This window comes from Shimia sp. SK013 (assembly GCF_001292625.1).
Taxonomy (GTDB): Bacteria; Pseudomonadota; Alphaproteobacteria; order Rhodobacterales; family Rhodobacteraceae; genus Shimia.
Map to the genome: position 1 here is coordinate 1 of NZ_LAJH01000007.1, position 55,834 is coordinate 55,834.

The 55,834-nt window shown below is 56.6% G+C and carries 51 protein-coding genes, 1 tRNA gene and 1 pseudogene; 29 read left to right on the forward strand and 24 right to left on the reverse strand.

Annotated elements, in window-relative coordinates:
- The 6 genes from SHIM_RS01910 to SHIM_RS01935 all read right to left on the reverse strand — a co-directional run.
- Nucleotides 1–566, reverse strand: a 566-nt coding sequence (locus SHIM_RS01910) for an AMP-binding protein (protein WP_152926391.1), incomplete at its 3' end; no start/stop codon positions are given.
- Between the two features lie 93 nt (nt 567–659).
- Nucleotides 660–1,415, reverse strand: coding sequence for an ABC transporter ATP-binding protein (locus tag SHIM_RS01915; protein WP_054000946.1), 756 nt, complete (start codon nt 1,413–1,415; stop codon nt 660–662).
- Between the two features lie 17 nt (nt 1,416–1,432).
- Nucleotides 1,433–2,194 (reverse strand): ABC transporter ATP-binding protein, encoded by a 762-nt coding sequence (locus SHIM_RS01920; protein WP_054000947.1) that lies wholly within the window; start codon nt 2,192–2,194, stop codon nt 1,433–1,435.
- Nucleotides 2,195–2,206: 12 nt separating this feature from the next.
- Nucleotides 2,207–3,406 carry a branched-chain amino acid ABC transporter permease gene (locus tag SHIM_RS01925; protein ID WP_054000948.1) on the reverse strand — a complete coding sequence of 400 codons (1,200 nt, stop codon included), beginning with the start codon at nt 3,404–3,406 and terminating at the stop codon, nt 2,207–2,209.
- A 3-nt stretch (nt 3,407–3,409) separates the two neighbouring features.
- Nucleotides 3,410–4,432 carry a branched-chain amino acid ABC transporter permease gene (locus tag SHIM_RS01930; protein ID WP_054000949.1) on the reverse strand — a complete coding sequence of 341 codons (1,023 nt, stop codon included), beginning with the start codon at nt 4,430–4,432 and terminating at the stop codon, nt 3,410–3,412.
- 117 nt (nt 4,433–4,549) lie between these two features.
- The gene (locus tag SHIM_RS01935; protein ID WP_054000950.1) at nt 4,550–5,902 is read right to left on the reverse strand and encodes a substrate-binding protein; all 1,353 of its coding nucleotides are present in this window, start codon (nt 5,900–5,902) and stop codon (nt 4,550–4,552) included.
- Nucleotides 5,903–6,125: 223 nt separating this feature from the next.
- On the opposite strand from SHIM_RS01935, the gene SHIM_RS01940 reads away from it, so the two are divergent.
- The 5 genes from SHIM_RS01940 (at nt 6,126) to SHIM_RS01960 (ending at nt 12,060) form a co-directional block, all read left to right on the forward strand.
- On the forward strand, nt 6,126–7,418 hold the full coding sequence (locus tag SHIM_RS01940; protein WP_054000951.1) for a helix-turn-helix transcriptional regulator: 1,293 nt from the start codon (nt 6,126–6,128) through the stop codon (nt 7,416–7,418).
- Between the two features lie 91 nt (nt 7,419–7,509).
- Nucleotides 7,510–7,878, forward strand: coding sequence for a response regulator transcription factor (locus SHIM_RS01945; protein WP_054000952.1), 369 nt, complete (start codon nt 7,510–7,512; stop codon nt 7,876–7,878).
- On the forward strand, nt 7,875–8,138 hold the full coding sequence (locus SHIM_RS01950) for a hypothetical protein (protein ID WP_054000953.1): 264 nt from the start codon (nt 7,875–7,877) through the stop codon (nt 8,136–8,138). The genes SHIM_RS01945 and SHIM_RS01950 overlap by 4 nt, the downstream gene beginning before the upstream one ends.
- Complete coding sequence (locus SHIM_RS01955) at nt 8,138–10,828, forward strand: ATP-binding protein (protein WP_054000954.1); 2,691 nt, start codon at nt 8,138–8,140, stop codon at nt 10,826–10,828. The genes SHIM_RS01950 and SHIM_RS01955 overlap by 1 nt, the downstream gene beginning before the upstream one ends.
- Before the next feature lie 80 nt (nt 10,829–10,908).
- A complete protein-coding gene (locus SHIM_RS01960) occupies nt 10,909–12,060 on the forward strand; it encodes a FliM/FliN family flagellar motor C-terminal domain-containing protein (RefSeq protein WP_082358234.1) in 1,152 nt (383 codons plus the stop codon).
- 88 nt (nt 12,061–12,148) lie between these two features.
- Here the strand turns inward: SHIM_RS01960 and SHIM_RS01965 are convergent, their stop codons facing one another.
- The 4 genes from SHIM_RS01965 to SHIM_RS01980 form a co-directional block, all read right to left on the reverse strand.
- Nucleotides 12,149–12,577: a TIGR01244 family sulfur transferase gene (locus SHIM_RS01965; protein ID WP_054000956.1), complete on the reverse strand. Its 429-nt coding sequence runs from the start codon at nt 12,575–12,577 to the stop codon at nt 12,149–12,151.
- Between the two features lie 9 nt (nt 12,578–12,586).
- The gene (locus SHIM_RS01970; protein WP_054000957.1) at nt 12,587–13,021 is read right to left on the reverse strand and encodes a DUF6691 family protein; all 435 of its coding nucleotides are present in this window, start codon (nt 13,019–13,021) and stop codon (nt 12,587–12,589) included.
- Nucleotides 13,021–13,446, reverse strand: a complete 426-nt coding sequence (locus SHIM_RS01975; protein WP_152926397.1) for a YeeE/YedE family protein — start codon at nt 13,444–13,446, stop codon at nt 13,021–13,023. Before SHIM_RS01975 ends, SHIM_RS01970 begins: the two co-directional genes overlap by 1 nt.
- A 92-nt stretch (nt 13,447–13,538) precedes the next feature.
- Nucleotides 13,539–14,402, reverse strand: a complete 864-nt coding sequence (locus SHIM_RS01980) for an MBL fold metallo-hydrolase (protein ID WP_054000959.1) — start codon at nt 14,400–14,402, stop codon at nt 13,539–13,541.
- A 153-nt stretch (nt 14,403–14,555) separates the two neighbouring features.
- Here SHIM_RS01980 and SHIM_RS01985 point away from each other — a divergent pair, with 153 nt between their 5' ends.
- From SHIM_RS01985 to SHIM_RS01995, 3 genes are all read left to right on the forward strand, one after another.
- The gene (locus SHIM_RS01985; RefSeq protein WP_054000960.1) at nt 14,556–14,885 is read left to right on the forward strand and encodes a TraR/DksA family transcriptional regulator; all 330 of its coding nucleotides are present in this window, start codon (nt 14,556–14,558) and stop codon (nt 14,883–14,885) included.
- Nucleotides 14,886–14,968: 83 nt separating this feature from the next.
- The gene (locus tag SHIM_RS01990) at nt 14,969–15,193 is read left to right on the forward strand and encodes a hypothetical protein (RefSeq protein WP_054000961.1); all 225 of its coding nucleotides are present in this window, start codon (nt 14,969–14,971) and stop codon (nt 15,191–15,193) included.
- A gap of 130 nt (nt 15,194–15,323) precedes the next feature.
- The gene (locus SHIM_RS01995) at nt 15,324–17,369 is read left to right on the forward strand and encodes a 3-hydroxyacyl-CoA dehydrogenase NAD-binding domain-containing protein (RefSeq protein ID WP_193749848.1); all 2,046 of its coding nucleotides are present in this window, start codon (nt 15,324–15,326) and stop codon (nt 17,367–17,369) included.
- 23 nt (nt 17,370–17,392) lie between these two features.
- On the opposite strand, the gene SHIM_RS02000 is transcribed toward SHIM_RS01995, so the two are convergent.
- The gene (locus SHIM_RS02000; RefSeq protein WP_054000963.1) at nt 17,393–17,608 is read right to left on the reverse strand and encodes a hypothetical protein; all 216 of its coding nucleotides are present in this window, start codon (nt 17,606–17,608) and stop codon (nt 17,393–17,395) included.
- 237 nt (nt 17,609–17,845) lie between these two features.
- Here SHIM_RS02000 and SHIM_RS02005 point away from each other — a divergent pair, with 237 nt between their 5' ends.
- A complete protein-coding gene (locus tag SHIM_RS02005) occupies nt 17,846–18,130 on the forward strand; it encodes a DUF2312 domain-containing protein (RefSeq protein ID WP_054000964.1) in 285 nt (94 codons plus the stop codon).
- A gap of 48 nt (nt 18,131–18,178) precedes the next feature.
- Here the strand turns inward: SHIM_RS02005 and SHIM_RS02010 are convergent, their stop codons facing one another.
- On the reverse strand, nt 18,179–19,054 hold the full coding sequence (locus SHIM_RS02010) for a hypothetical protein (RefSeq protein WP_054000965.1): 876 nt from the start codon (nt 19,052–19,054) through the stop codon (nt 18,179–18,181).
- A gap of 86 nt (nt 19,055–19,140) precedes the next feature.
- Between SHIM_RS02010 and SHIM_RS02015 the strand changes: the two genes are divergently transcribed.
- Both SHIM_RS02015 and SHIM_RS02020 read left to right on the forward strand, forming a co-directional pair.
- Entirely contained in the window at nt 19,141–20,799 is a 1,659-nt protein-coding gene (locus SHIM_RS02015; protein WP_054000966.1) for an ABC transporter permease, read from the forward strand.
- Nucleotides 20,800–20,849: 50 nt separating this feature from the next.
- Nucleotides 20,850–20,925 (forward strand) — tRNA-Thr (locus tag SHIM_RS02020).
- A gap of 478 nt (nt 20,926–21,403) precedes the next feature.
- On the opposite strand, the pseudogene SHIM_RS20490 reads toward SHIM_RS02020, so the two are convergent.
- Nucleotides 21,404–21,613 (reverse strand): annotated as a pseudogene (locus tag SHIM_RS20490) (hypothetical protein); the annotation flags it as partial.
- 89 nt (nt 21,614–21,702) lie between these two features.
- A complete protein-coding gene (locus tag SHIM_RS02030) occupies nt 21,703–22,722 on the reverse strand; it encodes a LacI family DNA-binding transcriptional regulator (protein WP_054000968.1) in 1,020 nt (339 codons plus the stop codon).
- A gap of 131 nt (nt 22,723–22,853) precedes the next feature.
- Here SHIM_RS02030 and SHIM_RS02035 point away from each other — a divergent pair, with 131 nt between their 5' ends.
- The 18 genes from SHIM_RS02035 (at nt 22,854) to SHIM_RS02115 (ending at nt 45,408) form a co-directional block, all read left to right on the forward strand.
- Nucleotides 22,854–23,042, forward strand: coding sequence for a hypothetical protein (locus tag SHIM_RS02035; RefSeq protein WP_054000969.1), 189 nt, complete (start codon nt 22,854–22,856; stop codon nt 23,040–23,042).
- Nucleotides 23,043–23,063: 21 nt separating this feature from the next.
- A complete protein-coding gene (locus SHIM_RS02040; protein ID WP_054000970.1) occupies nt 23,064–24,209 on the forward strand; it encodes a TRAP transporter substrate-binding protein in 1,146 nt (381 codons plus the stop codon).
- Between the two features lie 106 nt (nt 24,210–24,315).
- Nucleotides 24,316–24,828 (forward strand): TRAP transporter small permease, encoded by a 513-nt coding sequence (locus SHIM_RS02045; protein WP_054000971.1) that lies wholly within the window; start codon nt 24,316–24,318, stop codon nt 24,826–24,828.
- Between the two features lie 10 nt (nt 24,829–24,838).
- Nucleotides 24,839–26,167: a TRAP transporter large permease gene (locus tag SHIM_RS02050; RefSeq protein WP_054000972.1), complete on the forward strand. Its 1,329-nt coding sequence runs from the start codon at nt 24,839–24,841 to the stop codon at nt 26,165–26,167.
- Nucleotides 26,168–26,178: 11 nt separating this feature from the next.
- A complete protein-coding gene (gene hisD / locus SHIM_RS02055; protein ID WP_054000973.1) occupies nt 26,179–27,486 on the forward strand; it encodes a histidinol dehydrogenase in 1,308 nt (435 codons plus the stop codon).
- A complete protein-coding gene (locus SHIM_RS02060; protein WP_054000974.1) occupies nt 27,479–28,240 on the forward strand; it encodes an SDR family NAD(P)-dependent oxidoreductase in 762 nt (253 codons plus the stop codon). Before hisD ends, SHIM_RS02060 begins: the two co-directional genes overlap by 8 nt.
- Nucleotides 28,237–29,217 (forward strand): alcohol dehydrogenase catalytic domain-containing protein, encoded by a 981-nt coding sequence (locus tag SHIM_RS02065; RefSeq protein ID WP_054000975.1) that lies wholly within the window; start codon nt 28,237–28,239, stop codon nt 29,215–29,217. Before SHIM_RS02060 ends, SHIM_RS02065 begins: the two co-directional genes overlap by 4 nt.
- A 30-nt stretch (nt 29,218–29,247) precedes the next feature.
- Complete coding sequence (locus SHIM_RS02070; RefSeq protein WP_054000976.1) at nt 29,248–29,658, forward strand: universal stress protein; 411 nt, start codon at nt 29,248–29,250, stop codon at nt 29,656–29,658.
- Between the two features lie 32 nt (nt 29,659–29,690).
- A complete protein-coding gene (comD, locus tag SHIM_RS02075) occupies nt 29,691–30,197 on the forward strand; it encodes a sulfopyruvate decarboxylase subunit alpha (protein ID WP_054000977.1) in 507 nt (168 codons plus the stop codon).
- Nucleotides 30,194–30,748 carry a sulfopyruvate decarboxylase subunit beta gene (gene comE / locus SHIM_RS02080; protein ID WP_054000978.1) on the forward strand — a complete coding sequence of 185 codons (555 nt, stop codon included), beginning with the start codon at nt 30,194–30,196 and terminating at the stop codon, nt 30,746–30,748. The genes comD and comE overlap by 4 nt, the downstream gene beginning before the upstream one ends.
- Nucleotides 30,748–31,848 carry an alpha-hydroxy acid oxidase gene (locus SHIM_RS02085; protein ID WP_054000979.1) on the forward strand — a complete coding sequence of 367 codons (1,101 nt, stop codon included), beginning with the start codon at nt 30,748–30,750 and terminating at the stop codon, nt 31,846–31,848. Before comE ends, SHIM_RS02085 begins: the two co-directional genes overlap by 1 nt.
- 801 nt (nt 31,849–32,649) lie before the next feature.
- The gene (locus SHIM_RS20695) at nt 32,650–32,823 is read left to right on the forward strand and encodes a periplasmic nitrate reductase, NapE protein (RefSeq protein ID WP_082358237.1); all 174 of its coding nucleotides are present in this window, start codon (nt 32,650–32,652) and stop codon (nt 32,821–32,823) included.
- A 74-nt stretch (nt 32,824–32,897) separates the two neighbouring features.
- Nucleotides 32,898–34,082 carry a pentaheme c-type cytochrome TorC gene (torC, locus tag SHIM_RS02090; RefSeq protein WP_054000980.1) on the forward strand — a complete coding sequence of 395 codons (1,185 nt, stop codon included), beginning with the start codon at nt 32,898–32,900 and terminating at the stop codon, nt 34,080–34,082.
- 9 nt (nt 34,083–34,091) lie between these two features.
- Nucleotides 34,092–36,554 carry a trimethylamine-N-oxide reductase TorA gene (torA, locus tag SHIM_RS02095; protein WP_054000981.1) on the forward strand — a complete coding sequence of 821 codons (2,463 nt, stop codon included), beginning with the start codon at nt 34,092–34,094 and terminating at the stop codon, nt 36,552–36,554.
- On the forward strand, nt 36,555–37,172 hold the full coding sequence (locus tag SHIM_RS02100; protein ID WP_054000982.1) for a molecular chaperone TorD family protein: 618 nt from the start codon (nt 36,555–36,557) through the stop codon (nt 37,170–37,172).
- Nucleotides 37,173–37,528: 356 nt separating this feature from the next.
- Nucleotides 37,529–41,314 carry a calcium-binding protein gene (locus SHIM_RS02105; RefSeq protein ID WP_152926395.1) on the forward strand — a complete coding sequence of 1,262 codons (3,786 nt, stop codon included), beginning with the start codon at nt 37,529–37,531 and terminating at the stop codon, nt 41,312–41,314.
- Nucleotides 41,315–41,427: 113 nt separating this feature from the next.
- Entirely contained in the window at nt 41,428–42,102 is a 675-nt protein-coding gene (locus tag SHIM_RS02110; protein ID WP_054000984.1) for a fumarylacetoacetate hydrolase family protein, read from the forward strand.
- Nucleotides 42,103–42,195: 93 nt separating this feature from the next.
- Nucleotides 42,196–45,408 carry a 2Fe-2S iron-sulfur cluster-binding protein gene (locus SHIM_RS02115; RefSeq protein WP_054000985.1) on the forward strand — a complete coding sequence of 1,071 codons (3,213 nt, stop codon included), beginning with the start codon at nt 42,196–42,198 and terminating at the stop codon, nt 45,406–45,408.
- 67 nt (nt 45,409–45,475) lie between these two features.
- On the opposite strand, the gene SHIM_RS02120 is transcribed toward SHIM_RS02115, so the two are convergent.
- From SHIM_RS02120 to SHIM_RS02165, 10 genes are all read right to left on the reverse strand, one after another.
- Nucleotides 45,476–46,108: a MarC family protein gene (locus SHIM_RS02120; protein WP_054000986.1), complete on the reverse strand. Its 633-nt coding sequence runs from the start codon at nt 46,106–46,108 to the stop codon at nt 45,476–45,478.
- A gap of 78 nt (nt 46,109–46,186) precedes the next feature.
- Nucleotides 46,187–47,350: an acetate/propionate family kinase gene (locus tag SHIM_RS02125; RefSeq protein ID WP_054000987.1), complete on the reverse strand. Its 1,164-nt coding sequence runs from the start codon at nt 47,348–47,350 to the stop codon at nt 46,187–46,189.
- Nucleotides 47,347–48,288: a bifunctional enoyl-CoA hydratase/phosphate acetyltransferase gene (locus SHIM_RS02130; protein WP_241488767.1), complete on the reverse strand. Its 942-nt coding sequence runs from the start codon at nt 48,286–48,288 to the stop codon at nt 47,347–47,349. The genes SHIM_RS02125 and SHIM_RS02130 overlap by 4 nt, the downstream gene beginning before the upstream one ends.
- A gap of 149 nt (nt 48,289–48,437) precedes the next feature.
- Nucleotides 48,438–48,944, reverse strand: coding sequence for a flavin reductase family protein (locus SHIM_RS02135; protein WP_054000995.1), 507 nt, complete (start codon nt 48,942–48,944; stop codon nt 48,438–48,440).
- Nucleotides 48,945–49,070: 126 nt separating this feature from the next.
- The gene (locus SHIM_RS02140) at nt 49,071–50,480 is read right to left on the reverse strand and encodes a 3'-5' exonuclease (RefSeq protein WP_054000989.1); all 1,410 of its coding nucleotides are present in this window, start codon (nt 50,478–50,480) and stop codon (nt 49,071–49,073) included.
- Between the two features lies 1 nt (nt 50,481).
- Complete coding sequence (locus tag SHIM_RS02145; RefSeq protein ID WP_054000990.1) at nt 50,482–51,000, reverse strand: hypothetical protein; 519 nt, start codon at nt 50,998–51,000, stop codon at nt 50,482–50,484.
- 15 nt (nt 51,001–51,015) lie between these two features.
- The gene (locus tag SHIM_RS02150) at nt 51,016–52,845 is read right to left on the reverse strand and encodes a DUF294 nucleotidyltransferase-like domain-containing protein (RefSeq protein ID WP_054000991.1); all 1,830 of its coding nucleotides are present in this window, start codon (nt 52,843–52,845) and stop codon (nt 51,016–51,018) included.
- Between the two features lie 111 nt (nt 52,846–52,956).
- Nucleotides 52,957–54,741 (reverse strand): sodium:solute symporter family protein, encoded by a 1,785-nt coding sequence (locus tag SHIM_RS02155; RefSeq protein WP_054000992.1) that lies wholly within the window; start codon nt 54,739–54,741, stop codon nt 52,957–52,959.
- 15 nt (nt 54,742–54,756) lie between these two features.
- Nucleotides 54,757–55,017: a DUF4212 domain-containing protein gene (locus tag SHIM_RS02160; protein WP_054000993.1), complete on the reverse strand. Its 261-nt coding sequence runs from the start codon at nt 55,015–55,017 to the stop codon at nt 54,757–54,759.
- Nucleotides 55,018–55,083: 66 nt separating this feature from the next.
- The gene (locus SHIM_RS02165) at nt 55,084–55,767 is read right to left on the reverse strand and encodes an adenylate kinase (protein WP_054000994.1); all 684 of its coding nucleotides are present in this window, start codon (nt 55,765–55,767) and stop codon (nt 55,084–55,086) included.
- Nucleotides 55,768–55,834: the final 67 nt, after the last annotated feature.

Genomic DNA, 55,834 nt, shown 5'->3' on the forward strand with positions numbered 1-55,834 from the left:
GCGGAGTCGGCGGTGATGACAACCTTGGCGTCGCAGCCATTCACCCGCGCGGCCAACGCATCGGGGGAAAAGCCTGCAAACACAATCGAGTGGATCGCGCCGATGCGGGCACAGGCCAGCATGGCATAGGCTGCTTCGGGGATCATCGGCAGATAGATGACAACGCGGTCGCCTTTTTGCACGCCCATGGTTTCCAGCACGTTGGCCATGCGGCAGACGCGGCGGTGCAGATCGGCATAGGTGATTGACTGCGCCGGCTCGTTGGGATCATCGGGTTCAAAGATGATCGCGGCCTGATTGCCGCGGGTTTCCAGATGGCGGTCGATACAGTTGGCAGACACGTTGAGCGTGCCGTCCTCAAACCATTTGATGTCGACATTGCCGGGCGCAAAGGAGGTGTTCTGCACCGTCGTGAAGGGCTTGATCCAATCCACGCGCTGGCCGTGCTCGCGCCAGAACCCCTCAGGGTCCGTGACAGAAGCGGCGTACATCTCCTCATAGCGCGCCGCGTCAATGTGGGCGTTGGCGGCCGTTTCTGCGGTGGGTGCAAAGGTTTTGTCAGACATAGATGGACCTCGTGAATTCATGTTTGAGGCGAGGGTAGGCGGCTGCGCCGGACTGTCAATCCGACCTTGGGCGCAGCCAGCGGTTTTTTGCGATCAGATCGCCAGATATTCCGCACGCAGTTCTGCGTTTTGCAGCACTTCGTCAGCCGCACCGTCAAAAACCACGGAGCCGGTGTCAAGGATCACCGCACGGTCCGCCAGTTCGAGTGCACGCACGGCGTTTTGCTCGACGATCACCGTGGTGATGCCCTGTTCCTTGATGATGCGCAGAGTCTTTTCGATCTCGTCCACGATCACTGGCGCGAGGCCCTCATAGGGTTCGTCCAGAAGCAACACTTTGATGTCGCGCGAGAGAGCGCGTGCAATAGAGAGCATTTGTTGCTCGCCACCTGACAGGGTCACGCCTTCTTGTTTGCGGCGTTCGCCAAGGCGCGGGAACAGATCGTAGAGACGTTCGATCGACCAGCCGATGGGCGGCGCGATTTGGGCCAACTGTAGGTTTTCCTCAACTGTCAGGCCTGGAATAATGCGCCTGTCTTCGGGAACAAGGCCAATGCCTGCCTGCGCGGCCTCGTGGCTTTTCATCAGGTGAAGCGGCTGATGGTCCAGCCAGATCTCGCCGTGAGTGACCTGAGGGTCGTCCATGCGCGCAATCGAGCGCAGGGTCGAGGTCTTGCCAGCGCCGTTGCGGCCCAGCAGCGCAAGGATTTCGCCTTCGTGCACGTTGAACGAGATGTTCTGCACGATGTAGCTTTCGCCGTAGTAGCTTTCCATGTTCCAGATCGACAGGAAGGCAGGGGCGGTTTCGGCCATGTTATGGCCTTTGGAAAAGTCGGGTTTGACGTTCATCAGAAATCTCCTCCCGTTTATGCCACTTGGGTCTCGCCAAGGTAAGCTTCGCGCACCTTGGGATGACCTTTGATGTTTTCGGGGGTGTCCTCGACCAGAGGTGTACCCTGAGCCAGAACGGTGATGCGCTGCGCCAGCGAGAAGACGACGTGCATGTCGTGCTCAATGATGGCGATGGTGATGTCACGCTCGTCGCTGATCTGTTTGAGCAGGTCGATTGTGTTGTTGGTGTCAGCCCGCGCCATACCGGCGGTGGGTTCGTCCAACAACAGCAAGCGCGGTTCTTGAGCGAGGCACATACCAATTTCCATCCGGCGTTTGTCACCACGCGACATAGAGTTGGCGTGCATGTGACGCTTGTCGATCATGTTCATGTCCTCAAGCATCGCCTCGGCTTTTTCCACGATATCCTTTTCGTTCATCATGTTTTCGACTGCGTGCAAGCGAAACGAGCCATCGCGAGAGGCGAAACACGGGATCATCATGTTTTCCATCACCGAGAGATCGCCAAAGATCTCGGGGGTCTGGAACACGCGGGAAATGCCCATCTGGTTGATCTCGTGGGGGCTGCGGCCCAGCACAGACTGGCCGTCAAACATGACAGACCCAGTGTCCGGGATGAGCTTGCCGACAAGGCAGTTCAGCAGGGTGGATTTCCCGGCCCCGTTGGGGCCGATGATTGCGTGTACGCTGTTTTCGGCGACTGAAAGGTTCACGTCACCGAGCGCCTGAAGGCCACCGAACCGCTTATTTACGTCTTTGACTTCGAGAATTCCCATCTGTCAGTCTCCTTATTCTGCGGGTTCAGTGGAGGCGGTGGAGTCGTCAGACTTGCCGCGCGACTTGATCCATTTGCCGATGCGTTGACCGCCTTCAACAAGTCCACCGGGCAGGAAAACGACGACGAGCATGAAGAGAATGCCCAAAGTCAGGTGCCAGCCTTTGCCGATGAAGGGGTGGATGATGAAGACAACGAAGTCTTCAATGCCGTCCGGTAGGAAAGCGAACCACTGGTGCAGGATTGTATCGTTGATCTTGGAGAAGATGTTCTCGAAGTATTTGATGAAGCCTGCGCCGAGAACCGGACCGATCAAGGTCCCTGTTCCGCCGAGGATTGTCATCAGAACAACTTCGCCTGAGGCGGTCCATTGCATCCGCTCTGCACCCGCGAGAGGGTCCATCGCGGCCATCAGGCCACCAGCGAGGCCGGCATACATACCGGAGATCACAAAGGCGGCCAGAGTGTGCGGACGCGGGTTCAAGCCAGTGTATGACATGCGTGTCTGGTTGGATTTGATCGCGCGCAGCATCATGCCAAACGGTGAGCGGAAGATGCGGATCGACAGATAGAAGGCCAGGATCATCACAATGGCGCACAGATAGTAGCCTGCGTTGAAATCAAAGCTCCAGGCGCCGACGTTCATCGTGTGCGTGCTGTTCATATAGATCCCGAAGAAATGCGGGAAGTCCTGCATGTTCTCGCCGTGGAATATCTGCGGGTCGTTCTTGTAGACCTGCAGGCCGGTTTCCCCGTTGGTGAGGTTGAACCGCGGGTTTGAAAGCACCGAATAGGCCAGTGCAAAAGACATCTGCGCAAAGGCGAGTGTCAGGATCGAGAAGTAGATACCTGAGCGACGCAAGCTGACGTAGCCGATCAGAACCGAGAAAAGACCCGCGACAATGACCGCCAGAAGGATCGCCGGCACCACGTTGTAGCTGAGCAATTTGAACATCCAGACCGAGGCGTAAGACCCGACACCCAGAAAGGCCGCGTGGCCGAAGCTGAGGTAGCCGGTAAGGCCAAAGAGGATGTTGAACCCGATGGCAAAAATGCCAAAGATGATGAAGCGTTGCATCAGGTCCGGATAGCCCGCGTTAAACTGCGCCATGGCGCTGTCGGCCGGGAAAGGGTTCAGGATGAAGGGTGCAAACAGGGTCAGCACCGCGACGATCGCGAGAAGGGTGAGGTCGTTTTTATTTAGTCCAAGCATGTCTTATTCCTCCATCACGCCTTTGCGGCCCATGAGCCCGCGTGGACGGGTCAGCAGCACGATGATCGCGACAAGGTAGATGATGATCTGGTTGATGCCAGGCAGGGTCGTCGTCGCCCAGGTCGTAGAAGCGAAGCTTTCCAATATACCCAGCAGGAAGCCGGCCAGCACGGCGCCGGGAAGGCTGCCCATGCCACCAACCACAACCACTACGAAGCTGAGGACAAGGAAGTCCATGCCCATGTGATAGTTTGGCGGGTTGATCGGTGCATACATCACGCCAGCAAGCCCCGCCACACAGGCAGCAATCGCGAACATGACAGTGAAGCGTTTGTCGATGTCGATGCCGAGCAGGCCAACGGTTTCACGGTCTGCCATGCCAGCGCGGACAACCATGCCGAAGGTGGTGAATTGCAGGAAGGCAAAGACCCCCGTGATCACCAATGCCGAGAAACAGAAGTAGACGATACGCCAATTTGGATAAGGCAGGTCAAACCCAAACCAAGCGCCGAGGTTGGATACACCCATCAAGGCGTCCGGCGGCGGGGTCTGGATCGGGTTGGCGCCGAAATAGTATTTCACGATTTCCTGCAGAACGATGGCGAGGCCGAAGGTCACGAGGATCTGGTCAGCGTGCTCGCGCTTGTAGAAGTGTTTGATAAGGCCGCGTTCCATGATCAGACCGACAAGGATCATCACCGGAATTGCCAAAAGGATCGATAGCGGCACGGACCAGTCGATGATCGAGGCGCCGAGTTCGGGGCCAAACCAGCTTTCGATATAGGGTGTTTCGACTTTGAGCGGATTGCCTAGGAAGTCCTTTTGGGTTTCGTCGATCGTCACATAGCTGAACTGTAGCAGCTTGGAGAGCGACACAGCACAGAAAGCGCCAATCATGAACAGCGCCCCATGCGCAAAGTTCACGACGCCCAATGTGCCGAAAATGAGAGTAAGCCCGAGCGCGATCAGCGCGTAGGCAGAGCCCTTATCGAGCCCGTTCAGGATCTGCAGGATTAATGCGTCCATTGTCTTCGACCTGTTGATTGTGAAAGCTGCCTGCGCTGTGCGCGGCGGAGTGGCGACGCCAGATAAAGGCAGGACCGGTCGCGCAAGATGCGCGACCGGCTGGCTTTTAGGGGTGGCTTATGTGCCTGAGTTACAGGTGCCCAGAGTTGCTTCGTCACCACCAAACATCGGGTGGTTCGGAGCGTAAGTAACCTGGTCAGCAGGAGTAACTTCAACGATTTCCAGCGTGTCATAGGCGTTGGTCGGGTTCTGCGCACCGCGCACAACCAGAACGTCTTTGAAGCACTGGTGATCGTCTGCGCGGTACAGCGTCTTGCCGTTGCCCAGACCGTCAAATTCGAAGTTCTCCAGAGCCGCTGCAACACCACATGGGTCGAACGTGCCCGCACGCTCACATGCGTCAGCATAGAGCAGAACCTGAGCGTAGCAGGTCTGTGCCGAGTTGGATGGCGGCTTGCCATACTTCTCGCCGAACGACTTGACGAACTGCTTGGAACCTTCGTTCTGCAGCTGCCAGTTGTAGTTCATGGAACCAAGAACGCCTTTGATGTTCTCGCCCGCACCAGCGGCCATAAGCTCGGAGTAAAGTGGAACAACAATTTTGAAGTCTTTGCCGTTCACGACTTTGTCGAGCAGACCGAACTGAACCGCGTTGGTCAGCGAGTTGATCATGTTCCCGCCGTAGTGGTTCAGAACCAGAGTATCGGCACCAGAGTTCAGGATTGGCGCGATGTAGGACGAGAAGTCCGTGGAAGCCAGAGGCGTTTTCACTGTGTTTACAGTGTTCCAGCCCAGAGCTTCGGTGGAGGCCACGATCGACTCTTCCTGGGTCCAGCCCCAGTTGTAGTCAGCGGTCAGGTGATACGCGTTACGGTCGTTGCCCATCTCTTTGGCCAGAACGGGCGCGAGTGCGGCACCGGACATATAGGCGTTAAAGAAGTGACGGAAACCGTTTGCTTTGCGGTCTTTACCAGTGGTGTCGTTGGCGTGGGTCAGACCCGCCATAAAGATCACGCCAGCTTCTTGGCAGAGACCTTGAACAGCCACAGCAACGCCCGAGGAAGAGCCGCCGTTGATCATGACAGCGCCGTCTTTTTCGATCATCGACTTGGCGGATGCACGAGCGGCGTCCGATTTGGTCTGAGTATCGCCTGTGACAAACTCGACCTTCTTGCCGAGGATGCCGTTGCCTTTGAGAGCTTTGGACGAGAATGTGTTCAGGCAGCCGCCGTCACCCATACCGTTCAGGTGCTCAACAGCGAGCTGCTGTGCCAGTAGCTCGTCGCTACCTTCGTCAGCGTAGGGACCGGTCTGTGGCACGTTGAAGCCCAGAGTAACTGTCGAACCGGTGGGTTCATTTGTGTAGGCCGCAGCGGACTGAGCCGTAAAGATGGTCGGAAGCGCAACGCCGGCACCTGCAACGGCACCGGTCTTCAGCACACCACGACGTGTGTAATTGGTTTTGGACATGTAATCCTCCCGTTTCGTATTTCGCCGGCGTCAGGGCTCCTCTTCCCCAGCGGTCGGCGCGCACTTATGTGCAAAATCATTATCAGGTGGAGTTCGAAAATTTCGCAACAACTGCTTTCAAAGACACAATTTTTTTGTAAAGTAATTCGCGAAGCTGTGCAGCATTCTGTAAATAAATTATTCTGCGCTGCAGAAAGTGGTTGATTAACGTTAGGAAATTCCCATGGGGCGCGACACTTTGACAGGCAGCCGTATCCGTGAAAGGCGAGCGGTGGCAGGAATGCGACAAGCCGAGCTTGCGAAAGCGGTTGGGATTTCGCCGAGCTACCTCAATCTGATCGAACACAACCGGCGTAGAATCGGCGGCAAGCTGCTTGTCGACATTGCGATGGAGTTGGGAGTCGAGACGTCTTTGCTAAGCGAGGGCGCCGAAGCGGGGCTGATATCCACACTGGAAGAAGCCGCGGCGGACGGGGCGCAGGCGGGTGCTGAAGTCGACCGCGCGGACGAGTTTGCCGGACGGTTTCCAGGTTGGGCGGCGTTGATCGCACGGCAACATAGCCGTATCGAAAATCTGGAACGCACCGCAGTGACGCTGACAGATCGCTTGACGCATGATCCGCACCTTGCGACGTCGATGCACGAAATGCTGACCATGGTAACGGCCATCCGCTCGACCGCTGGCATTCTGGCGGAACCGGGCGAGATTGAGCCGGAGTGGCAGACCCGGTTTCACCGCAATCTGAACGAGGACAGTCAGCGTTTGGCAGACAGTTCGCAACAGTTGGTGGCTTATCTCGACGGGGCGGGTGATGCAGCGGCCAGTCTGACGTTGCCAACGGAAGAGGTCGACGCGATGCTGTCGACACATGGGTTCCGTTTTGACGATCTGGTCGAGGCGGACGCAACCGAGCTGCGCAAATTTGTTCAGAGCCAGACGGAGCTGACATCTGAGCCTTCGCAAGGGATGGCAATGACCGTGATCCGTCAGCTGCTGGACGATGCACGGAGATTGCCTGCGGGGCGGTTGGAGGTGCTGGTGGCAGAGCTCGGCGCGGCGCCGGTGGATATTGCCAATATGGCAGGCGTGCCGTTGGCGGTGGTATTGCGTCGGATGGCGGCGTTTTCAAAAGAGGTGTTGCCCGTGGCTTGTGGCCTGGTGATGTGCGACGGGGCAGGCACATTGATGCTGCGCAAAGCGGTGGACGGGTTTCCAATGCCACGGTTTTCGGCAGCTTGTCCGAAATGGCCCTTGTTTCAGGCGCTTGCGCGGCCAATGCAACCCTTGCGACAGGTCGTTACGGTCACTGGGCGAGATGCGCGCAGTTTTGAATGCTTTGCTGTGGCAGACCCGATTGGTCCGATGCGGGTTGACGCGCCGCCGCTGTACCACAGCTACATGTTGATTATCCCGCAAGAAGCCCACGCGGTCGATGGGTACGAAGTTGGTTCAACCTGTCGCGTCTGTCCCAGTCAGGGATGTGAGGGGCGTCGGGAGCCGTCATTGTTAGCTTGATTGCTATAAGACTGTAATTCTCCTTGGCTTTTCACGAGACCCCGCTAAGAATAGTCCGGCACTCATGAGACTTTCGGGGAGGGGAGGCTACATGGGCAAAAGCGTTCTTCTGATTGAAGACGAACCCAATATCATAGAAGCGATCAGCTTCATTCTGTCCCGCGACGGCTGGTCTGTGGCAACCCATTCCAATGGGCATGATGCCGTTGGCGTTGTAGTCGGGAGCCGGCCGGATATTGTCATTCTGGACGTGATGCTGCCGGGCAAGACTGGATATGAAATCCTGCGCGAACTGCGCGAGGTCGAAGGTCTCGTGGATTTGCCGGTTCTGATGCTGACGGCCAAGGGGCAGGTCAAAGACCGCGAAATGGCCGAGCGCGCCGGTGCTAGCAGGTTCATGACCAAACCGTTTTCCAATTCCGAAGTGCTGGAGGCGGTGCGCGATCTGGTGACCGGGTGAGCGAGCGTCCTAAACACTTATTCCTTGAGCGGCAAAGTTATCGCCGTCGGCGTTTGATCGACCTGATCCGCATGTGTCCGGTGATTGGCGCTATCCTGTGGGCTGTGCCGCTGTTGTGGCGCACCGACGGCGCCGAACAGATCTCTACATCCGATGCAGTTGTTTACGTATTTCTGGTCTGGTTGGGGCTTGTTCTGATGAGCGCCTTTCTGGCACGGGCTCTGCGTGATGGCGGAGATGCGGACGGGGACGGCAGCTGATGGGTACGCTAAACATGCTGGTCCTTGTCTGCCTGGTCTATGTCGCCTTTTTGTTTCTGGTGGCTTTTGCGGCGGAGCGGGCCGCAATCCGGGGCAAAGGTGGCTGGCTGCGCTCGCCGATAGTTTATACGCTGTCGTTGTCGATCTATTGCACCGCTTGGACGTTTTATGGCGCGGTCGGGTATGCGGCGCGGTCGGGGCTGGAGTATCTGACGATCTATATCGGGCCGTCTCTGGTGATGGTCGGTTGGTGGTGGGTGTTGCGCAAATTGGTGCGCATCGGACGCACGCAGCGCGTGACCTCGATCGCTGATTTGATCTCGTCTCGCTATGGTAAGTCGAACTTGTTGGCGGTTGGCGTCACCGTTTTGGCAGTGATTGGCACGACGCCTTATATCGCTTTGCAACTGCAATCCGTGACTGTCAGCTTTGCTGTATTTTCAGATGTTTATGATGCAAGCGCACCTCTGGGAGAGCAGGAGAGTAACGCGCTTCTGGTGGCTGCCGGGTTGGCGTTGTTCACCATCATATTCGGAACCCGAAATCTGGATGTGAACGAACGTCATCACGGTGTAGTTATGGCCATCGCAGTGGAGGCGGTGGTCAAGCTGTTCGCGCTGTTGGCCGTCGGTGTGTTCGTGGTCTGGGGGATTGGCGGCGGTGTCGGAGACATTCTGCAACGCATTGATGCGAGCAAAATCGGCACGTGGCAGATCGAGGGAGACCGCTGGGCCACGTTGATATTTTTGTCCGCTGCCGCGTTCTTGTGTTTGCCGCGCATGTTTCAGGTTTTGGTCGTGGAAAACGACAGCGAGGACCATTTGCGCACCGCAAGTTGGGCCTTTCCGGCCTATCTGATGGTGATGAGCCTGTTTGTGGTTCCTATTGCCGTTGTCGGGTTGGACTTGTTGCCAGCTGGATCAAACCCCGACTTCTTTGTGCTGACGGTGCCATTGGCGACAGGCAACAACAGCTTGGCGATGCTATCGTTCCTTGGTGGGTTCTCAAGCGCGACATCCATGGTGATTGTGGCAGCGCTTGCCTTGTCCACGATGGTGTCAAACCACATCGTGATGCCGATCTGGCTGAACTCAAACTTTGGCGGCGCCACTGTGTCGGGGGATGTGCGCCATGTTGTGCTGTTGTCGCGCCGGATTTCGATCGGGGCGGTGGTCACCTTGGGCTACCTGTATTACCGCATGTCTGGTGGCGGGACTGCGCTGGCGTCTATCGGGCTCATTTCCTTTGCTGGCGTGGCACAGTTTCTGCCAGTTCTGATCGGTGGCATTTTCTGGCGCGGTGCCACCCGTTTGGGGGCGTTTGCCGGATTGACCGTGGGCTTTGTAATCTGGGCATATGCGCTGCTGTTGCCAAGCTTTGGCACGGGTACTTTGGTGTCAGAAGCCTTGTTGGCGCAGGGGCCACTGGGCATCGGTTGGCTGCGACCACAGGCTTTCTTCGGGATCACTGGAATGGATCCGCTAGTGCACGCGATTTTCTGGTCAATCCTATTGAACGCGCTTGCCTTTTTTCTGGTGTCTCTGGGCGGGTTTCCATCGCCGGTGGAGCGGTTGCAGGGCGCACAGTTTGTCAACGTGTTTGAGCACTCCGGTACGCCGCAAGGCTGGAGCGGGGATTTGGTCCAGAGCGAAGACTTGATGATCATGGCGCAGCGTATTCTGGGGGCGCGAGAGGCGCAGGGACTGTTTGAGCGCGAGGCCAAGAGGCAAGGCATGGGCGGTGTCCTGCCCGAGCCGTCGCCCGATTTCCTGCAAGTGCTGGAGCGAGAGCTGTCAGGCTCAGTTGGTGTGGCGACAGCACATGCGATGGTCGAGCAGATCGTCGGCGGTGCGTCAGTGTCGGTCGAAGACCTGATGGCGGTGGCTGACGAAACCGCGCAAATCATGGAGCATTCCAGCCAATTGGAGGCCAAGTCCCAAGAGTTGAGCCGCACCGCGCGGCAATTACGGCAGGCCAACGACAAGCTGACCCAGATATCGTCGCAGAAAGATGCCTTTCTCAGCCAAGTTAGCCATGAGTTGCGCACGCCGATGACGTCGATCCGAGCGTTTTCTGAAATCCTGAGGGACACTGATCGGCTGAGCGCGGCGGAGCAGACAAAATATAGCACCATCATTCACGATGAGGCGCTTCGGTTGACGCGCTTGTTGGATGATCTGCTTGATCTGAGCGTCTTGGAGAGCGGCCAAGTCAGCCTGAATGTGCAGACCGGTAAGCTGGACGGTTTGCTTGATCATGCCATCGCCACGGCGTTGACCGGAAGCGGGCAGGACAGCTTGCGCATCCGCAGGACACGGGGTCATAAGCAGGCTTTGTTGCGCACAGACCTCGACCGTTTGAGCCAAGTCTTCATCAACCTGATTGGCAATGCACAGAAGTACTGTGATGCAGAGAACCCGGAACTGCGCATTGAGGTCAGTCAATCAAACGGGCAGGTGACCGTGGATTTCATCGACAACGGGCATGGGATTTCCAAGAAAGACCAAGCAGTGATTTTTGAAAAATTTGCGCGGGCAGGGGTGCAGCGCGCAAGTGGGGCCGGGCTAGGGCTCGCGATTTGCCGCGAGATCATGACCCGCCTTGGCGGTACTGTCAGTTATTTGCCGGGTCAGGGCGGGGCCGCGTTTCGCGTGGTTTTGGCCGATCAAGATCAATTGGCGGCCCAGTAGCGCGCCGGTGTAAAGTCTCTGGTAACTAAATTGAGGCATGACTGTGATTGGGGTCAACTCAATACAGGCAGGCAGCGATCATGGGTGACGCGGCAAATTCTTCTATTTTGAGGCGCAAGGCGTTAGACGGGCTGAGCGGGCACAAAGCCCGATCAATGAGCCCTGAAAAGGCGATACGACTTGGTATGGCTTTGTCGGCGCAAAACGGCATGGGGCTGGCCTGCGAGGTTACCAAGGTGCAGCGTGGCAAGGTGTCGCATGAAACCTTGGTTGGCATGTTGGATTCCGACTGTTTGCTTGCTGTTCTTGAAGGTGAAAACGGGGCCAGAGCGGCCTTGGCGATTGATCTTCAGGTGCTGTCAGGACTTGTTGAACATCAAACACTTGGGCGCGTTCTGCCAAGCCCTGCGTCGCCGCGGCCGGCCACGCTGGTGGACGCTGCGTTGGTGACGCCAGTGATTGAGGATACTTTGGCGCGGTTCGTCTCGCTGCTGAATACGGACGAGGCGCCAAAGTGGCTGCAGCACTACAAATTTGGTGCGGTGACCGACGACACCCGAACGTTGTCATTGTCGCTGAAGGCGCATGATTTCCACTTTATGATGTTGGATGTAACCCTTGATGGTGGCGCAAAAGCCGGAACCATCGGTCTGGCCTTCCCTGACTTTGAGCTCGATGTAGAAGAGCCCGAAGAAGTGCAGGGCGAGGACACCAAATCGGATTCCTTTCAGGCCAAATTGCTTCGGGCGCGCGCCACTCTCACCGGAGTCGTCGGGCGTTTGAATATGTCGATCGGGGAGATGCAGGCCCTGCAGGTGGGACAAATTGTGCCGCTTTCATCGGACGCAATGAAGGAAACTACGCTGGAAACCAGCGACGGTGCGCGGGTGACTGAGGTCAGTCTAGGGCAAATCAACGGTATGCGCGCCGTGCGGCTTGTCGAAGCGATCATACCTGTGCAACCCGCTGAGGACGCTGATATGGACGGGGGCTTCCCGCCTTTGGCTAAGGCGCCAGCTGCGGCGCCAACAGCTGCCGCGCCGATGGAGATGCCCGCGCCGACCACAATAGCGCCGGTGATGCCGGATCTACCCGATTTGCCTGATTTTCCTGACCTGCCTGACATGGGCGACCCATTGGCTGATCTAGGGGATTTTGATCTGGATGACCTAGGTGCTTCCGATCTGCCGGAGCTTCCGGACTTTGCCGATCTCGACATGACGGGAACATAGGTCAAAACCCCAGTTTAGGAAATGCAAAAAACCGCGCCGAGGCTGATGCTTGGCGCGGTTTTTGTTATTAATAGTAGAGCTTTAATCGTTATACGTCCGCGTCTTTCGCCCTTAGATGGGCCTCAAGGTTGCTGAGGTCGTAACCTGCGGCGGCGGTGGCAGCCAACAGATCGTCGGCAGGCACTTTGCCAGCCTGCGACAATGTCCAGCAGATCGCAGATCGGGTGCCTGATCGGCAGTAGGCCAGCACTTTGCCGGTGGCGGACGCAGCCGAGTCCCCTTGTAGCGACTGGCGGTCTGGCGTCATTGTCTCCATCGTCAGCGGATTGGCGACATAGGACAGTCCTGCGGCCTCAGCGGCGGCTTGCATGGCTGAAGAGGCATGATCGAGCCCAACTTCCATATCAGGACGATTGTTGATGACGAGGCTGAAGCCAGCCTCGGCCAATGCTTGCATGTCGGTCGCCTCGATTTGGGGGGCGACAAAGAAACGGTCTGTGATTTGGCGAATATTCATGGCGTTTGATTACTCGGCAGGCACAGCTGTGTCTAGGGATGTCCGCACTGCGGGCGCAATCGCCATGCCGGCAAGCATCGCCGCGAAGAAAACCCAGTGTGGCCAGCCTCCATAGCTGAGTGAGGCGACTGCCGGACCCGGACAAAGACCTGCGAGCCCCCAGCCCGCGCCAAACAAGACCGAGCCCACAACGAGATTGCGACCCAGTTTTGGGTCCGCCGGGGCAGGGAATTCACCGCCGACCACCGGTTGACGGCCTTTGGTGAACATCCAAGCGACGGCCATCGGAATGATTGCGCCGCCCATGACAAACGCAAGCGTCGGGTCCCAGTTGCCAAAGACGTCAAGCCAGCCCTGAACTTTGGCGGTGTCGGTCATGCCGGAAATGAACAGGCCGGCGCCAAAAAGGCCGCCTGCGATGAAAGCAAGGATTAGGCGCTGCATCAGATCACTCCCAGAAGGTGGCGGAAGAAGACCACGGTCAGGCCGCCCGCAATAATGTAGAAGACCGTTGCGACAATGCCGCGCAGAGACAGGCGTGAAATACCACAGACGCCGTGACCGGACGTACAGCCGTTGGCGAGGCGCGTGCCAATGCCAACGCAAAGGCCCGCCGCGATCAGTACAGCGACGTTGGACGTCGCGTGGGTGTCGACCTCACGATAAAACGGGGTAAGCAGGATCGGCAGGAGAACGACACCGGCGAGAAATACCGTGCGTTCCTTCCAGGCGGCGCGGCCGGAGCCATCCACCAGTCCGCCAATGATGCCCGAGGCACCCATGATGCGCCCGTTGCCAAGTAGATAAACCGCGCCTCCGAGGCCGATCAGCAGTCCGCCGATCAGGCCCCAGACCCAGTCTGTGGGGATTGTTTGAAGCATTGTTGTCTCCGCGTTTCCAAGTGTCCTGTGGTGGCCGGTGTTGCCATCAGCCAGTGATCGCGCGCTGGATCAGAGTGGTTTTAGAGTTTGTTGACCGGCACTTTGAGGAAGACATCGCCTTCTTCGTCTGGTTCCGGCATTTTACCTGCACGCATGTTGACCTGCAGCGAAGGAATGATGAGTTTCGGCATCGCAAGCGTGGCGTCCCGCGTGTCACGCATTTCGACAAACTCGGCTTGCGACTTGCCCTCGCCGATATGCACATTCAGCGCCTTTTGATCACCTACGGTGGTTTCCCACGCATAATCATCGCGTCCTGGAGCCTTGTAGTCGTGGCCGACAAAAATCCGGGTCTCTTCGGGCAGGGCAAGGATTTTCTGGATCGAGTTGAAAAGCGTTTCGGAGGAGCCGCCGGGGAAGTCGCAACGGGCCGTCCCAAAATCGGGCATGAACAGCGTGTCGCCGACAAAGGCCGCGTCGCCGATGACGTAGGTCAGACAAGCGGGGGTGTGGCCGGGTGTGTGCAGCACGTCGCCCCGCATCTGACCGATGTGAAGGCTGTCACCTTCGACAAACAATTTATCAAACTGGGAGCCATCTCTTTGGAACTCGGTGCCTTCGTTGAAGACCTTGCCAAAAGTGTCCTGCACCATTGTGATGTTCTCACCGATGCCGATTTTGCCGCCTAAGCGTTCTTGCAAGTAGGGCGCCGCCGAGAGGTGGTCGGCGTGCACATGACTTTCCAGAAGCCATTCAACGCGAAGATTGTTTTTCTTCACGTACTCAATAACCTCATCCGCAGACCTCGTGTCGGTACGGCCGGATGAATAGTCAAAGTCCAGCACGCTGTCGATGATCGCGCAAGAGTCGCTTTGTGGGTCTTTGACCACAAAAGAGATGGTGTTTGTGGCGTCGTCAAAGAAGCCTGTGACATCTGGTTTCACGGTGATTCCTCCGGTTGTTGATTAACACATATCATTTTCAGAATGTGTTTCAAGGGGACGTTACTTAAGATTGTGACAAAGGCTTGATTTGGGTCAAAGCAAAAACACAGAGCTTTTCCCACACTACCAGACCAACACTATGGGAGTCCTATCATGACTGACATTGCACAGCGCAAAAAGGCGCTTCTGGCGAGATTGGCTGAACTAGACGAGCGTCTGCACTCCATCGAAGCGGAGTTGGATACGCCTCATACTAAGGACATCGAAGACCGCGCGGTTGAAGTTGAAGACGAAGAAGTACTTGAGGGTCTCGGTCATCAGAGCGAGGCGGAAGTTGGCAAGATCATCGCGGCGTTGAAGCGCATTCGGGCTGGGGAATACGGCGTTTGCGCGTCTTGTGGCGAAGCGATTGCACCCGCGCGATTGGTTCTGGTGCCGGAGGCCACGATGTGTGTGGCCTGCGCAGGGAAAGCCGGACTCTGAGGCATAAGACCAACGGGCGACAAGATGTTCACCGGCAAACGAGGCGTTGGACATGAGGAGGAAATCAAGTTGGAGGACATGACATGAGCCAAATCAGCGTAGAGGAGTTGATCGCAGACGGTGATCGTTTGATTGAAGAGATCACAGGGGCGACCGAAGAAGATCGGTATGGCCTGCATCAAAAGTTGCATCGGGTGATACAGAATATCCGGATGCAGGGGCAAAAAATTCCGGGTCGGTTCCATGATCTGGATGTCGAAATGCTTGACGAAGAAATCGAGGACGGTTTCGACAATATGCCGGTGTAATCTGACGGTTGCACCCATGTTGGGGCGGCGTTTATTGCCTCGGGACTTGCGTCAGCGAAACGGCACGCTAAAGTTTCAGCGTATCCTGCGGCCTGACGCAAACAGGCTGCCAAAAAGCACTGAGCGGGGCATGGCGGAAACGGTCGGCTATTCAGTTGATGAAAACGTGGCGGTGCTGAAGGTCAGCGAACCGCCCAACAACGCATTGACGTCTGATGTGTGTGCCGCGCTGATTGTGGCGCTACAGAGGGCCGGGGCCGCGCCTGAGGTTCAGGCCGTTGTGATCATTGGCGCGAGCGGTGTGTTCAGTGCGGGATACCCGATTGGCACTCTAAGCGCCAAAAGTGCGTCGGATGCGGCGTCGCTTTGTATCAGCATCGAAACATTTGCGTTGCCTGTGGTGGCTGCGGCGTCGGGTGTCGCGCTGGGTGCGGGGCTTGATGTGGTTTTGGCGTGTCATTATCGGCTGGCAGATGCGCAGGCAAAGATCGGGTTTCCCGAAGTGGGGCTTGGCCTGATGAGTGGCGCTGGCGGCACCCAGCGTGCACCGCGGCTGGCTGGGGCTGATGTCGCGCTTGAAATGATGCTGACCGGGGTTGCGATGTCGGTGACGGACGCAAGGGCCCGGGTGTTCTTTGACTATGTGGTGAAGAGCAACCTTGAAGAGGTTGCGGTTGAGTTTGCCAAGAGCGTGGTGGCTGAGGGTCTTGGTGTGCGCCCAACGGCTGCGCGTCGGGAGGGCCTGGCGGATTCTGCGGCTTTTGATGCGGCGTTGTCGAAGTGGCGCGCTCGGGCGCCGGAGCATGCGAAATCCGCCAACCAGGATATTTTGGACAGTGTCGAGGCGTGCCGATTGTTGCCGTTTGACGCAGGTCTGGCTTTTGAAGCAGAGAGGTTCAAGGCACGCGTTGAGGCACCGGAGTTCTTGGGCCTTCGCCACATTGCCGTAGCTGAGCGGCGGGCGGCGCATTTTCCGGAGCTGGCGTCCGGCGCTGTAGAGCCAGTTAAACTTGTGGGCGTGATCGGACTTGGTGCTGTCGGGGTTGGGTTTGCAGTGGCCGCGCTGATGGTGGGATTTGATGTTGTCTGTGTCGAGCGCGGGAGGCAAGCGCTTGAAAGCGGTATGGAGCGTATCAGGCTACTTTTAGACAAGGCCGTTGGCGACGGTCGATTGTCGGCGAAAAAGCGGGATCGGATTGAGGCGTCTTTGTTTAGTGGAGATGATCTCGTTGCCGTAGCCGAAGCGGACTTTGTATTGGAAGCGTCCGGGCAGAACCCCGAAGTGGAACGCCAGATATTTGCGCAATTGGATGGCGTGTCCAAAGAAGGTGCTGTTTTGGCGGCACATGGACCGCTGGCGGATGTAGACGCTTTGGCGCTGGAAACCGGATGCCCTGAAGAGGTTATGGGTTTATATTTCCCAACCGCGGCGCATTTGTCACCCGGTGTGGAGGTTGTTGTTGGCGTCAAGACGTCAGATGCCACTGTGGTGCGCGCGCTCTCTGTGTTGAAAACCATGAACAAAGCGCCTGTGCGAGTGACACCCCATGTCGGGCTTATTGGCCACACGGTCTCGACGGCGGCGCTGCGCGCTGCTGAGCAGATGGTGTTGCGCGGGGCGGTGCCGCAGGACGTTGATCGTGCAATTCGGGAATGGGGCATGTCTTTGGGACCGTTTGAAGCTGCTGACCTTGCGGGGCTTGAGGCGCCGTGGCTACAGGCAAACGGGGCGACACTCAGTGTGGCTTTGGCGCGGCGGATGTGCACTGGACGAGCGTCCGGGCGCGGGTGGTACCAATATGAAGATAATCGCGCGCAGAGTGTTCCGGCCGAGCTTGATAGTTTTTTGCATCAACAGCGATCCGAGGCGGCGCGCGACCCCAAAACATTCAGCGACACACAAATTCAGACGAGATGCCTTGCGGCGATGGCAAATGCAGGGGTTGGTTTGCTGCGCAAAGGCGTGGTGGCCTCGCCAGCCGATATCGACGTGGCCATGGTGCATGGATTTGGATTTCCCCGTTGGCGGGGCGGTCCGATGATGGCTGCACAGCAAGCGGGGTTGGTGCGGGTTCGGGCAACGCTGAGGGCGATGAAAGCCGAAGGGGACAGCCAATCAGCCCCTGATCCGGTGTTTGACCATCTTATCAAGAATGGCGGGCAATTGGCACGGTGACTTTTCCGCGTGCCGAGAGAGTGTCAGGCAAATGAGATTCCGACGATCACTGTCATCAATCCGAGAACGGAAAGGAACAAAGACCCGAGGTTCAATGGGATTACCTTTTGCACAGAGATGCGCAAGTCCTCGTCAGAAAGGCCCGCGCGTCGGGCTTTGTTCACTTTGACAATCGAGAGAAGCAGTCCGATCAAGCCAATCACAGAAATGGCTGCGCCCACCCAGATAATCCAGCTCATGATGCGTCTCCTCGCGGTAACTTGCGCTAGGCGCCTATCGTATCAGGGGTATGCACGCAAGGCCGTCCGCGCGGTTGGACGCGCAAATGTCACACACTGCGAGATCACCTGTTGCAGGGGGGCATGGGGGGCGCTAGGTTGCGGCCTCGTTTGCTGCCGTCACATTGACGAAGCAGTCACATCCGTTTCGTTTCCAGCCGTCAGGCCGCTGTGCCGGGCCACCATCCAGGAGTTCTTATGTCCGACTTCTCGTCCGATACCCCGACCGAAAGCAGTACCGACAGCAGCTATCGCGTGACCGCAGGCGAACTACGCCAGTTTGTCGAGCGTTATGAGCGTCTTGAGATGGAAAAGAAGGACATCGCCGACCAGCAAAAAGAGGTCATGGCGGAGGCCAAGTCACGTGGATACGACACCAAAGTGTTGCGCAAGGTTGTGGCACTGCGCAAGCGTGACAAAGACGACATTGCCGAGGAAGAAGCCGTGTTGGAAATGTACAAAGAAGCGCTGGGCATGTCCTAACGTGGCAGCGGCGCCTGACGGGGCCGCTACTGCTTGCCTCAAGTGAGGTCAGGGCGTGATGAGCGTGACGCCGGGAATGCGTTCGATCAGAAAGACGTCTTCGTCGTATATGTCGGACATCGCCTCGACAAAGTCTTCTGACCAACCGGGCAGGTCCAACTCTTCTTCGACCTCGTGCTCAAGAGCAAATTTATCCAGAAACGCCGCAATCACGCGGCGTTTTTGCATTTCTGTCAGATCGGGATGTGTCGCGACATATTCTTCAAAGCGCAGACCGCCTTCTGGCGACATGATAGAACGCAGCAGATCTGCGCCACCTTCCACTGGTGTGTTGTGATCAAGACCGGCGAATTCTCGCAGCACCTCTTCCCAGATCAATGGCGTGTCTTCATTGCACCAAACCGTGACCGGCACATTCGGCAGCGCCTGACGTACCCGCATCACCAGTTCGGACCAGCGCAACGCCATAGGGGCTGAGCCTCCTGTCACCACTTCGAGGTCTTTTTCGGTGCTGCCATTTACCAGAGCGGGCAGAAAGGTGGCGGGATCACGGATGGCCAGAAACACTTCGATGTCTTCGGCGTGAAAAATCCGGGAAAAATCCATCAGACGTTCGGTGGCGTTTGGATAGATCCGATTCTCGCGTACAGCACCACGGGGCACCCCAAAGAAGTTGCTGTTGGATAGAACAACGCGGTCCGGCAAGCGGTCCCCGATCATACCCCGCAACAGGCCTTCGCGGTGGGCCGGTGAAATCGGATAGGCGTCCACATTGTCCATGATGTCGCGAATTTGGCGGCGATAGCTGCGTGGTTCAGGAACGATCACGCCATGTTCGTTCAGCACCGTCGTATTTTTAACGAGGCTTTTGACCAACTTGTTTTCGTCGGTGAAATGGGCACCAATATGGAGGACGAGCTTCATTTTAAGTCTGATTTTCCGCGTGGGTCATAATTAGTATATCTTCGTTTCTGGACAGTGAAACCAGATTCAGGCAACAGAAGGGCGCAATGAAGGAAACACATCTGTCCAAACGCTCTTTTGTACCCCGTCGTCTGGGGGTCGATCCCTGGTCTGCGGGGGCGTTTTTGATTGCAATGGTTGTGCTTGCACCAATTGCAGCGGTGATCTGGATCGCCTTTCACCCCGTGGAAAATATCTGGCCGCATTTGATGTCCACCACTCTGCCAAGGTACTTGCGCACAACGCTGATCCTGATGGTGGCGGTCGGGGTGATTTCCGCAACTATCGGCGCGACAGCTGCCTGGCTGACAACGCGCTATGATTTTGTCGGCCGACGATGGATCGAATGGGCGTTGTTGTTGCCCTTGGCGATACCAGCTTACGTTGGCGCATATGCACTGGTGGATTTTCTGGAATATGCCGGACCGGTTCAGACCGCTCTGCGCGAGGTGTTTGGCTGGCAGACCGCGCGGGATTACTGGTTTCCGCAAATCCGTTCGCTGGGCGCGGCCATCATGGTTCTATCGGCGGCGTTGTTTCCATATGTATACATACTCGCCCGCGCGGCATTTCGCGAACAGTCCGGCGCTGGCGAAGAAGTTGCGCAGTCGCTGGGGGCAGGTGCCTTTGGCCGGTTCTGGCGGGTCGGGCTGCCATTGGCGCGCCCGGCAATCGCTGCCGGCACTGCGATTGTAATGATGGAAACAGTAAATGACTTCGGCACCGTTGACTATTTTGCGGTCCAGACCCTGACCACCGGTATCTTTAGCGTTTGGCTGGAAAGCAACAATGCAGGCGGGGCCGCACAGATCGCGACAGTGGTTTTAGGTTTGGTGATCTTCTTGGTGACCATGGAAAAAGTCAGTCGGCGCAAGTTTCAGTTCTTTAGCCTGACCACGCGACATCGCCCACCGGAGCGCACGCCTTTGCGGGGAAGCGCTGGGTTGGCCGCGTTTGTGGCGTGTTTCCTGCCTTTTGCCATTGGGTTTCTGCTGCCGTTTTGTGTGATTTTGAATCACGCATTGGCCAATGCTGATCGCTGGACGGATCCGGCGCTAATGAGGGCTCTGGGCAATACGTTGCGCGTGGGCGGAATTGCCGCCGTACTGACGGTGCTTGCCGGCGTTTTCATGGTGTATGGCGTGCGCCTGTCAGGACGCAATCTGCCGCGCCTTTTGCTGCCTGTCACAACAATAGGCTATGCGGCGCCTGGGGCCGTCCTTGGCGTTGGCATCCTGATACCGCTTGCCACTGTCGACCACACCTTGGCCGACGCCGTCGAGGCCGTTACCGGGCGGTCGTCTGGCTTGATTTTAACCGGATCGGCGTTTGCGATTGTTCTGGCGTATTGCGTGCGATTCTTCGCCATCGCCCAGGGCGCTGCTGACGGAGCCATGGGGCGGGTTCCGCCCAGTCTCGCGATGGCGGCACGGTCATTGGGCCGCTCTAAAGGTCAGGTCTTGCGTGAAATTTATGCGCCACTCATCCGAGGATCTGTTGGGTCTGCGTTGTTGCTGGTCTTCGTGGATTGCGTCAAAGAGCTCCCGGCGACCATGCTGTTGCGGCCTTTCAACTTTGACACGTTAGCGACCCAGGTGCACGATCAAGCGAGCCTTGAGAATCTTGGCGACGCCAGTCCGGGGGCCATTCTGATCGTGCTGGTGGGTCTCGCGGCGGTCGCACTTTTGGCAAGAGCTAATCGATAGGCAAAAAGGGGGTTGCAGGCCGTGAGCAATTTTCGTATCCCCCCGCCAGTGCCCCTATAGCTCAGCTGGTAGAGCAACTGATTTGTAATCAGTAGGTCCGCGGTTCGAGTCCGTGTGGGGGCACCATTTTTCAAAATACAATCAATATCTTGCGTGGCGTTCTTCTGTGAGCGTTTTTCTCTTGGTGTTTGCCGGAAGCACACCGGAAGCAACAAGATTTGCATTCGCACTGTTGCATCGCTGCACTACGACAATCGGCCAATTCGACGTTTGAGGTCGTTTGGCACTGTTGACCCTGATTCTTACCTGACTCATGTCTTGCCGTAGGTGAACGGTTGCCCAACCGTCCAAACAATCTGTTTTGACGGTTGGAGAAAGGTCAGAGCAACTGTGAGGGATTTAGGCATGACACTTCAAAAGCAAGCATCGGGGTGACGCTTCCATTTTTTTCAACCCGGCGACACTTGGCGTTGTTGCAATCGGCGCGGTTGGTTGGGGCATTTACAACCTGTTGCACGATGAGGGCGAGGAAGAGGGAGATTAGGCCTCGGCTGCCATCGATGACGCGGAGGTCGTTGCTAAGGCGGCGGGAACCATCACCACCAGCGCGTCTCTTCGGGATTGATTTGGCATTCCTTACGCCGACTTTTCCATGCTCTTGATAGGCATCTCGCCGCCTATAAAAGCTGAGCCGACCAACTCCGAAATACCGGCAAGTTTTGCGGGCGATGCCAATCTTCTCGGCATTTCGAAGCACTCTAAGCTTTCGCCGTGGTCTGGTGGAATGGCAGGTATTGACGGGAAAGCCGCCCACTTAATCCGAATTTTAAAAGGGGCTTTGGACCGAAAAGGTCCAGAATTGGAAATGAAATCGATTTTGTAGATGTTAAATAGCGCCTTATCTCAACGGGGCGGGGCCAGAGATTGACGCCTTACAATATAGGTGTCGATGCAGATGGTACGCCCTTCAGACTTGCCTTCTACCATTTCTATCAACTCGCTGGCAGCCTTGCGCCCCATCTCCCGATGGGGAACGTGTACTGTAGTCAAAGCGGGGTTAACAATCTCGGCCAATTCGATGTCATCAAAGCCGGTAATGGAAACATCTTCGGGTACCCGGAGACCCAGTGCTTGCGCAGCGCGCAATGCACCAACAGCCAATACGTCATTGCCGCACAAAACAGCCGTTGGACGTGTGGCCCGAGACATCAACTCGCGAAACGCGGCCTCGCCATGCTCAATGCCATATGGCGTTTCAACGATGTTGATATGGTTTGCCTCAAGGCCATGTTCCCGCAATGCGTCCTCTACGCCATTCTTACGTCTCGTTGCCCTGTCATTGCCTGTAAGGACGCCGGAAATCATCGCAATTTCGCTATGTCCTTCTTGAATCACCTTTCGCGCCAGAGAGGCCATCGAACTTCGATTGTCAAAACCAATGGAAGGAAGATCCGCCTCAGGAAGATGAGACCAAGCCACCAGCGTTGGGACCTGATGCTGTTTCAGGTAGTCGTAAATTTCAGACCTTCGCTCATGGCCAATCAGTAGAAGTCCGTCTGCACCTCGGGCCACGAGAGCTCTGATTTGTTCCTCTTCAACGTCTGGCTTGTAGGCAGAACTTGAAACGAGGAGGGTGTAGCCCTGATCTCGCAGTTGATCTTGAAAAGCTTGCAAACCTCGGGCGAAGATCGCGTTGTCCATGGTCGGAATGATCGCACCAATGGTGAATGATCTGTTTGCCGCCATCACGCGCGCAGCAAAGTTGGGCGTGTAACCCAAGAGCTCAACGACTTCCATTACGCGTTTTCTAGTTTTTTCGACAACGCGATCAGGCGAATTCAGACAACGCGATACCGTCGCGGTCGAAACGTTCGCTGTTCGCGCTACATCGCTAAGTGTTGGTGCCCGACGGTTTTTTTCCATTTTTTCTTCTGCTGAAATCTAGTTCCTCTTCATATCACATTTACAGGAAATCACCACACGCAATGTAAGCGCTTGCATTTTGAATGTAAGCGCTTACAAATGTTACCGAACCAACTCAATAGGAGTGTCCGATGTTTCTCGCCGCCTCGATCGCCGTCTTTGCCGTTTTCTTTGCAAATGTAGCGCTCGGTGCCTTCGCGGGCAGCGCATTCTTGGGAGACGTGGGGGAAATGTTGGTTCTGTTTGCGGCGTCTATTCTTTTTGTTGTCGCAATTCTGAAGAGAGAAACCACTGAAAAGAAAAGAAAAAGCAGTGGATGATACACGTATTGGGAGGAAACTATGACTAACAGAAAAAATGGGCTTCAATCGACAGAACGTCGAAATTTTCTCAAACTCAGCGCGGGTGGCGGTTTCACTGCTGCATTGGTTGCGGGGGCCGGCGGCGTTCTCTGGTCTACCGAAGCTGTAGCGCAAACCGCCAAAGAAGAGAAAGACCGGGAGGCCGCTGCCGACCATGTGATGACCCTTGCCACAGCCTATGTGCTGGGCGCATCGCGCAGCTATCCGATCATGCAGCTCGATCTCAAAGAGAACATTCAAAACGCTACCAACGGCAAAATCTACGTCAAGCTGGCACCAGGTGGGCAACTCGGTGCCGGTGGCGCTTTGGTGCAAAAAGTTCAGGGCGGAACCATTCAGGCCGCGCAACATTCATTGTCAAACTTCGCGCCATTTGCATCCACAGTTGACCTAATCAACATGCCATATTTGTGTGGGTCAAATCAGCGTTTCACAAACCTTGTGACCTCTGACTTCTGGAAGTCAAATGTAGAACCAAAAGTGGAAGAAAACGGCTTCAAGGCACTCTTCTATGTGAATATCGACCCCCGTGTTGTCGCCGTTCGCAAGGGCGGTGATGCGGTCATGTCTCCCAGCGATATGAGCGGCGTCAAATTCCGCGTTCCCGGCTCAAAAATGTTGCAACAGTACTATCGTATGGTTGGGGCGAACCCAACTCCGGTGGCTTGGGGCGAGACACCATCTGCGATCAAACAGGGTGTTGCTGACGCCTTGGATCCATCCGTTGGCGCGCTTTACGTGTTTGGTTTCAAGGATATCCTGAGCCATGTGACTTTCACACAAGCTGTGCCAGATAGTCAGGTTTATTCCTGTAATTTGGAATGGTTCAACTCGCTGCCTTCTGACGTGCAAGATGGCGTGATGTGGGGGGCGGAAATGACCGCGCACCAAAACCTGTCCAAAGTGCCATCAGCAAGGTCTTTTGCGATGTCTGAGCTGACCAAGGCTGGTGTGCAATTTCATTCCCTGAGCGAGGATCAACTGGGCGAATGGAAAGAGGCCGGTGGGTATCAGCGTTCTGAATGGGACACGTTCAAAACCGAACTGGCGGGATCAATGGATAACTTTGCCAAGATGGAAGAGGCCGCAGGCACGCAGGGTAAATACTACGTGCACGACGCTTAATCAAAGACTTGTGGGCGGCGCAATGTCGCCCACGGTTTTGACCAAAATGCAGCCAAAATATGCTGTATCTGACAGGTCACGCCCCATCTGAACCTCGGGACACACCATGAAAATTTTGCGCGCGATTGATAAAAATGCTGAGCGTTGGCTTCTGTTGACGTTTTACGTGATGCTGGTCGTCACAATGGCTGTCGAGGTCATCCGGCGGGAGCTTTTTGCCTATTCGTCCATCTGGGGCGAAGAGATCGTTCGCTACTCCTTCATCTATCTCGCGTGGATTGGCGCGGCGGCAGCGGTCAAAGAACGCGCGCACATTCGGATCGATGTTATCCTTCACTATTTTGGCCCGAGACCGAAGGCGCTGTTTTATATTTTCGGCGATTTAGTCATGCTTTTTGTCGCTCTGGTGGCGTTGTACTGGTCTTACGAAACCGTGCATGTCTCTGCCAAATTCGGATCGGTCAGCCACGGGCTGCGCATTTCCATGGTTTGGTTTCTGATGGCGGTCCCGCTGGGGTTCGCTTTGATGACTTGGCGTCTGCTTCAATCTCTGCGTCGTGACATTCGCAACCTTCGAGACGGCACTCCCGTCTTCGAAGGTGACAAACTGTTTGATTGAGGGGCGACACATGCTTTGGCAACAACTTAATCACACCGTCGATCTGGGCTGGGATTTCTATCTACCGGTCATTCTTTTTGTCAGCTTAATCGCCTTGGCTGTGCCCGTGTGGGCTGCCATCGGCACGGCCGCCATCACCATGCTGGTGATGTCTGGCGATCTGCCGCTCTCTGCTGTGGGTGAAAGCCTTTTTACCGGCATTGATGCCTTTGCACTGACTGCTGTTCCACTATTCATCCTGACTGGGGATGTGCTTGTTCGCACGGGCCTCAGTCGCAAGTTTCTGGATGTGGCCGAGGCGCTCACATGCTGGACCAAAGGCGGTTTTGGCTCGGCCACCGTCCTTGTCTGCGGAATGTTCGCGGCCATTTCCGGTTCCGATGCGGCGGGTGCCGCCGCAGTGGGACGCATGACCATCGACCGTCTGGTCGAGAGTGGTTATCCGCGCCCATATGCCTGCGCACTTGTCGCCGCCGGCGCCTGCACAGGCATTCTGATCCCGCCATCCATTGCCTACATTATCATTGGCCTCGTTTTGGGTATTTCGGCGTCGACCTTGTTTTTGGCGGCGGTCATTCCCGGCCTTGCGATCCTGATTTCCATTCTTGTTACCAACATCATTGTGAACCGCCTCTATAGCTATGAGACCGGTGGCAATATGAGTTTGTCAGACTGGGCGGCAAACGTTTGGACCTCGCTCAAATCCGGCTGGTATGCCTTCATCGTGCCAGGGATCATCTTCTACGGCATTTTCTCTGGGCGCCTGACGCCAACAGAGGCTGGTGCAACCGCTGTTGTCGTGACCATTATCATCGGCTTCATTCTGCGCACCCTCAAGCTCTCGGATTTCCCGGCGATGTTGGTCAGTTCAGCAAAGGTCAACGGGGTGATCCTGCCGATCATCGCGTTCTCCGCTCCCTTGGCCGAGGCTCTCGCTATTATGGGAGTGCCACAGGGCTTTGTGGCCGCAGTTACCGGCCTCACCGACGAGCCAGCCGTGCTCATTCTTTTGATGATTGGCATACTGATTGCCGCTGGGTGCGTGATGGAAACCACTCCGAACATCGTGATACTTGCCCCCATTCTCAAGCCATTGGCCGACAACATCGGCATGAACGAGATCCAGTTTTGCATCATGATGATCACTGCACTGGGCGTTGGGTTCATCACGCCGCCGTTGGGGCTCAATCTCTTTGTGGTGTCTGGCATTACCGGCGAGTCGATCCTGAAAATCGCTGTGCGTGCGGTACCTTTTGTTCTGACAATGCTGATTGTGGTTCTGCTGATTGGATACGTCCCAGCCATCTCCACAACCTTGCTTCCCGATATTTACAAATAGGACTGTCCTGTATGACCCGTGAATACCTTAAAAAGGCATCGCTGACCGCAAAATCAAACGCGTCGGAAACCCATGATATCGTGAAGGGAATTCTTAGCGATATCGAAGCTGGTGGTGATGAGGCCGCTCTGGAGTATGCAGCCAAGTTTGACAAATATACCGGCAATGTGCTTCTGACGCCTGAAGAGATTGCTGCTGCTTGCGCATTGGTGCCTGAAAAACTGCGTCTCGACATTCAGTTTGCGCACGACAATGTGCGTCGCTTTGCCGAACTGCAAAAAAGCACTGTTGGCGACGTGGAAACCGAAATCACACCTGGCTTTGTTACAGGGCAGAAAGTGATCCCTGTGGACGCGGCAGGGTGTTACGTTCCCGGTGGGCGGTACAGTCACATTGCAAGCGCGATCATGACGGTGACCACGGCCAAAGTAGCAGGCTGCCGCCATATTACAGCATGTTCTCCACCGCGCCCCGATACAGGCGTGGCACCTGCGATCGTCTATGCGGCGCATATTTGCGGCGCCGACAACATTCTGGCGATGGGCGGCGTTCAGGGCGTGGCAGCTTTGACCTTTGGTTTGTTTGGTTTGCCCAAGGCCAACATTCTGGTCGGGCCTGGCAATCAGTTTGTGGCAGAGGCAAAACGCATTTTGTTTGGTCGTGTTGGCATTGATATGATCGCTGGCCCAACCGACAGCCTTGTTCTCGCGGACGAAACCGCGGACGCGCATATCGTTGCCACTGACCTCGTGAGCCAAGCCGAGCATGGCTATAACTCTCCGGTTTGGCTTGTCACCGATGATCGCAAACTGGCCGAAGACGTCATGGCCCTCGTTCCGAAACTGATCGATGACCTGCCCGAAGTGAACAGAGAAAACGCCTTTGCTGCATGGCGCGACTACGCCGAAGTCATCCTTTGCGCTGATCGCGAGGCTATGGCCGCATGCTCTGACGAGTACGCACCTGAGCATCTCACTGTGCAAGCAAATGACCTTGATTGGTGGCTGGAGCGCCTCACATGCTACGGGTCTCTGTTCTTGGGAGAAGAAACAACCGTCTCGTATGGCGACAAGGCAACCGGTACCAACCACGTTTTACCCACGTCACGCGCAGCGAATTATACCGGCGGGCTTTCGGTCCACAAATACATGAAAATCGTCACTTGGCAGCGTGCCACGCGCGATGGGTCCAAGGCCGTCGCTGAGGCAACCGCCCGAATTTCCCGGCTAGAAGGTATGGAAGGTCATGCCCGAGCCGCAGATGTCCGTCTGGCGAAGTATTTCCCAGACGAAATTTTTGATCTGACTGCCAATGGCTGACCCACGCGCACTTTTTGACCTCTCAGGTCGGACAGCCTGTGTTACAGGGGCCAGCTCTGGCCTTGGGCGACAAGCCGCTTTGACGTTGGCGAGCGCTGGAGCCACAGTCGTGGCCGTCGCACGTCGAAAAGAGGCACTTTCAGAACTGGTTGCGGAGATCGGCAAAAAGGCAGCCTATGTGGCCGCTGACATCTCAGACCGTGATCACATCGGCGCTTTGGCTGATGCTGTAAGCGACCCCTTTGGTCCGCCAGACATTCTTGTGCACGCGGCGGGTGTTAACACCAGACAGGCCGCAGATGATGTCACAGAGGAGGGCTGGGACCAAACCGTAGCCCTCAATCTGTCAGCGCCATTTTTTCTTAGCCAAAACCTGGTGCGGAGTATGAAAAAAAAGCAGTGGGGGCGGATCGTCAATTTTGCCTCCTTGCAAACCACACGCGCTTTCCCCGGCGGTATTGCCTATGGCGCAACCAAGGCCGGCATCGCGCAATTGACGCGCGCAATGGCCGAGGCATGGGGGCACGACGGCGTCACGGCCAATGCGATTGGCCCCGGGTTCTTCCCGACTGAGTTGACCCAAGCAGTTTTTCAGGATGGTGAACGCGCAGCCCGAAACGCAGCGCAAACTTGCGTCGGGCGCAATGGCCAATTGAACGATTTAGATGGTCCGCTGTTATTTCTGTGCTCGGATGCCTCTGCATATGTGACCGGGCAGGTCCTTATGGTGGATGGAGGCTTTACAGCAAAATGAAAGCGCTGGTCTATGAGGGCGAAAAAACGCTGAAATATCAGGATGTCCCGATGGTGTCTGCGGATGTTGGGGAACACCTGATCCGCATAGAGGCCGTGGGAATATGCGGATCGGACATGCACGCTTTCCTTGGGCATGATGCGCGACGTCCCGCACCTTTGATACTAGGGCACGAAGCTGCGGGTGTCATTGAAGAAGGTCCCCAAGCTGGGCGACGCATCACGATCAACCCATTGGTCACATGCGGTGCATGCTCCGCCTGCCTGTCGGGGCGCGAAAACCTCTGTGGCAAGAGACAAATTATTTCTATGCCACCGCGTGAAGGCGCGTTTGCACAGTATTTGGCAATGCCGGAAGCCAATTTAATCACGGTTCCCGACGCGGTTCCATTGCACAAGGCCGCGCTGGCAGAACCTTTGGCGGTAAGCTGGCACGCCGCGCGACTTGGACTGGAAACGCTGCACCCGTCTATGGAAAGGCGTGCCGTTGTCATAGGTGGAGGTGCAATCGGTTTGGCGGCAGCGCTGGCGCTTAAGGCTATGGGAGTGGCAAATGTCAGCATTGTCGAGCCAAATAAAACCCGCCGCAAATATCTTCGGGATAGATGCCAACAAGACGTGACGGAGCAGATTGAGCACTCTGCTCCCTTGGTCATCGATGCTGTCGGCTACAGCGCGACCCGCGCCACCGCCTCGGCGTTGGTCGATCCGGGAGGGGTCATAGTGCATGTGGGTCTAGGAGAGGACGCCGGCGGGCTCGATGTTCGTCGTTTGACCCTGCAAGAGGTGACTTTCATTGGAACGTATACCTATACCGCGAAGGATTTCCGCGACACGGCACAGGCTATTTTCGATGGTCGCCTTGGTTCGCTCGATTGGATTGAGGAACGACCACTATCGGGTGGCGGTAAAGCTTTTGTCGATCTGCAAATGGGACTTGTTGCTGCGCCCAAGATAGTTTTGAGCCCTTGGCCCTAACACCCAATTCCGCTTCCAAGGAGACACCTGATGTATAAGAAAATTCTTGTTCCAATGGCTCTTGACCATGGACTGTCTGAGTCGACATTGGCCATTGCAAAGGCGCTTTGCTCCCCGGGCGGATCCATCACTGCGTTACATATTTACGAAACGCCCTCCGGTTCCGTAAGCACGTTTCTGGATGAAAGCGTCGTACGTGAGGGCTTTCAAACAGCCAAGGCAATGCTCGAAGAAAAAACCGCCGGGGTAGACGGGATCAAAACCGAAATCGTCAAAGGCCACACCTATAGGACCATCATCGACTACGCCGCTGAACATCGCACAGAGTGCATTGTCATAGGGTCACACAAACCCGGTCTTAGTGACTACCTGATGGGGACAACAGCGGCCCGCGTCGTGCGTCACTCTGCCTGTGCGGTACATGTGTACCGCGGCTCCTAAACACGTTCCGTATTAACAAAGGCAAATTCACAATGAACATAGACAAAAAGATTGCGGATGATCTGGTCGCCAATGGCGTCTCATTTGTCACCACTGTGCCATGCAAGCAGCTGGCGGGCGTGATCGAAGAGGTTGATCAACGTGACGACATCTTTCACATCCCGTCGAATAAGGAAGACGAAGGTATGGGACTGTGCGCTGGTGCATGGATGGGCGGCGAACGTCCTGCGATAATAATGCAGAACACAGCGATCGGAGTAACGATCAATACGCTTGCGACGTTGATCCAGTATTATCGCATGCCCTTACCGATGCTGATCTCGTATCGCGGCGAGTTGCGCGAACCTGTGGCGTGCCAAGTCGAGATGGCCGTGCACACCAAAGCCTTGTTGGCGCAGCTGAACATTCCGACTTATCACTTCCATCATCAGCGCGATGTCGAAGAGTTCGACAATATTCTTAAATACACATTCATGAGCAAGAAACCCGTTGCCATCCTGACAGATGCCAACTTCTGGGGAGGCTACGGCGACCAATGATCCGTTCTGAAATTCTCAAAGAAATCGCCCCCATCCTGAGGGATGAACTGGTGGTGTGTAACATTGGCATTCCCTCTCAAGAGCTGCATGCCATCGACGATCAGCCAAGCAACTTCTACATGCTTGGCACCATGGGGTTGGCGTCCTCGATTGGCTTGGGACTTGCGCTCACTCAGCCAAAACCCGTGATCGTCATTGATGGTGACGGCTCTGTTTTGACCAATCTCGGCACGCTTCCGACGATCGGAAACAATGCGCCAAGCAACTACATTCTGATGATCATAGACAACGGTTCGTATGGCTCCACCGGCGATCAACCGACCTATACCGGCAAGAAAACTGATCTGGCGGGCATGGCCCGAGCAGCGGGTTGTGACACTGTGATCGAAGTTCAGGATGTTGATACCGGAGATGCGCTGCAAGCGGCCCTAGACAGTGGCAAGGCAACTGTCCTTGTCGTCAAATGTGAAAGCGGCAACGCAAAAATGCCGGTGATAACGATGGATCCGGTTGTCATTTGTGATCGCTTCATGAAAGCGGTTTCAAGCTGATGTCTCACGGCGCGATCCATTCTGCGGAGGATGCGCGCCGACTTGCCAAACGGCGCCTGCCATGGATGGTTTTTGACTACATTGATGGTGCCGCTGGAAATGAAATGGGCGCCCTACGAAACCGTAGGGCGCTCGACAAAATCACCTTGCGACCCCGAATTCTTAAAGACGTGAGTGCGCGGTCGCTGCAGGTCAATTTGTTCGACGCGCCTGCCGATCGCCCGTTTGGTATCGCCCCCATGGGTATGTGCAATTTGGCCGCTCCCGGAGCAGACTTGATGCTGGCCCGATTGGCCGCGCGATATCGTGTTCCCCACGGAGTGTCGACTGTGGCGTCCACTTCGATGGAGACACTCCTTGAGGTGGCAGAAGGGCACGCGTGGTTTCAACTTTATTTCAGCGGCGACGGGGCGGGCACTTTCAAGCTGGTGGAGCGAGCCATAGCCGCCGGATACAAAACCCTCGTTCTGACGGTGGATGTTCCTGAAGTTGGACGGCGCCCCCGCGAGCTTCGCCATGGGTTCAAAATGCCTTTCCGCATGGGCCCGAAGCAATGTTTTGACTTTGCAATGCACCCAAGGTGGTCCTTGGCCACTTTGCGAGCGGGAAAACCACAAATGGCAAATTTTCTGAGGCCCGGATTTGAGTTTGACCGAACTGAGAGCAGGGCACTGGCGAACTGGCAGACCCTGGCGCGTCTCAGAGATATGTGGCCCGGAAAGTTGGTGGTCAAAGGTGTGTTGGATGTCGACGATTCCCGCCGGCTTGTTGCTGCCGGGGTCGATGCGATCCAAGTTTCAAGTCATGGAGCACGTCAATTGGAAGCCGTTCCGGCCCCGATTGAAATGCTGGTTGAAATTCGACGTGAAGTTGGACCCGATTACCCATTATTTTTCGACAGCGGCCTTAGATCCGGGGAAGACGCTCTTAAGGCGTTGAACCTTGGTGCCAACTTCACATTTTTCGGACGAATTTTGCAATTTGCGATTGCAGCTGGTGGAGAACGGGGCCTTCACGCGCTCTGGGACACGCTGAGTGACGAATTGAGTATTGCCATGGCGCAAACCGGCTTGGTTAGCCCAATTTACCGGGCCCGCTAATCCTCGCACAACGCGCTAAACAACTTTTGGCTTCAACGTCACTGTTCGTTTACTGCGCTTCCGTCTTAACTGCAGCTACAATCAGGAAGGCAGTAACGCGTTTGGCAATCGGCAACACGGCAAACTTGTCGACAACGATCATGAGACAGATGGAACCTGCGTCTTAGAATATGATGTAAAAGTCAGCGGAAACCTCATCATCGGCATTGCAACCTGATATGGAAAACCATCCAAAACCGTCCGGCCATATGGATCGTTCTCGGATGCCGAGGCCTAAGCGGGTGCTGGCTACTTCTCGGTAAAGCTCCGCGATCCATCTTACCTGGATGCAGCCTCCGTGACAGCACTTTGCGGCTGTGCCACCACCACTCTCGCGACATTGTCGCGGGCAATGCACTGCCGCCCCTAGATGCACGCTGTATTTCTAGGACATTTCCGCAAGCGTCATCTCCTCGCGGATCCCTTCAAGCGCACCCTTGGCCTTAAACTCGGCGGATGGTTCTTTTTGTTTCTTCATTTTGGATCATCACCTTCGCTCAGGCGGTCCACCTTAAACACTAATCCGGAATTTCGCGGCCACTTCGCACCCAGATTGGGAGCTTCAGCCGCGCACGATTTTGTGTAAGGGTTTTTGTTCAAGGGCTTCCGCAGCCAAATGGCAGTCACGCGGATTGCGGTGTGTCAAAGATTTATCAATGCCCGAATTCATCCTGAGTGGACCCTCGCGAACCCGCACTTGACCCAGGATACCGAAATCATTCATGCTGAAACCGATTTATTTCATTATTTAGGGGCATCGCAATGACCGGCAGTTCCGAACCGAATTATGTGCCTAGCAGGCGACGGGAATGGCTGTCGTTTGCTTTCCTGACATTGATAGTTTTGCCTGGCCTTGCCGTCGCGTTTGTTGGCGTTTTCGGCTTTGTTGTCTGGATGAGCCACGTTATCAACGGTCCACCCGTCGTAGGTTTTTGAAAAAGAGAACAGGATCGGTGGGCTAAAACCACCGCCTAACATTTGACAAGACGATCCAAGAATGGAGCGAGTCAATGAGTATTTTCGGTGTTGCGAAAGAGTTCTGGAGAACCCTGAAAAGGCCGCCAGCTACGATTAGCCTGGGTGTACTTTCGGTCGGTGGGTTTATAACCGGTATTCTGTTTTGGGGCGGCTTTAACACGGCTCTTGAGGTGACCAATACCGAAGAATTCTGTATCAGTTGTCACGAAATGCGCGACAATGTGTATGTTGAATTGCAACAGACGGTGCATTGGGAAAACCGTACAGGCGTGCGGGCGACATGTCCGGATTGCCATGTGCCGCATGAGTGGACCAATAAGATCGCACGCAAGATGCAGGCCAGCAAAGAGGTCTGGGGCGCGGTGTTTGGCACGATCAACACCCGCGAAAAGTTTCTCGAAAAACGCGAAGATCTGGCGCGGCACGAATGGGCGCGACTTGAGGCAAACAATTCTTTGGAATGCCGCAACTGCCATGACTATGACAGCATGGATTGGGACAAGATGTCGGATGAGGCGGTGTTTTACATGCGGCCCGCCGCGGCTTTGAACACGGGCTGTATTGAATGCCACAAGGGCATTGCCCACGAGCTGCCACAGCGGGGCGAGGGGATGAGCCCGGTAATCGCAGCGCTTGACGGGCGCGCGGCCAACAGCCTTAGCGCCGGTGAGGACTATTTTGCCTATCAGCCTGTGTCGCTGTTTGAGGACGAAGACCTGAGCAAGCCAGCTGGTAATCTTTCAATGACAGCGCGGGTCGAGATTGCCGAAGTCAAAGGCGACAAAGTACGTCTGGATATGTCCGCATGGAGGAAAGACAAAGGCTATGGTCGAGTTCTTTATGCGGATTTCGGTCGCAACATGCGGGTCGCCGTTTTGGAACGCGAGACAGCGCAGAATGATGCTTATGTCACTGCTGGCGATCCGGTAAACGATGACAACACCGGTTTGGATTGGGTGGAGGTCAAAGTCAGCTTGTGGTCCTCCGCTAGGGGATTTGTCTCGGACGCAGATCAGCTGTGGAATGTGGCGTCAGATTCATATGAATCGTCTTGTAGCGGGTGTCACGCGCAGCCTGATCCGGAACACTTTGCAGCAAACGCATGGCCAGCGCAGTTCAACGGGATGGTCGGATTTACCAATATGGACGCGATCGAACGGGAGCTCGTGCTGAGCTATCTGCAAAATCATTCCTCTGATTTCAATTCGTCGCATTAGGAGGCAATCATGACCACTCGTCGTACCGTATTGAAAGGTCTTGCAGCCAGCGCGGCATCTTCACTTATGGGACCGTCTCTTTTGTCGCAATCGGCATCGGCGGCCACCTCGTCTGCCGGTACCTGGCGCTTGACCGGATCCCATTGGGGCGCGGTTGAGGCGCTGGTCAAGGGCGGCAAGGTGACCGAGGTCAAACCCTATAAGAACGACCCAAGTCCAACGGACATGGTGAATGGCATCAAGGGCGTTATCTACAATCCGTCGCGGGTCAAATATCCGATGGCGCGAGCGGACTGGTTGGACAACCGTGAGAATGCTGATCGCACGACCCGAGGTGACAACCGCTTTGTGCGCGTTACGTGGGATGAGGCGATCGACCTGTTTTACGAAGAGTTGGAGCGGGTACAAACGACCTATGGGCCGTCGGGCTTGTTTGCCGGGGCCACGGGCTGGCGTCAGACAGGCATGTTCCACACTTGCATCAATCACATGAACCGCGGCGTTAGCATGCATGGCAATTACGTGCGCAAAGTCGGGGATTACTCCACCGGTGCGGGGCAAACAATTTTGCCCTATGTTATTGGCAACACAGAAGTTTATTCGCAAGGCACAAGCTGGCCGGTTATTCTGGAAGAGTCCGACACAGTGGTGCTTTGGGCATCTGACCCGTTGAAGAACCTGCAAGTTGGCTGGACTTGTGAAACCCATGAATCACTGCCCTATCTGGATCAGATGCGCGACAAAATTGCCGCTGGTGAATTGCGCGTCATCAGCGTTGATCCGGTGCGGACCAAAACGCAGAACCACACGGGAGCCGAGCACAAGTACATCAACCCTCAGACCGATGTGGCGTTTATGTTGGCATTGGCGCACACGCTTTATACCGAAGAGCTGCACGACACCGAGTTCCTCGAAATATACACTCTGGGATTTGAAAAATTCATCTCCTATGTGACCGGCCAAGACGACGGGATCGAAAAGTCACCCGAATGGGCCGCGCCTATCTGTGGCATCTCTGCGGACGATATTCGCGAGTTTGCCCGCCTTTTAGCGGGCGGTCGCACCCAGTTTTTGTTTGGTTGGTCTCTGCAACGTCAACAGCATGGCGAACAACCTTACTGGATGGGCACCATTCTGTCCGCAATGCTGGGGCAGGTGGGCCTGCCCGGAGGTGGTGTAAGCTATTCGCATCACTACAGCGGTATCGGCGTGCCGGAGTCCGGTGCCAATATGCCGGGTGCATTTCCACTCAACCTGGATCTGGGCAAAGTACCCGAGCATGACAGTGAGGATTTCAATGGGGCGAGCGGCGTAATCCCAGTTGCCCGTTGGATCGACATGTTGCTGGAGCCGGGCGGTCATGTGCAACACAACGGTCACGACATAACCTATCCCGATGTGAAAATGTGCGTGTTCACGGGGTGTAACCCGTGGCACCACCATCAGGACCGCAACAAGATGCGTCGCGCCTGGACCAAGCTGGAAACCGTGGTGTCCATCGACTTTGCCTGGACCGCCACAAGTCGACATTCTGATTTGGTGCTACCTGCCTGCACCCAGTTTGAGCGCAACGACATCGACACATACGGCGGCTACTCCAACACAGGCGTGATTGCCATGCCCAAGCTGGTTGATCCGCTGTATCAGTCCAAGACCGACTTTGAGATATTCACGATGCTCACCAAACGGTTTGGCCGGCACAATGAATACACCCGCGGCATGACTGAAATGCAGTGGGTGCGAGAGAGCTATGAAACCACACGGACTGCGAATGCGGGCCGGTTTGAGATGCCTCCGTTTGACGAATTCTGGGAACAGGGCCTGGTCACCTTTGAGCGGGGTGAAAACTGGGTGCGACATGCGGACTATCGTGCGGATCCAGAGCTCAATGCCTTGGGAACCCCGTCCGGGTTTATTGAAATTTCCAGCCGCACCATCGAGAAATTCGGCTACGACGATTGCGGCGCCCATCCCAAGTGGATGGAAAAGCTTGAACGGTCGCATGGCGGGCCGGTGTCGGATAAATATCCGCTTTGGATGCAGAGTTGCCATCCTGACCAACGATTGCACTCGCAGATGTGTGAATCAGATGAGTACCGCGCGACATATACGGTGCAGGGGCGTGAACCTGTTTGGATGAGTCCGCAAGATGCCGAAGCACGCGGTCTTGCGGATGGCGATCTGGTTCGCGTCTATAATGATCGAGGGCAATTGCTGGCGGGCGTGCGGGTGTCTGACAACTTTGCGCCCGGAGTGGTGCGCATCCACGAAGGCGCGTGGTATGGTCCCGAAGACGCCAGCATCGGCGCGCTGGACACGTATGGTGATCCCAACACACTGACGCTGGACGTAGGCACGTCCAAGTTGGCGCAGGCGACATCTGCCAACACATGCCTTGTAGAGATTGAGAAGTTCGAGGGCATCGCGCCAAGTGTGACTGCTTTTGGTGGTCCGGGCGAAGTGACACTCTGAATGAAAAGCACAGCGCAAGAGGCGATTTCCCTGTCGCATGCTGACGTCTGTCGCTGGCTGGCGCAGGTGTTCATGACCGAAGTGACGAACGAACAGCTAACTGCCTATTATGGCGGTGCCGCCGGCGCATTTTTTGTCGTAATGTCAGAAGTTTGTGATGTGTCCGCGCAAAGGGCGGACTTTGAGGCGGCGCTCGTTGAACTTCCTGTGTTGGACACGTCGCAGCGTTCACTTGCAGCGGATTACGCGGCAATGTTTCTTTTGGGAGAACGCACCAACGCGCAGCCCTACGCCGGGCTATTTTCGGAAGGCACTGGTAAGGTTTTCGGCGCCACGCACGACAGTATGGTAGCCCGGTTTGCAGCGCGTGGATTGAGCCAGTCTGTGCCAACAAACGAACCAGCAGACCACATATCGTTCCTTTTAGAGTATACCTCGGTTTTGCTTGCCGCTCCCGATGATGGCGCAGAAACCGCACAGGATTTTTTGCGCAATGAGATATTGCCGTGGTTTGATCGCTGGGCCGAAGCCGCTTGTCGTGTGCAGGTTCTGAGCAGGTTCTACCCGGCGGTGGTCAAAATCGCCCAGACCTACTTAGCGGGTTTGGCAAAGGCTTAAACTTTTGAACCCAAATGACATTTTTTGTAACACCAACAGGCTGAGAGGCGCGGGGCATGGTCATACCCTCCTTGATCCGCAACATTTAATCGCTGACTTGCCGAAACTGCGATTGCCCTTTGAAAATATATCAGTCGTGAAACCCAGGTTATGTAAACTAGTGGCAGCGGGACCAAGTTAATCTGTTGGTTTGGGGATTGTTTCCAATACAAGAACCGATTGTGTCTTAACTGGAAGCAAAAAGATTAACTAAACCCTAACGAGCATCTTGCGATTGGTGTACGCTCATACTTAAGGCGCCGCGTGAGTTGGCCCAGCTTTTTTGGCAGGTTTCCCGATACGGAATTGGGGAAATAGTGTTATTAACGTTGCTCTTGGTGTCCGCTGCCGGATTGCTTGCCTTATCAATCGAAACGACAAATGACTCCGACTCGTCGGAGCCAGCCTCAAATGGGCAGGATGGTGACCTTTCGCAAGACGAAAGCGCGTCTAGCGCTGCTGCCGTCTCGGCTGTGCCTGCGGACCAGACGATCGAAAGCCACGCAGTTTCTGTTGGTGATGCAGAAACCCAAACCGAGCCGGACACTGCCTCAACTTCAGACGGCGCGGCGCCGGGGCTGCCTGATGTCCCAATTCCGGAGGCGTTGGCAGGTGACGTCATAATCGGTGATGACGATGACAATACGCTCATCGGAACCGAGGATGACGATACACTCGATGGGCTGGCCGGTGATGATCTTTTGGTCGGGTTGGCTGGTGCTGATTTGATGTCAGGTGACGAAGGAGCTGATACCCTTTTGGGCGGGTATGGCGTTGATGTTCTTTCTGGCGACGCTGGAGACGATCTTGTCAAAGGAGGGCTCGGCGACGATTCTCTGTTTGGAGATGATGGAAACGACAGGCTGATTGGCGGTTGGGGCAGTGACTTTCTGACGGCAGGGACTGGGTCCGACCAACTGGAAGGCGACGCAGGCGCGGATATCTTGTTGTCGGTGGATGATGATGGCGCGCAAGGCGCTGCGGATCTGCTTTATGGGGGCGCTGACAACGACCGGCTGATTGGCGACGATGGCGACACCATGACCGGCGGCGAAGGAGTAGATCGGTTCGAAGTTGTGGTGGAAGCCGGTGCTGCGCCGGTTGTGATCACCGATCTGTCGTTGTTTCATGGTGAGGACGCCGAACTGAGATCCGACCTTGTGAGCTTTCTGGACAGAGAGGGGCAACTTCTTACCCGAGAGCAGCTGATCGAGGCGGGCGCCCACCTGGAAGAAGCCGATACCTTGGGTGATACCAACGTGATTATGGGTGATCAGGTTGTGGCCGTTATTGAAGGTTACACTGTTGAGGACCTGTCCTCCGAAACCAACTGGTTGGGCAATCTGTCTCCTGCTCAGACGGGGCAGTTTGATGGCGATGATCTGCTAGCTGGCGATGCGACTGGCGTGGCTGATGATCACATAGAAGGTGGTGCCGGACAGGACACTTTGATTGGCGGCAACGGCGCGGACTACCTTGAAGGCAATTCAGGGGATGACCTTGTGATAGGCCTGGACGATCCGGAGGTCGACGGAGCCGCGTCAGACACGCTGATTGGTGGCGACGGGGACGACACGCTGCTTGGTGACAACGGCGATCAGGTGGCCGGTCTTGAAGGTCGCGATACCTACGAAATCGTTGTTCCTCAGGACGGCGCCGAGGCACCGGTAGAAATCTACGGTTATGAGTTACGCACCGAAAGCGGACACATCGAAGTGATTACCCTGCTAGGCGCGGATGGCACACCTTTGACGGCGCAAGACGTCGCGGATTCTGTTGTGGTCTATCAAAGCGAAGAAGGTGGAGAAGCGATCTTGGAACAGAATGGCCAGATGGTGGCCGTGATCCATGGTGTGGATTCCCATTTGATGCAGGACCAATCCATCTGGTTGGGCAATCTCGACCCCGACCTCAATGCGGCGGGGCCTGAGAGTGTATCCGTGACGTCCGGATCATTGACGATGACGCTGGAGTCTGCAATTGGCACCGGCAATTTTGTGAACTCAGGCATGTTTGGGGCCAACGCGATCTACAGCGTTAACACCGAGCTGGGTGTGCCGCTTGATAACTATGTTGCTGCGGTGGACGCGTTAGACGTCATGCATGTGCGTTTTCCGGCTGGCCAAGCTGATCCGGAAACACCGGAAGAGGAGGGCACCCGTTGGCTCAACGTCATGGAACTGGAGGAAAACGAAGACGGCGATATGGTTCTCCGCGAAGAGGTTGTGTCGGCGTTGGACGCGGTTATTGCTGCGCACGAAAACGGCGCGGACGTACGGCTTACCCTCAGCACACCGACCAAGGTTTTCACCGTTGAGGAATATGAAGCCATGTACGACGACATGGCACGTTTCGCGGAATTGATTGTGACGCAATACGGCGATGTCGTGGAAGCCTTTGAAATCGGAAATGAATACTGGATCCAAGGTGAAACCGCTTATGGCCAAAAGGCCGACATCGCCGCCCGCGCCTTTGCCGAGGGCATGGATAACGCCGGCCTCGCCCAAGAAGACCAGCCGTCAATCATTGTGCAGATGGGAACGCCAAACAATGGCTCTGAATTCCATACATCTGTGGACGACCGACCATTTGGGGCGCGCCGGGATGACGCCAACGAGCAGATTGTTGATCAGCTTTCAGACGAAGCCCGCGAGGAAATCGACGGGGTGGTCGAGCATTACTATTACAACAAACACGACGATGAATTTACCGGAGACGGGAATGAGCGGGGGTTTATCGGGCATGACTACGAAATCTGGGATGAAAATTTCGACAAGGAATTGGATCTGCATGTAACCGAATGGAACATCCGAACGACAAATTATCCCCAAAACGGCATGCGAGCGGCAGGCATTCTTACTGAGCAATTTGAAAACATGATCGATATGGGAGCCGACGCGGCGCACGCTTGGCCGCCAGTCCACAACACCTCCACACATCACGCGGGCACACGCACGGACATGCCAATTGTAGACGATGAGGACCGCGTCCTGAATTCGGTACGCGGCGCCATTTTTGATGTCATGTCCACAGAGCTTGTCGGGACCGAGTTGATGGAAACGACCTTTAGCAATGATAGTGGGCGCGTCGAAATCCAGACCTACATCAATGACGAAAAAGTGGTGTTTCAAGTTGTTTCTCGGGCCGATGAGGTGCTCAACTTGGATTTGGATTTCTCGTCCTTGGTCGGAGACTATTACGAGGCTTACGCCATGCGGATCGGCTATGACACCTCGGCAAACAGCTCGGACGGAGTGTTCCGCAACGGCGATGGAGACATCGAGCAAGCAGAATACACGATCGTCGATGGCGAACGTTATTACTTCAATGAATTTGATACCTTGGCAACCATAACGGATGAGGAAGTCGACGGAAACGAGCTGGATGTGAGGCTCAAGCCATATGAAGTGGTGCAGATCACCTACCTGTTTGGTGATGAGGAGCCTGCAGACATTCCCGGCTCGATTTTGCAGGGAACGGACGAGTCTGAGTTTATCCTGGGCACCAGTGGCAACGATCAAATCGAGGGGCTGGGCGGCGACGATACAATTGAGAGTCTGGACGGCAGCGACACGTTGTATGGCAACCTTGGCAACGACAGCTTGGAGGGCAGCCAAGGGGATGACTACGTTCGCGGAAATGAGGGTGACGACGCAATCTATGGATTTGGCGGTGATGATGACATGAAGGGCGGCGATGGGAACGACTCCATTTCCGGCAATCAAGGTAATGACACGTTGTCCGGCAGCAAGGGTGATGATCTTTTGCGTGGCGGTGACGGGGAAGACACCATCAACGGCGGCGTGGGCACGGATACTTTGTCGGGTGGCGAGGGGCGGGATACTCTGACTGGATGGTCAGGCACTGACATCTTCCGTTTCTCTGGCGAGGACATGGCCGTTGGCGACTTGATCACCGACTTTGAAATTGGGTCTGACGTGATCGAATTGGGCTATGACGACATCTCCTCGGTTGCCGATCTGTCGATCAATGAGGTTGATGGTGGGGTTGTTGTGCATGTGGGCCGCCATGGCAGTCTTTATCTGGCAGGCAACATGACCGCGGCAGAAGTACGGATGGCATCCAACTTTGTCTTTGTATAGCGGCGCTAAATAGTTCCGGGGTTTTCCCTTGCACCTTAGCGCCTTCTCCTGTGGATTGGCCTAAACACTCGCTGTTTAGGAGCGCCCTTTTGCCGACTTTGATATTTGACCCAATGACGACGTTTTCTGTGCCCGTGACCGGCACCGATGCGGCCATTCCTGTATCGCGAATTTTTTGTGTTGGCCGCAACTACGCCGCCCACGCCGCAGAAATGGGCGGTGAGGTTGATCGTGAGGCGCCTTGGTATTTCACCAAATCAGTGGCGCATGCCATTTTGAGTGGCGCCAAAGTGCCATTTCCGTCTGGCACCAAAAACTACCATCACGAAATGGAATTGGCCTTTGCAATTGGGGCTTCCGTCTTTGAAGCAACAGAAGCTGAGGCACAGGCAGCCATATTTGCTTATGGGTGCGCGCTGGACATGACCCGTCGTGACCGTCAGCAAGATGGCAAAGATCACCGACGCCCCTGGAGTCTTGGCAAGGATGTCGAGAATTCCGCGGTCTTTGCTGCCATGACGCCTGCCGCAAATTTTGGAACACCAACCGATCAGCGGATACATCTTGAAGTCGAAGGACAGAGCCGGCAGGACGCGTCATTGGCTGAAATGATATGGAGTCCCGTTGAAATCGTCAGGCACTTGTCGCGGTATTACATGCTGCATGCCGGCGATGTGATTATGACTGGTACTCCGGCCGGTGTGGGGGCCGTATTGCCCGGGCAGACGATTACGGGCGGCATAGAAGGTTTGGATCCCATTTCGTTGATCCTTGAAAACGATGGCTAAGACCCCGGACTGAACGATCGTTCATTTTGACCTTGCCAGCCGCCGACATGCCGTGCAGTTTGGGCCGGACCAAAGCGAGAGGGAGCGCCAGCGATGGGGATCAAGTTTTTTTCAGACAAAGCGCGGCCTGTGCATTTGGGACCATATCCGCTTGAGCGTCTGGCGCGCGGGTCGCTCCCTGATTTTGCGCAGGTGCCGCTTGACACGGCGTTGAGTTTCGCCCGCCCTGAACAGCCCGAAAGCATTGTGAATGCGATGGGAGAGTTCCAGGCGATGATGGACGCCTTGCGCGACGGTTTTGTAAACAGCGAACAGTCCGAAGTGCCTGCGGATCCACAAGAACGTGCAAACCATATGAAGGCCTTTGGCTATTTCAACGACACATCTATGGTCGGTGTCGGGCCTGTGCCAGTGGAAGCCATCCTGTCAGAGTCGCGCCGTAACCCGGAAATTGATCGACTATCTGAGGCGCTAAAAACACGTCAAACCAAGACTTTGGCCTCCGGTATTGATCTTATTATGGCGGATCTCAAGGACAGCATGCAGGCGCCGCCCTCCGGCATTGAAGGGCAAGGTAATGCGCTTGTTTTCCTAATTGAACATTTGCGCGACCCTGAGCGTGGCGAGCCTGGCAGTGACTGGATCTTGGATGCACAAGACCACCGTGCCTGCTTGCGGGCGTCGGAGACTGCAATTGTCATTGCAAACTACATTCGTCTGCTGGGATGGAAGGCCAAGGCACACACAGCAACTTCGACGGATGTTGATCTGGGTCGGCTGGGCGTTGCGGCTGGACTGCTAAGCCCAGAAGACGGCCTATTGGTGGCGCCATGGTTGGGCACACGCTACGGGTTGGCGGTGGTGACCACCGACATGGAATTGGCCCATGATAAACCCTTGGCACCTATGGCGAATCAGCCATGGTTCCATACACAGGGGCCAGCATGGTGGTTGGGCAAAGGCTTTGCCAAATCCAGCCTGAACCGCGATCCGTATCGCAATCGCGACTATGCCAAGGGCGCGCATCCGTTTGAGCGACTGAAGCGCGTTGAAACCCCGACGACGTTTATCGACGAAGCCCGCGTTGCAAGGGTGCCAAAGCGCGCTGATATGTTCGCGCGCGCGCAATTCGGCGACATGGGCAAGCCGTTGCAGGACGGTGCAAAAGGGGGTCACTACGCCCGAAAAGCCGCCCCAAGTATGGCGCAACGCCGGGCGCTTGGCGCGTTTGTTGTGTTGCAGGATGGTGAGAGTGCTCAGACAAATAGACCAACAAATTCAGAGCGTAACGCGGCAAATGTAAAAGCCGCATGCTACTTTCTTGGCGTTGATGCAGTTGGCACAAGCCGCTGCCCGGACTGGACATGGTACAGCCACGACGCGACCGGTGAGCCGATCATACCGCCGCATGATCAGGCGATCAGTATGATTGTTGATCAGGGCTATGAAACCATGGAAGGCGCCAGCGGGGACGACTGGATAAGTGTGGCGCAGTCAATGCGTGCGTATCTGCGCTTTTCTTTGTTGGGCGGTGTGATCGCGCAGCAAATTCGAAATGTCGGTTACAAAGCCAAAGCCCATACAGTGATGGACGGTGAGGTATTGCAGCCGCCGTTGTTGCTGTTGTCGGGCTTGGGCGAAGTGAGCCGCATTGGTGAAGTGATCCTCAATCCATACCTTGGACCGCGCCTAAAATCTGGTGCCGTGACCACGGACATGCCGATGGATCACGATCAACCCATTGATTTCGGACTGCAAAGTTTCTGTGAGAGCTGCAACAAATGCGCGCGTGAATGCCCGTCTGGCGCCATCACTGCGGGCCCAAAACGCATGTTCAACGGGTATGAAATCTGGAAATCCGACAGCCAGAAATGCGCCACATATCGTATCACCACACCGGGCGGCGCGATGTGCGGGCGGTGCATGAAAACCTGTCCGTGGAACCTTGAAGGCCTGTTTGCCGAAGCGCCTTTCCGCTGGGCCGCGAGTAATTTTCCCAGTCTTGCCAAGCCTTTGGCCAAACTTGACGACGCTGTCGGCAACGGCGGACTGAATGACGTCAAGAAGTGGTGGTGGGACCTGGAGCTTGAAGGTGACGGCGCGTACCGACCCGCGAAAGCCCCTCTGAACCGCCGTGATTTACAGGTCGATCTGGACCTAAAGTATGAGGACCAGACGCTTGCGGTCTATCCCGCGCCGCTTGCGCCGCATCCGTGGCCATATCCGTTTCCGATGGATCGGGAGGCAGGGATTTCAGCTTATGAATCAATGGTTTCGGCTGAAGAGTATAAGTCCCGAATTGCGCAGGGAGACATGTCGGTCGTGCACAAGTATAGCGTTCCGTCGGTGGCGGATGCACCGGTTGTGCGTGTGGAAATCAGTGCGGTAGAGGCCATGACATCCGATGTCAGCAAATATGAATTCCGCAGTTTGGATGGCGCGGACTTGCCGCCGTGGACGGCAGGGGCGCATTTGGATGTGTTGGTCGCGCCAGAATTCTTGCGCCAATACAGTATGTCGGGCGATCCTGAGGACCGGACCAAATACCAGATCGGCGTCTTGCGCGAAGATGAGGGACGGGGCGGAAGTGCTTTTCTTCACAGGATTTTTTCCGAAGGCCGCAAGGTATTTGTCTCCAAACCGATCAATCACTTCGGGCTGGACGAAACCGCAACCAAAACATTTCTGATGGGCGGAGGAATTGGCATCACGCCAATGATTGCCTTTGCCCACCGGCTGCATGATTTGGGTGCGGATTTCGAATTGCACTATTCCGCAAGCCGCAAGGATGGCGCCGGATATGTTAATGATCTCAAAGAGATGGAGTGGTCTGACAGGGTTACGTTCCACTTCTCGGATGAAGGCACTCGGGCCGATCTGGATCAGGTGTTGGACGGATTTCAGGAAGGTTGGCATGTCTATACCTGCGGTCCGGACCGGTTCATGGAGGGCGTTATGTCCGCGGCCGAGAGTCAGGGTTTCCCGGAAGACGCGCGGCATCTGGAGTATTTCAGCGTTCCGGAACAGCCGGACTATGAAAATTTCGATTTCAAAATGAAGTTGAAGGACGGTCGAGAACTGCTTGTTCCTGCTGATAAAATTGCGACCGATGTTCTGCTTGAGAACGGTGTTCACGTCGATGTCAAATGCAGCGACGGAATCTGCGGTGTTTGCAAATGCGGGCTGGTGTCTGGCGAGGTGGAGCATCGAGATTTTGTGCTATCCAACAAGCAGCGCGAGACGTCTGTGATCTTGTGTCAGAGCCGCGCCAAAGAAGACGGTGGCGTGATCGAGATCGATCTTTAGCCCCCGAAATCGGGTTTCGGTATTGCGTCGGTATCGCGGCTGTATTGCATCGGTGTGATGTTGGGGCCTAGTGGAGGCCGCTTTGTCCGATTTCTAGGAGAGCACTGATGATGAGATCGGCGGCCACAGAGGCGAGGATCATCCCCATCACACGGCTAACGATTGCCGCGCCGGAGTTACCAATCAGCCGAATGATGGGACCGGCCGCCAGCATACAGAGATATGCAATCAGCACTACCAGCAGCATCACTCCGGCTGTGATCGCCTGATCAACGGCTGCAAATTCGTTGTTGTCGGTCAGCAGCACAATGGCCAGCATGGCACCGGGGGAAGCCAGAGACGGCACCGCTAAGGGAAAGACAGCCGGAGACGGTCGTTGGTCAAGGTTCGCGTCCGCATCGGTGGTGTGAATGTCGGCGTCCTGTTTTGCTTCGCCAAAAATCATCGTCAAAGCGAAGATGAACAAGATGATCCCGCCAGCGGTCTGGAACGACAATAGGCTGATGCCCAGTGCGTCAATCAGAAGCTGTCCAAACAACAGGAAGAACAGCAACACCCCAGCGGCAATACTTGCAGCGAGCAATGCTGTCTTGCGCCGCTCGGGCGCGGTCATAGCGGCGGTTACGGCGATAAACACCGGCACAGTTCCAATTGGGTCGATCACAACCCATAGGGTGACAAAACGGTCTAGCAAATCCATGTGATGACTTGACCATGTTTGCGCGGGCAGGTCACGCAAAACCGTCGGCAAAAAAATGGACGCGCGAAGAGACGCCGGTCAGTTGGTTACCAAGCGGCGGGTTTCGCCAGCAATGATGCCTTCTTCGTCGGTGGGGATGACGTGGGCAGCAAGTCGGCTGCCTTCGCAGGTGATGCGGCTGTTGCCAGCGGCGTTGGCAGTGTTGTCGATTTCCGCGCCCATCCAGACGCAGCCCTGAAGGATTCGGGCCCGCACGGCGGCGGAGTTCTCGCCAATACCACCGGTGAAAACCAACGCATCCAGACCACCCAGAGTGGCCGCCAACGCGCCGATTTTCTTTATTGCCTGATAGGCGAACAGGTCGACGGCTTCGGCTGCCATCGGACTGTCGGAACTCAGAAGGTCGCGCATGTCCGAACTGATGCCGGAAACACCCAGAAGGCCGGACTTGCTGCCCAGAGTGTCCTCGATTTCGGCGACGGACATGCCGCGATCACGCAGCATGTGGAAGATCACGCCGGGGTCGAGTTCGCCACAGCGTCGGCCCATTACAAGACCATCAAGCGCGGTGTAGCCCATGGTTGTCGCGACCGATTGCATATTTTGCATGGCGCACATTGAGGCGCCGTTGCCGAGGTGGGCAACAATCACGCGGCCATTTGGGCGGTCGAGATGGTGGGGCAGTTGGGTGGAAATAAAGTGATAGCTGAGGCCGTGAAACCCGTAGCGGAGCACGCCATCGTCGGAAAATTCCCGAGGGATGGCAAAGAGTTGCGCGATGCGTGGTTGGGTGCGGTGAAAGGCAGTGTCAAAGCAGGCGACCTGAGGAATGTCGGGCCAGCGGCGTGCGACGGCGCGGATGCCTGCAAGGTTGTGCGGTTGGTGTGCGGGCGCGAGCGGCGCCAAAATTTCGAGCTTGGCAATCACGTCGTCTGTGACGCGGGCGGGGGCCGCAAAATCACGTCCGCCGTGCACCACGCGGTGGCCTGCGCCCACGATACGCAGCGCATCACTTAGGCTTGCGATGTGGTTGAGCAGCCAGTCCAACACCTCGGCGTGGGTGGCGTCAGGCGCAACCGGCAGATCAATTGAGGCGGCTCCGCCGTGATAAGCGGGGCCGATGCCGATGCGGTCGACCTGTCCGTGCAGATGCTGTGTCAGGTCGGTGCCGTAGACCGCGTATTTGATAGATGACGATCCGGCGTTCAGAACGAGATAGGCGTCTTGTTTCTGCGCGCTCACATCACGGCCTTTCCAAGGTTGTGGTGCACCATCAGCTGCGCCAAGGCGGCGGAGACCAAGCGGGACAGTGTGCCGTCTGCACGGCTGGTCAGCATGATCGGAACGCGCGCGCCCAGCACCAGACCGGCGCTGTCGGCACCGGCGAGATACATCAGCTGTTTCGCGATCATATTGCCCGCCTCTAGGTCGGGCGCGACAAGAATGTCTGCATCGCCCGGCACGTCGGACACCACGCCTTTGGTCTTGGCGGCCTCGGCTGAGATGGCGTTGTCAAAGGCCAGCGGGCCTTCGAGGATGCCGCCGGTGATCTGGCCACGGTCCGCCATTTTACAGAGCGCTGCGGCCTCCAGCGTTGAGGGGATCTTGGGATAGATGGTTTCCAGCGCCGACAGGATCGCCACTTTGGGGATGGCGACGCCAAGCGCTTGGGCCAGACCGATGGCGTTTTGCACGATGTCGGCTTTGACCATCAGGTCTGGGAAGATGTTGATCGCGGCGTCGGTGATCAAAAGCGGTTTCGGGTAGGCCGGCACATCCAGAACAAAGACGTGGCTCATGCGGCGTGCGGTGCGCAGGCCTGTGGTTTTGTCGACCACCGCGCCCATGACCTCGTCAGTGTGCAGCGCGCCTTTCATCAGAGCTTGCGCGCGGCCCTCGCGCACCAAGCGCACCGAGGTTTCGGCGCTTTCGTGGCTGTGGGCGGTGTCGACAATCTCGAGGCCAGCGATATCCAGACCTGCCTCTTTGGCGGCGTCATTGATGCGGGCCGTCGGGCCAACAAGGATCGGGGTGATCAGCGTGTGATCGCGCGCCGCAAGCGCGCCTTCGAGCGAGGCCGCGTCACAGGGGTGCACAATCGCCGTAGTGATCGGATCAAGCGGTGCTGTGGCCTTGAGCATGGCATCAAAGCTGTTCTGGTGGGGGGCGTTCGGGTCCAAGGGAATCTCCACAACTGAATGTCATATGATCAATAGCCGCATTGGTTTGCTGAAATGCAAAACCTTGCGGGATGGGCGCAGTTTTGCTGCGTGGCGGCAATCTGGCAAGGGTGTCTGAAAGGAAGGGGGCGAAGAAGGCCCCACATGCGTTAAATGCCCTGCGCGAAGGTGCCGTAATCGCGTTGTGCAAAAATAAGCGGCGCACCTGTGTTGAGCAGCACGTGGGTCACGTTGCCGACCATGATGACATGATCGCCCGCGTCATGGGTCGCGGCGGTGGTGCATTCAAAACGGGCGAGGCAATCGTCAAAGATTGGCGCGCCGTTGGCACCGTCTTGGCGGTCGACAAGATCAAAGGCATCGGCGCGGCGGGCAAATTCCAGCGCCAGCGCGTGCTGGTCATGGCGCAGCACGTGAATGGCGTAGTGCTGTGCAGGAGCAAAGGCTTCAAGCCGGTCAGAAGTTTTTGCAGGGCACCAGAGCACCATCGGTGGCTCAAGTGAGACAGAGGCAAAGGAATTGGCGGTCATTCCGACGGGGCCGGTGTCGGTCATGGTGGTGATGACGGTCACGCCCGTAGAAAAGCTTCCCAACGCGTTGCGATAGGGGCGTTGATTTTCGGGGGTGGGTTCAAAAACCTCGGAAATGATGTCCATCGACGGCCTGCTGTTTGCCTGTATGCGCTTTGGGGCAGCATTGGAGGGAAATGGTGTCTGTTGCAAGAGGGTGCGCACAATTCCCACGCGGGTGCGGGATTTGTGCATGCGCCTGCGACGTGCGGGTCAGTTCAGATCTTCGAGCAGGCGGCCGTGTTTCTGGCACTGTTCGATTACCTTTTGCAGGGTGTCAAAGCCGCGTGATTTCAGCATTGGCACCATCCGACACAGCACCTCGGCGGTGGCTTGGGCGTCACCAAGCGCGGTGTGGCGCAAATGATCAGGGATAGTCACGGCCAATCGCGCGCAAAGCGCGTCCAGCGTGTGGTTTTCGGTGGTGCCAAACAGGACGGCAGAAAGCAGCACAGTGTCGAGGATCGGATGTTTCCATGAAAGATCAAAGTCTTTGGAGCGGCGGTGCAGGAAGGCCATGTCAAACGGGGCGTTGTGGGCGACGATCACAGCGTCGCGGGCGAAGTGATTGAACTCGGTGGCGACCGCTTGCAGGGGCGGGGCATCCGCCACCATGTCGTCGGTGATATGGTGTACTTTGGTGGACGCGGGCGGGATGGGGCGGCCGGGGTTCACAAAGCGGTTGATCTCTTCGCCCGGGACGATCTCGCCGCGCAGAACGCGCACGGCGCCGAGTTGAATGATCTCGTCTATGTGCGGCAAAAGCCCCGTGGTTTCGCTGTCAAAGACCACAAAGGGCACGCGATCCATTGGCAGTTGCATCAGGTCGGACGGGCCAGAGGCGGTCAGCAGATCAAAATCATAGGTGAGCGGGCGGGCAGCATCAGGCGCGAGGTGGCTGTGCGCCTCGTCAATCAGCATCATATAGCCACGCGCAGCGCCAAGCGGTTTCAGGCGGGCGGCAAAGCTGACCTCCCCTTTGGCGCTGGTGGCCTCAAAGGCGGTTTCGCGGTCTGTTTTGACAAGCTCGTCATGGGCTGCAAGCACCGTGGCCTTGTCGAAGTATTCAAAAATAGACGCGTTCAGGCGCGGCGGGGCGATTTGCACCAGCGCGGTCGCGGCCTGACCATCATAAAGCACAATGCGGTGGCCGGGGCCGATCAGCACGATGGCGAGAGGAATTTCCGACAGCAATGCAGTCAGTCGGTTTTTTTCGTCCGACAGAGCCTCGGTTTCAATTGCCACCAGTTCTGCGGCGTCAAGCGTGGTGGTGTCGAGCTGCGTGGTCACTGCATCGGCGGCCGGCGCCAGATCACCAAGGTAGCGAGCCGCATGCGTGTCCAGCGGCGTGGCCACGCCGGCATGGGCGCGCACCCGCAACGTGGCGGCAAGTTTTTCGATCGGTTTGGCAACGTTTTCGTCAAATAGGAACCAGACAGCGGTGGCGAGACCCAAAAGGCCAAATCCTGCGATCACGGCAGCCAGCGTGAAGCCTGATGACACCCCATCCGTCAGGGCGCTGCGGTAGCCCGCGACCAAAGCCAGCGCCACGATGGCCATGCCGCCAAGTGCCATCAGCACAAAGAAAAGCAGGATACGCAGGCGCAGGCTGAGGTGTGTCATGTCAGGTCTCACATAAGGCGGTTAGCAGAGGGTCGTCGGCTGGCACAGTGACCCAATCGGCCCCTTCGATGGCGCCGGTCGCGGAAAAGTCGATGGTGTCGGTAATCGCCGCGCGGCGGTTCAGGGCGCAGTCGCCCAAAACGATCAACCGATTGAGCGGCGCCCAACGGCCATAGAAATACGCGTTTGCCAGACGTTGCTCGGGCAGGGCCGTGTTGGTCTGCACAGAGGCCGTATCAAGCGCGACAAAGCGTTCGATATAGGGCGCAACATAGGTCCACGGGCGATAGAGCGCTTTGTTCTCAACCGTTTGGACAACCTCGAAGCCTTCGGGCATTGCCTCGGCGGTGCGGCCATACCAGCCATATTCAGAGGCAATGGTGGCTGTCAGCATGGCGCCGCCCGCCGCCAGCGGCACCAACCAGCGCGGCAGGCGGTTGCCGGTCAAACGCGTGATCAGCAGCATCAGCCCTGCGCCTGCGATACCGGCGATGAAAGTGGCGACTAGTTCCAGAAACATTGGGCTGTCCTTTGGTTAACTCAGAATACCTTTGCCGTGACCGATAGCGGATTGCAGCGATTTCACAACGACAAAGGCGTCGCGCAAATGGCTGCGTTCAAAGTCGGACAAGGCTGCGGGGCTTAGGAAATTATCGGGTTTTGTGCCGGCCATGATCTGGCGTGCTTGATGTTCAAGCCGTGTTTCCGCGATCAGGTCGTAGGCGTCAAGAAGGTCCGCTGCGCCGGTTTCGGAGAGCACTTTGGCGGATTGCGCCTCCGTCAGACGGGCGCGGGTGTTGACCTCGGCGAGTTGTCCTTGCAGCGCGTAAAGACGGGCGAGGTCGACGATTGGCACAACGCCGTTGTGCTTCAGATCAAGCTGGTTTTTGTGCTCCCCCGAGCGGATCGTGGCAAGGCCGCGCAACAGGCCGAGGGGTGGTTGATGGCCCAAGGAGTTGCCGGTCATATGGGCGACAAAGATCGAGTTCTTGGCGGCGGCCTTGAACGTGTCGTTTTGCAAATCTGCAAAGAGATCAAAGGTGCCGCCAATCGGACGCAGGTCGAACATAACGCTGGCGAGCATCTGCGCCTCTGGGTTCGGCGTGGCGATCCAGCTCGTAAAATATGACCTCCAGACCGACAGGGGTTGGCACCAACGCGTGTTGGTGGCCATCATGTCGCCGGGACAATAGAAATATCCGATGACATCAAGCCCATCGCTGACGAACTTGGCGAGTTTTGCAAAATATCCTGTACGCATGTCGTCTGTGACCGCGTCGTCCAGAATGAGGCAGTTGTCCTGATCGCTGACGCCGGTTTGTTCCTGACGCCCTTGTGATCCGCAAGCCAACCAAAGGTAGGGCACGGGCGGTGGGCCGTATGTGTCCTCGGCCAGCGCCAAAAGGCGACGGGTGGCGGTGTCGGCGATGTCGGTGATCAGACGGGTGACGATTTCGTGGCGGTTGCCACCGGCAACAAGCTGCACCAGCAATTGCGGGATGCGCGCGGTGACCTTGGCCATGTCTTCGGCCGTCGCGGCGTTGGCGACCTCGGCCACAAGTTCGGCGGAACTGATCGCCTGAATACGGGTCAGGTCGGTTTGGGTTACGATGCCGATCATTTTGCCGGCCTCAACGATGGGCACATGCCCAATGCCACGCTCCATCATCACATGCAGCACATCGGAGCCGATGGCGGTCGGGGGCAGCGAAATCGGCGCGGATGTCATCACCTCGGAGACGGGAGTGGTCAGCGGGCGGGCCTCGGCCAGCACTTTGCCAACCAGATCACCAGAGGTGAGGATGCCGGACAGCGCGTCGTTTTGTGTGATGCAGAGGGAAGAGATGCCTTTCTCGCGCATCAGGCGGGCGGCCTCGCCAACGGGGAACGTAGGCGCGACAGTGATGGGCTTGCGTGCCATGAAGCTGTCAACGCGGGAGGTGGCAAGATCGTTGGTTTTGGCTTTGCGCGCCCCGCCGGAGCGGTCAAAGAAGCGTCGCGCCGGTTCGTGATCTGCAATCAGGGCGCGGAATTTGGCAGCAGGGAGCAAGAGCAGCAAGGCATGTTCCTCGGCGCGCGCCGATGTGACGGCTGTGCCGTCGCGCAACAGGCCACGTTCGCCAAAGGAGTTGCGCAGACCGAGGTGGGATACGACCACGTCGTTTTCGTCGCGCACTTCGATCACGCCTTCGTAGACGATGAACAGACCTGCGAGTTTCTCGCCAAGGTCATAGACAGAGAATTCCTTTTCGACTTCCCAGACCTCAAAATCTTCGGCCAACTGGGGCAGTGCGTCCGGCGGCAGCGCGTCGTAGGGGTGCACGGAGCGCAGGAAGCGGGTGATTTGGTCGTTGGTTAGGGGCATTCTCGGAACCTATCAGTGAAATGTCCCGCTCGACAGAGTCGAACGGGACAGGATCAGGTGGGGCGGTATCGGGGAGTAGATACCGCCCCGATCGGTCGAGGGGACGACCGATCAGTGATCCTGTGCGACGCCTGCGCCTTTTGGAACGCGCACGCTTTCGACAAGATCTTTGATCTCCTGCGGGATCGGCTTGGTCATGCTAGCCACCAGATACGCGACACCAAAGTTCACAGCCGCACCGACAGCACCAAAGCTGGTCGATTTGATTGTGCCCAGAAGCGGGTCAGCATCGGTAAAGGAGTTGGTGTCTGGAATGAACAGCCAGCCTTTGTGCAGGAAGATATAGACCAAGGTCACGGTCAGACCTGCGAGCATGCCTGCGACGGCGCCGGTGTTGTTGATCTTCTTGGAGAAGATCCCCATCATCAGAGCCGGGAAGATCGAAGCCGCAGCAAGACCAAAGGCAAGGGCCACGGTTTGCGCCGCAAAGCCCGGAGGATTGAGACCAAGGTATGTGGCCACAGCAATGGCAACACCCATGGCGATCCGTGCCGACAAAAGCTCACCTTTTTCCGAGATACCCGGATTGATGGCGCCTTTGATCAGGTCGTGAGACACAGCCGAAGAGATCGCGAGCAGCAAGCCAGCAGCCGTTGACAGCGCAGCGGCAAGACCGCCTGCAGCCACCAGACCAATCACCCAAGACGGCAGGTTGGCGATTTCCGGGTTGGCCAGAACAAGGATGTCACGGTTGAACTTGGTCAGCTCGTTGCCTTCCCAGCCTTTTTCCGCGGCCATCGCCTGCATGTCAGCATTCTTGTCGTTGTAATACTGAATCTTGCCGTCGCCGTTTTTGTCTTCCCAGTCCAGCAGGCCGGTTTTCTGCCATGTGGCCATCCAGTCGTAACGGGGTTCGTTTTCGATCTGCTCAACCGACACAGCGTCGCCGCTGGTTCCGTTGGGCCACATCATGTCGGTGATGTTCAGACGCGCCATGGCACCCACAGCCGGAGCTGTCAGATACAGCAGCGCGATGAACACCAGCGCCCAACCGGCCGACCAACGTGCGTCAGACACTTTGGGAACGGTGAAGAAGCGCATGATGACGTGAGGAAGACCGGCGGTACCGATCATCAGCGACAAGGTGAACAGAACCATGTTCAGCGTGTCCGCGTGGTGGGCGGTGTACTCGTTAAAGCCCAGCTCGCCCACGATGGCGTCAAGCTTTTGCAAGAGAGGCTCACCGGAAGCCACGTGATCGCCAAACAGACCCAGTGCAGGGATCGGGTTGCCGGTCAGTTGTAGTGAGATGAAGATCGCTGGAATGGTGTAGGCCATGATCAGGACGACATACTGCGCCACCTGCGTGTAGGTCACACCTTTCATGCCGCCAAACACAGCATAGGCAAACACCACACAGGCACCGATCAAGAGACCCGTCGTGTTGGACACTTCTAGGAAACGGCCAAAGGCCACGCCCACGCCGGTCATCTGACCGATCACGTAGGTGGTGGAGGCCACGATCAGACAAATCACCGCAACGATGCGGGCGGTCTGGCTGTAGAAGCGGTCGCCGATGAATTCCGACACGGTGAACTTGCCGAATTTGCGCAGATAAGGCGCAAGCAGCAGCGCCAGCAGCACGTAGCCACCGGTCCAGCCCATCAGGAAGGAAGAGTTGTCATAGCCGGTAAAGGCGATGAGGCCAGCCATCGAGATGAACGATGCCGCTGACATCCAGTCAGCCGCTGTCGCCATACCGTTGGTGACCGGGTGAATGCCGCGACCCGCAGCATAAAATTCAGACGTGGACCCGGCACGGGCCCAAATCGCGATGCCGATGTAGAGCGCAAAAGACGCGCCCACAAACATCAGGTTGATTGCAAATTGGCTCATTGTCCCTCTGGTCCCTTATTCTTCTTCAACGCCGTGTTCGGCGTCGAGTTTGTTCATCTTCCAGGCGTAGAAAAAGATCAGGCCAAGAAAGACAAGAATGGAGCCTTGCTGGGCAAACCAGAAGCCAAGGTCAGTGCCACCGACGGCAATGCCGGACAGCATCGGGCGCAGCAGAATGCCAAACCCGAAAGAGACCAGCGCCCAGATGACGAGGCTGATCAGGATGATGCGAACATTGGCGGACCAATATGCGCTGTTGGATGAGTTGTCAGACATGGATGTCTCCTCCCTCTCGTTTCCGTTTCCTCCACAGGGGCGCCGATTTGCGCCCCCGCATTCCCTCTAGGCCGTCGCCAATGCGACGAGGGCCCCAAGTTCTTTGGCAATCGCGCCGATGTCGCCCATGGCATCAACCGATTGCAACGCGCCCTTGCCGTCGTAGTAGGCAATCAAAGGCGCGGTCTGTGCGTGATAAGCGTCTAGGCGCGACGCAACGGTTTCGGCGTTGTCATCCGCGCGGCGTTTGAAGTCGCCGCCGCCGCAGGTGTCGCAGACACCGGATTTGGCGGGCTTTTTGAAGCTGTCGTGATAGCCTTCGCCGCAGCCACCACAGGTGTAGCGGCCTGATATGCGGGTCACCATTGCTCTGTCGTCAACCTCAAGGCTGATGGCGGCGTTGATGCGCTGACCGGTTTCGGACAACAGCGTATCCAGCGCTTCGGCCTGAACCGTGGTGCGTGGGAACCCATCAAGGATGACGCCTTTGGCACAGTCGGCCTCGCCCAGACGGTCGCGAAGGATGGCGATGACGATGTCGTCAGACACCAAGTCACCGGCTTCCATCACCGCTTTGGCCTGTTTGCCAGCGTCCGTGCCTGCAGCCACTGCGGCGCGCAACAGGTCTCCGGTGGAGAGCTGCACGAGGCCGAACTGGGTTTCCAGCATACGGGCCTGAGTGCCTTTGCCGGCCCCGGGAGGGCCAAGCAAGATCAGAACGGGGGCAGGCGTGTTGGTTTTATCCAGCATGGCTCAGCTCCGGTTCATTCTATTATCGATGAGGTCTTCGACGACGGAGGGGTCTGCGAGTGTTGAC

Bases quoted from the DNA above. Each gene is read 5' to 3' on its own strand.
- SHIM_RS01915 (WP_054000946.1), bottom strand. From the start codon at position 1,415: ATGAACGTCAAACCCGACTTTTCCAAAGGCCATAACATGGCCGAAACC.
- SHIM_RS01920 (WP_054000947.1), bottom strand. From the start codon at position 2,194: ATGGGAATTCTCGAAGTCAAAGACGTAAATAAGCGGTTCGGTGGCCTT.
- SHIM_RS01925 (WP_054000948.1), bottom strand. From the start codon at position 3,406: ATGCTTGGACTAAATAAAAACGACCTCACCCTTCTCGCGATCGTCGCG.
- SHIM_RS01930 (WP_054000949.1), bottom strand. From the start codon at position 4,432: ATGGACGCATTAATCCTGCAGATCCTGAACGGGCTCGATAAGGGCTCT.
- SHIM_RS01935 (WP_054000950.1), bottom strand. From the start codon at position 5,902: ATGTCCAAAACCAATTACACACGTCGTGGTGTGCTGAAGACCGGTGCC.
- SHIM_RS01940 (WP_054000951.1), top strand. From the start codon at position 6,126: ATGGGGCGCGACACTTTGACAGGCAGCCGTATCCGTGAAAGGCGAGCG.
- SHIM_RS01945 (WP_054000952.1), top strand. From the start codon at position 7,510: ATGGGCAAAAGCGTTCTTCTGATTGAAGACGAACCCAATATCATAGAA.
- SHIM_RS01955 (WP_054000954.1), top strand. From the start codon at position 8,138: ATGGGTACGCTAAACATGCTGGTCCTTGTCTGCCTGGTCTATGTCGCC.
- SHIM_RS01960 (WP_082358234.1), top strand. From the start codon at position 10,909: ATGGGTGACGCGGCAAATTCTTCTATTTTGAGGCGCAAGGCGTTAGAC.
- SHIM_RS01965 (WP_054000956.1), bottom strand. From the start codon at position 12,577: ATGAATATTCGCCAAATCACAGACCGTTTCTTTGTCGCCCCCCAAATC.
- SHIM_RS01970 (WP_054000957.1), bottom strand. From the start codon at position 13,021: ATGCAGCGCCTAATCCTTGCTTTCATCGCAGGCGGCCTTTTTGGCGCC.
- SHIM_RS01985 (WP_054000960.1), top strand. From the start codon at position 14,556: ATGACTGACATTGCACAGCGCAAAAAGGCGCTTCTGGCGAGATTGGCT.
- SHIM_RS01990 (WP_054000961.1), top strand. From the start codon at position 14,969: ATGAGCCAAATCAGCGTAGAGGAGTTGATCGCAGACGGTGATCGTTTG.
- SHIM_RS01995 (WP_193749848.1), top strand. From the start codon at position 15,324: ATGGCGGAAACGGTCGGCTATTCAGTTGATGAAAACGTGGCGGTGCTG.
- SHIM_RS02000 (WP_054000963.1), bottom strand. From the start codon at position 17,608: ATGAGCTGGATTATCTGGGTGGGCGCAGCCATTTCTGTGATTGGCTTG.
- SHIM_RS02005 (WP_054000964.1), top strand. From the start codon at position 17,846: ATGTCCGACTTCTCGTCCGATACCCCGACCGAAAGCAGTACCGACAGC.
- SHIM_RS02010 (WP_054000965.1), bottom strand. From the start codon at position 19,054: ATGAAGCTCGTCCTCCATATTGGTGCCCATTTCACCGACGAAAACAAG.
- SHIM_RS02015 (WP_054000966.1), top strand. From the start codon at position 19,141: ATGAAGGAAACACATCTGTCCAAACGCTCTTTTGTACCCCGTCGTCTG.
- SHIM_RS02030 (WP_054000968.1), bottom strand. From the start codon at position 22,722: ATGGAAAAAAACCGTCGGGCACCAACACTTAGCGATGTAGCGCGAACA.
- SHIM_RS02035 (WP_054000969.1), top strand. From the start codon at position 22,854: ATGTTTCTCGCCGCCTCGATCGCCGTCTTTGCCGTTTTCTTTGCAAAT.
- SHIM_RS02040 (WP_054000970.1), top strand. From the start codon at position 23,064: ATGACTAACAGAAAAAATGGGCTTCAATCGACAGAACGTCGAAATTTT.
- SHIM_RS02045 (WP_054000971.1), top strand. From the start codon at position 24,316: ATGAAAATTTTGCGCGCGATTGATAAAAATGCTGAGCGTTGGCTTCTG.
- SHIM_RS02050 (WP_054000972.1), top strand. From the start codon at position 24,839: ATGCTTTGGCAACAACTTAATCACACCGTCGATCTGGGCTGGGATTTC.
- hisD (WP_054000973.1), top strand. From the start codon at position 26,179: ATGACCCGTGAATACCTTAAAAAGGCATCGCTGACCGCAAAATCAAAC.
- SHIM_RS02060 (WP_054000974.1), top strand. From the start codon at position 27,479: ATGGCTGACCCACGCGCACTTTTTGACCTCTCAGGTCGGACAGCCTGT.
- SHIM_RS02065 (WP_054000975.1), top strand. From the start codon at position 28,237: ATGAAAGCGCTGGTCTATGAGGGCGAAAAAACGCTGAAATATCAGGAT.
- SHIM_RS02070 (WP_054000976.1), top strand. From the start codon at position 29,248: ATGTATAAGAAAATTCTTGTTCCAATGGCTCTTGACCATGGACTGTCT.
- comD (WP_054000977.1), top strand. From the start codon at position 29,691: ATGAACATAGACAAAAAGATTGCGGATGATCTGGTCGCCAATGGCGTC.
- comE (WP_054000978.1), top strand. From the start codon at position 30,194: ATGATCCGTTCTGAAATTCTCAAAGAAATCGCCCCCATCCTGAGGGAT.
- SHIM_RS02085 (WP_054000979.1), top strand. From the start codon at position 30,748: ATGTCTCACGGCGCGATCCATTCTGCGGAGGATGCGCGCCGACTTGCC.
- SHIM_RS20695 (WP_082358237.1), top strand. From the start codon at position 32,650: ATGACCGGCAGTTCCGAACCGAATTATGTGCCTAGCAGGCGACGGGAA.
- torC (WP_054000980.1), top strand. From the start codon at position 32,898: ATGAGTATTTTCGGTGTTGCGAAAGAGTTCTGGAGAACCCTGAAAAGG.
- torA (WP_054000981.1), top strand. From the start codon at position 34,092: ATGACCACTCGTCGTACCGTATTGAAAGGTCTTGCAGCCAGCGCGGCA.
- SHIM_RS02100 (WP_054000982.1), top strand. From the start codon at position 36,555: ATGAAAAGCACAGCGCAAGAGGCGATTTCCCTGTCGCATGCTGACGTC.
- SHIM_RS02110 (WP_054000984.1), top strand. From the start codon at position 41,428: ATGACGACGTTTTCTGTGCCCGTGACCGGCACCGATGCGGCCATTCCT.
- SHIM_RS02115 (WP_054000985.1), top strand. From the start codon at position 42,196: ATGGGGATCAAGTTTTTTTCAGACAAAGCGCGGCCTGTGCATTTGGGA.
- SHIM_RS02120 (WP_054000986.1), bottom strand. From the start codon at position 46,108: ATGGATTTGCTAGACCGTTTTGTCACCCTATGGGTTGTGATCGACCCA.
- SHIM_RS02135 (WP_054000995.1), bottom strand. From the start codon at position 48,944: ATGGACATCATTTCCGAGGTTTTTGAACCCACCCCCGAAAATCAACGC.
- SHIM_RS02140 (WP_054000989.1), bottom strand. From the start codon at position 50,480: ATGACACACCTCAGCCTGCGCCTGCGTATCCTGCTTTTCTTTGTGCTG.
- SHIM_RS02145 (WP_054000990.1), bottom strand. From the start codon at position 51,000: ATGTTTCTGGAACTAGTCGCCACTTTCATCGCCGGTATCGCAGGCGCA.
- SHIM_RS02150 (WP_054000991.1), bottom strand. From the start codon at position 52,845: ATGCCCCTAACCAACGACCAAATCACCCGCTTCCTGCGCTCCGTGCAC.
- SHIM_RS02155 (WP_054000992.1), bottom strand. From the start codon at position 54,741: ATGAGCCAATTTGCAATCAACCTGATGTTTGTGGGCGCGTCTTTTGCG.
- SHIM_RS02160 (WP_054000993.1), bottom strand. From the start codon at position 55,017: ATGTCTGACAACTCATCCAACAGCGCATATTGGTCCGCCAATGTTCGC.
- SHIM_RS02165 (WP_054000994.1), bottom strand. From the start codon at position 55,767: ATGCTGGATAAAACCAACACGCCTGCCCCCGTTCTGATCTTGCTTGGC.